This window comes from uncultured Maribacter sp. (assembly GCF_963975365.1).
GTDB lineage: Bacteria > Bacteroidota > Bacteroidia > Flavobacteriales > Flavobacteriaceae > Maribacter.
The window spans coordinates 1-57,671 of sequence record NZ_CAXBGF010000017.1 but is presented as its reverse complement, the minus strand read 5'-3'; the positions used below and the strand labels follow the sequence as shown (position 1 = coordinate 57,671).

Sequence of the window (57,671 nt, the reverse complement as noted above, 5' to 3'; positions counted from 1 at the left end):
AATTTGAATTTGATCTCCTATTATTTCAGAAGAGTCGAACAAAGGACCATATACTTCTTGCCCTTGTAATTTATTATAATGTTTTTTCAACGCAATATTTGCTAGTCGCAAACCTACATCTTGTTTGTTTTGTGGATGTATATCTTCAACCGTACAAATATCACTAGTCATAGCCATTCCTGTATTTTTCAACTCCAAAGTTCTGCGTTGTTGATCACGCAAAACTCCTCCTTCAAAAGGCCTACCATATTTATAAGGAGCAATTTGAACATAGTAAAATGGAAAATCATCATTCCACTCAACGCGCCAAGAAGTAATCATTTCAGTAAAAATCTGTTGGTAAGATTCTGCGTTAGCCGTGTTCGATTCTCCTTGATACCATAATACTCCTCCAATTTTAAAATTGGTCAAAGGGGCAATCATAGCATTATATAAGGTAGATTTCTCTATCGTCACCCATTGATTGGGTTGAATTAATTCATGAGCGGTAACTAATTCCGGGTGTGATTCAAAAACAGATTCTGGCGTCCATACTTCAGCACATGATGCACCCCATGAAGAATCGATCAACCCAATAGGTATGTTCAATTCTGCCTGAACTTTTCTGGCAAAAAAATAAGCAACAGCGCTAAAATTAGGCATAGTTTCAGTAGAGCAAGTTTCCCAAGTTCCTATAACATTATCTAATGGATAATCTGCTGTTCGTTTCTCAACAGTGAACAACCGAATAGTAGGATGGTTGGCATTTTTAATTTCAACCTCCTTATTATCTATATTGCTGTTAGCACTCCATTCCATATTACTTTGTCCTGAGCAAAGCCAAACTTCGCCTATCAAAACATCGGTCAATACAATTTCATTTTCTTTTCCCGTAAATCTTATTGTATAAGGTCCTCCTGCTTTTGGCGTGGCTATTTGGATTTTCCATTTAGCATCATTACCAGTTTTCACTTCTAACGTCTCATCATTCCAACTTGTATAAATTGAAAATTCCTCACTAGGTCTTGCCCATCCATAAAGTAAAACATCCGACTCTCTTTGCAAGACCATTTCATTAGAAAAAATATGAGGTAATGTAATTTCTGCATTAACAATCGTAACCGTAAAAAGGCACAAGAAAAATAAGTTCACACGTAATTTCATGGAATCAATAATAAAATTGATTTAAATATACCGAAATATGATTCATTTTAACAATTTCGCAAACTTTTACCATTAATTTTAAATGATTACTTATCTTAACTCTTCTAAATTTGAAAAACATAATCAACGAACAACCAACAACATGTCAAATTTCTCTGAACCTATTAAAAGACGGAATTTCATTAAAGCTGCATCCGCATCATTATTACTAACATCACTAAGCTCATATGGTTTTGAATTTTTCGAAAATGAAAAACCTAAAAAAGTGGGTCTTATAGGTACTGGTTGGTATGGTACAAGTGATTTAATGCGATTGATTCAAGTGGCTAATGTGGAAGTTGTCTCTCTTTGCGATGTAGATTCAAATTTCTTGAATGAAACAGCACTTCTTGTTTCGCAACGTCAAAAAAATGGTAAGAAACCGAAGTTGTTTTCTGATTACCGAGACATGTTGAAAAATGATAATTTAGATATTGTTCTAATTGGCACTCCTGACCACTGGCATGCGTTAACATGTATTGCAGCTCTAAAATCTGGTGCGCACGTTTATGTACAAAAACCCATAAGTGTTGATGTTATTGAAGGAGAGGCTATGGTCGCTGCGGCCCGTAAATATAATAGAACGGTTCAAGTAGGCACCCAACGCAAAAGCACACCACACTTAATAGATGTAAAAAAGCAAATTATAGACACGGGATTATTAGGTACTATTGGCCATGTTGATATGGCTTGTTATTATCACATGCGTGCAAATGGAAACCCTCCATTACAAGAAGTTCCCGATTTTTTGGATTATGAAATGTGGACAGGACCCGCACCCATGAGACCTTATGATGGATTACCACACCGACGATGGTGGCGAACTTTTAGAGAGTATGGAAACGGAATAACAGGTGATATGTGTGTTCATATGTTAGATACCGTTCGTTGGATGCTAGATTTAGGCTGGCCAAAACGGATTAGTTCTGAAGGTGGTATTTTTGTTCAGAAAGATGGAAAATCGAATATATCAGACACCCAGTCAGCAGTATTTGAATATGATGATCTTAACTGTAATTGGCAACATAGAACATGGGGTAACCCAGCGGACACAGATTACCCTTGGTCGTTTAAAATTTATGGGGCTAACGGTGTTTTAAAAGGAGATGTGATGAAGGCAGAATTTATACCTCTTGATGGCGGTGAAACAATTCGCTTTAATGTACTTTATGAGCGTGAGAAATATCCTGAAGATTTAACTGAAAAAGATATTGAATTACATGCTGCACCAGCAACACGTGGGCATATGATCGATTTTTTAAACGCTATTGAAAAAGGTACTAAACCAATTGCTGATATTGAAGAAGGTCATATTTCAACAGCTAGTTGTATTTTGGCTAACTTATCTATGGATTTGAAAAGACCACTAATATATGACCCGAAAAGCAGAACAGTAAAAAACGATCCAGAAGCAACTGCTTTATTACAAAGATCCTACCGTGGTGATTGGGAGCATCCGCACCCTGATACAGTTTAAACTACTGTAGCTTTTTAGTAGAATCTCTAACTAATAAGCTGGTCTTAACCGTTTTGGTTTCAAAAGGCAGACCAGGTGTTTTTATTCTATTAATCAATAATTTAGCGGTAAGCTCACCTATGTGTTTTCCATGTTGACTAACCATGGTTAACGAAGGTGTTACATATTTAGATAATTGACCATTAGTGAAACCTATTATAGAAATATCATTAGGGACATTATACCCCCTAGCCTTTACAACTTCAAGTACTTTTACAGCTGTTATTTCGTCTAAACCTATTATACCTTCTATTGTTTTATAATTGAGCAAAAAAGACATTAACATATCTAAATCGTCTTTTGTCGAAAGGTTAATTATTAATTTAGGATCATAGGGTATCTTGTATTCTTCAAGTGCCTTTTTATATCCTAAAAGTCTTAATTTACCAACACTAGAACTACCTGTAGGGTTCACTACCGCTATATTACTACAACCAATATTAATTAAGTACTTCGTTGTTTTATATCCTGCTTCAAAATCATCAACTATCACTTTATCGCATTGTAAAGCATCTGTTACCCTATCAAAAAGTACTACAGGTATATCATTGTTAATGATATCTTTTAATGCTTCATGTTTATTCTTATTCTGAGTCTCTTCCGCCAACGAAATAATAAGCCCGTCTACGGTTCCCGAATCAAAAAATTCTAAGGTTTTACTTTCTTTTGAGCTAGATTCATCACTAATACAACTGATGATATTATACCCATTCTCATTCGCTACTTTCTCTATACCATACAATACTTGAACAAAGAAATAATTTAAAATATTTGGCACAACCACACCAATGGTATTGGAGCTTCTATTCAATAAATTAAGGGCTAGTCTATTGGGCTTATAATGCTTTTCTTTCGCGTATTCTTGAATCTTTATTTTTAATTGAGAACTTATTTCATGACTGTCATTAACAGCTTTTGAAACCGTAGAAATAGAAACATTAAAATGCCCAGCAATATCTTTTAAGGTTACTTTTTTCATATGTCAATTCTTAAAAGGAACTAGGCAGATACCTTGTTCTACTCTGTATTCACACTAAAGCAAACTGTCCCTAATGGAAAACCAAGGGACAGATTACTTCATCATTTTAAATGATCAAACCACTAACATATTTTATTGGTACAGTTAGGGTTTAAACAATTATATATATTGATTAATGATATTCTCGAACAACTCTTGTTTACCACTCTGTAATTCTAACTCACCATTCTCTTTAGCGATAGTGTATAGGTCTTTAAAGTCTAACTTACCGTTTTCAAAATCTTTCCCTTTACCTGTATCGAAAGAGCTATATCTATTTTTACGTAACTTATTATACGATGAAGATGAAATAATTTTATCTGCAGTAATCAATGCTCGTGCAAACGTATCTGCCCCGCCAATATGTGCATGAAATACATCTTCTAAGTCAGTACTGTTTCTTCTGATTTTTGCATCAAAATTAACACCACCACCTTGCAACCCACCAGCTGCTAAAAACACCAACATTGCTTCTGTTGTTTCTTGAATATTGTTCGGAAACTGATCCGTATCCCATCCATTTTGGTAATCGCCCCTATTGGCATCCATACTACCTAACATACCTGCTTTAGCTGCAACAGCTATTTCATGCTGAAAAGTATGCTGTGCCAAGGTAGCGTGATTTACTTCAATATTCATTTTAAAATCATTCTCTAAACCGTATTCTTTTAAGAAACCAATTGCAGTTGCACAATCGAAATCGTACTGGTGCTTCATTGGCTCCATAGGTTTTGGCTCAATAAAGAAATTTCCTTTAAAACCTTGGCTACGAGCATAATCTCTTGCCATGGTCAAAAATTGACCCATATGATCTAATTCACGACCTAGGTCAGTATTTAAAAGAGACATATAACCTTCTCTTCCGCCCCAGAATACATAATTTTCACCACCTAAGGCGATAGTCGCATCTAAAGCCAATTTAATTTGACCTCCTGCTCTTGCCAATACATTAAAATCTGGATTGGTAGCTGCGCCATTCATGTACCTTGGATTAGAAAAACAGTTGGCCGTACCCCAAAGTAATTTCTTACCTGTTTCCTTTTGCTTCTCCTTTATATAATCGATAATTGTAGATAGTCTCTTTTCAGATTCTATAAACGTTGATCCTTCTTGTATTAAATCAAAATCATGAAAACAGAAATAGTCAAATCCTATCTTATCAAAAAATTCAAAAGCCGCATCTGCCTTATCTTTAGCAGCTTGTATAGCATCTGAAGATTTATCCCATTCAAAATTTTGTGTACCAGGACCGAACGGATCAGATCCTTGACCACAGAAGGTATGCCAATATGCTGTTGAAAATTTAAAATGATCTCTCATGGTCTTACCTGCCACAACCTGATCAGGATTATAATATTTAAAGGCCAAAGGATTATCAGATTCCTTTCCCTCAAATTTAATTTTATCTATCCCTTTAAAATACTCCTTGTTTGCCATTTTGTTGATTTTATTATTTGTTCAAAATTAATTCCAATTCATTTTTCCAAGTGGTATAAGCTTGTTGGTATGCAGTTTTATCTGCTTTCGGACTAAATGTCATTACATAATCATTATCTAAGATTGTTTTACCGAATGCTTCAAAATCACCTTTATGTAAATTCGCTGCTCTGGCCGCCCCTATTGCACCTGTAGTATTATAGATTTCAATATCGTATCCTATTAGGGTGGCAACAGTCGTTGAGAAAATTTCTGAACGAAAAAGATTATCGTTACCCGCTCTCATTACATTTACTTTTATCCCATCAGATTCCATGATTTCCATGCCATATACAAAGGAGAATGCAATGCCTTCTAGTGCTGCCCTACATAAATGTCCTTTACCATGATTATTTAAGTTAAGGTTAACAATACGTGTACCAACTTCCCTATTTTTAAGCATTCGCTCTGCACCGTTACCAAAGGGAATAAGCGCAATGCCATCTGAACCTATGGGCACTTCATTTGCCAAGGTGTTCATTTCACCATACGAGGCAACATCTAGATTATTCAACAACCATCTATATTGAATACCTGCCCCATTTATACATAACAATTTACCGATTCTTGTAGGTTTACCAGGCGTATAATTTACGTGTGCAAAGTTATTAACGCGAGAGCTTTCTTTAACAGAGAGATTATCAGTTATCGCATATACCACACCTGAGGTACCACCTGTTGCAGCTACTTCACCTGGTTTAAATACATTTAAGGTTAAGGCATTATTGGGTTGATCTCCTGCTCTGTAAAGTATAGGTGTTCCAATATTAAGTCCACTCTCGGCTGCTCCTTTTTCATTTACACTAGATTGTACTGAGAATGTATCGACTATATCTGGAATCATTTCTTTTTCCAAGCCGTAGTATTCCAATAAAATATCTGCGATTTCATCTATCTTAAAATCCCATAAAATACCTTCCGAAAGTCCGGATACCGTAGTATTCACAACTCCTGATAATTTATATGCGATATAATCGCCAGGCAGCATCATTTTATATATCTGCCCGTAGATTTCGGGTTCGTTCTCCTTTACCCATTTTAATTTAGAGGCAGTGAAATTTGCTGGTGAATTCAACAAATGAGTATTGCAGCGTTCTGCACCAATTTCGTCGTAAGCATTTTGACCTATGGAAACTGCCCTGCTATCGCACCAAATAATAGATTTTCTTAATGAATTACCTTCTTTATCGATTAACACTAAACCGTGCATCTGATATGAAATACCAATACCTGAAATATCAGTAGCATTAATAGTATACTCTAAACATAACTTTTCGATGCCACTACATACGTAGCGCCACCAATCTTCAGGACTTTGCTCTGCCCAACCATTTTTCACAGCTTCCATAGACATTTCCGTCTCTGGCTCTGTCACCACCCCTATACTCTTTCCTGTTAAAGTATTTACCAGGGCAATTTTTATAGATGAGCTTCCAATATCTAATCCTAAATGGTACATAAATAGTATGAATTGATTTATAGCTGTAATAAGTTAAACCAAAAATAACTACAATGCGCCCTATTCTTTATTTAAGCAACGAAAATTTATAGTAACCTTGTAATATTGAAAATAATTTTTTAATTATAAATTACTGCAACTTATTGAAAATTAGCGTACTATACAACAAATATATTATCTATAATTTTCGAAAAGGTTTTCGCAATACATTATAATCTAAAATTTAAAAATGAATAATTTAATATTCTTCGAGTTGATTTTGTAACTGTTCGAGCTTAGAAAGTGCTTCAGATTTCGAATTTACATCTAGTTTTAAATAGATATTTTGAATATGAAAATTAACTGCACTTGGGGTTACAAATAGCTTTTGTGCAATCATCTTATATGTTGCGCCTTGGGACAAAAAATCTACAATCTGATTCTCTCTTTCAGAGAAAAATGCAAAGGTTTTCTTGTGAAAATTATGAATGATTTTCTTTACAATATCATAACTCATTGCAGCACCTTCCTTTTCCATACTTCGTAATGCATGCTCTAACTTATCTAATGTTAGTGGCTTCGTCAAATAGCCATTCGCGCCTTTTTTAAAAGCATTTTTAATGATATCGAAATCATTTATTTCACTGAACATTATAATTTTAATGCCCCACTCCTTTTTCCTGAAAAGTTTAATCGCATCAACACCATTAGTACCATTTAGATCAATTTCTGATAATACAATATGGGGTCTTGTAAAACTAAAATCTTTTAATGCCTCTTTAGCAGAAGTGTAACTGCCAACTAATTCATAATCTGCTATTTCATCAAAGTGATTCTTATACACAGTATGTAATGATTTATCACTTTCCAATACGATAATTCGAGTAATAGAATTTTTCATAATTTCCAAAATTTAGCGATACTCGTTCCAAAACGGAAGAATATCAAATGTTAGTTTTTAGTATTTTCAAAAGCCTTTTGGCCCTTGAATAACTAAACAAATAGGACAGTGTTTTTTAGCCTATAGATAAACTATCGGTTCAATAAAACATACCAAATGGGGGTATTTAGAAGAATAATCAATGTATTTAGAAGAATAATCAATGTATTTAGATCATTCTTTGTCCTTGTTCAGTTATAATTTTTAAATCAAAAAAGCTTTGTCGCTAATGATTTAAATTTAGAATACCGAAACGATCACTAAACTTTGGAATTATGAAATTTCGTTTTGTAAAAAAAACAGCAATCTCATAAGAAGTGAGATGTAAATTGATACAAAAATTCAGTAGGTAAAATTTTGTCATAATAAAGGGGGGATTTGGGGTTAAACATTGACTTACAATAATTTTGGTTCTAGAAATATAAATATTAATGCCAAATATTCGTTAAAAACATAAGATTTTTCGTTCAAATGCACCATTTAACAACAAAAAAAGGTTGTTCATCGATTGTTAACCGACAACTACCCTCTTAAAAAAATTAAAAAAAAGGAGGGAACCCAGTCATCCCCCCGGATAACGCCCCTCCTTTATTGACAATTCAAATCAACCATAAAATCGTAGAAAATAATGGTTCAATGTTACCTCTATTCCCTACGTATATCATCATCCTCAAAAGTATTTGATGCAGTAGCCGTAGTTTCGTTTACTTGCATAATCCACTTTTCTTGAATGTATTTTCCATTTAAATCTGTACTTGCAGCCATTTGCGCATCATTTTTATAATCATAATCCGCTAAATATACATAGTACAGACCGTTTTCTTTATTGTAGAACTGTTTTGGATCTAAACCTTTTTCTCTAAGCTCTGCCATGAAAGCATTCATGTACTTCGTTTGACTGTATACATTTGCAATTACATAGTAACCAGAATTCATATCTATTACATCAGAATCTACTAGCATTTTAACCGGCAACTCTTTAAAATTATCTCTTCTGGAAGATGGTGAAGAAGATGTTAAGGCATCTGCTGGCTCTGTCTCAAAGTCTACTTTATTAGATACATACGATGTGTTCTCCTCTACACTAAAGTCTTGTAATGAACTTTTTATCGTAGTATCAATATCATTACGCAACATTCTAACAATAAGCTCAAAACGCTCTTCAAAAGCTGCAATTCTTTCATTTTCTATGGAGTCTTGACGCAGAATTAATTCGTCTAATATAATTTTGTTCTCGTAAGCCAAATCATTTTCAGCTATATCGGCATGCTTTCTTTTTTGATTTGATTTTCTCGCATTATCGCGCTCCTCTATTAAATGAGCTATCTGCTCCTCATAATTTCTTACAATATTGTCTATTTGATTATCTGATGAATTGTCTGCTACTGTAATATTTAAATCATCATCTTTAAATTTATATGCCAAAGTAATTTCGTGGTTCCATCCTAAGTTCGCCTCGTCAGTTGAAAAATCTTTTTCCATTAAATAACCTAACGACATTTTTTCACTTAAGTTAAAACCTATACCAGCTGCTACTCCGTACTCTTCATCTACTGTTGTTTGCAGCCATCCGTAGTTTGGCATGTCTAATAATAAAGAACCAAAATAGTATAAGCTACCATCTAAATTTTGACCTACTTGCGCCATTGGCATTAAACGGGCATTTTCAAAAAGACCCCTAGAATTTTCGAACGAATGCGTATACTGAACCGATGCTTTAACACTTTTTGTAGATAAATCGGTTAAAAAATCATTTGTAGTTTGGTTATACTTTAAAAGGTCTTCAGCGTAAAAACCAAAATCAAATTTACCTAAAGAAAGATTAATACCTGGTTGTACCGCAATTTTACTTTCTTTTCTAGAATCTGCAATTTCTGGGTCTACTTCACTCGTTACTATTCTATTTTTATCTAAACCTTGATTGAAATAGGTAATGTTCGTACCAAAGGTTAAAACAGATTTTTCACCTAAACGTACCGAAGAAGCATAATTGGCATTAAATCCAAATTCTTGCACAACACCAGACCATTGACTGTATACTCCTATACCGACAGCGGTATGGTCATTTAATTTATTACTAAAGCCTAAAAAGTAGTTTTGACTATTATCATCGAACGTGGCATATTGATTTCTGTGTAATATGTTCAAATAAGATTTGTTTTCGCGCACCAATGAAAAAGTAGGATTGATGAAAAAACGATTGAAGAATAATTGATTATGATAGGTACTGCTAGAACCTAAATTTGTGTTGGTTTCTTGACCATTAGCTGTTTGGACAAGGGCCAATAAAAGTAATGCAATAATTAAACTATTGATTTTTAACGGACTTTCCATAACGATTGAATTTTATGATTAGTGAATGATTGTCTTTTACTAATTGGGGGAAATGAATAATGGGTGGTTATTCATCTTCAAAAACAGAACTAGAATACTGCGTCTGTCTTTCAGTATTAAAAGCTTCTAAAAAGCGGTCATCCCTTTCTTTTTCATTAATAGGCTTATCATTTAAATTAAATGCCACATTTTGGGCACTCTTACCCTTGGCCAATCTATTTGACACTACATAGCCAGATCCATTACCTTGTAATAGGTTTACTGAATATTCATCAAAAGAACTGTTAATTGTATTTCCCATATTTACAGCTAGGCCAACCTTTCTCTGCCCTACTTCTACCATAAATACGTCTAGGCCACCAAAACCTTCTCTGCCTTCTGAAGCAAAAACAAGCGTACCATTAGCTACTGGGTTTGGGTGTAAATCATTCTTGGCGGAGTTTACTTTTTCTCCAAGATTCTTAGCGGTACCCAATGCTCCGTTTTTTTGAATTGTCGCGACATATATATCGTATTCACCGAAAGTACCAGGCATGTTTGAAGCAAAGAATAAACGGCTACCATCTGCTGAAACTGCTGGATGTTTTGCCGAATAATCGCCAGGACAAATAGGCAACTCAGTAATTTTTTTCCATTCACCGGCTATCTTATCGGCCTTGTAAATTTTATGTACTTCTTTTCTTTTCGAAAAAACACCTGTTACAGGTTTACGGTAGGTAGTCTTACTGAAATATGCAGTATTACCGCCATTTGTAAGCGCTACAGGTTGAGAATAGCTACCCATTGTTTTGGACGGACTTTTAAGATTCGAAGCTAATTCTTCACTAGCTTCTTCATTGTCCCAAGGTAAAAATTTACTTCTATTGTTCGACGTAATACGAGTAGGTATAACCGTTTGCGTCATTTTATAGTCGTCCTTGACCAATTCGGTCCAGTTTTCATCGGCAATTTCGTTTTGAACTTGCTTACCTAGTTTGGTTACGGCATGGTCAAATCTCTTTTGATAACTCTTAGATAAAGACCCATCTTCTGAAATTTCCATTAATTTACCATACCAGTACAATGCATTTTCATACTTTTTAGTTAAAAAGTTAGCATTGCCTAAGTCTTCGAAAATCTCTTTATCGGCATACCCAAGAGATTTTAACTTCTTGTAATTTTCTGCTCGTTTTGAAACTTCGGTAATTTTCCGCTCATGAAAATTAGTAGAGGAATGATTGAAGGCCAAATCTTGGCCATAACCCATGGTCGCCATACAGGCAAACAAAAGGATGCATTTTAATGAATTGTTCATGTTATTAGATTTTGGGAGTTAATACCACAAAGTTCTAATAACCGATTCGTTCTGTTATTAATAAAAATTCATAGGTTTTACAACAATGTGTAAACTAATGCCTTCAAAATTAAACGTAAGTAATTAAAATACAATGTTTTAAAAAAATATTTAACTTATTTAGATACCTGCTTATTTTTTCTTTTATCAGAAATATAAGTATATCCTAAATAGACAAGTTGCAAACCTACCGCGGCCATTTTAATTTCCTACTTCGAACGAGCATCTTCGCTACCCCAAATAGTGGTAATAATCCCATACTATTTTAGTTTTATAATTTATTTGAAAATACTAGTTAACCACTGATAACCTTGACTCAATCCAATGAAAATATAAACGAAAAGGCAGACGATAGCATAGTATACCTACCAACATCAAAATATCATCAATCAAGCAAAAGTCTTATTCATTATAGTTATGCATAGCAATTGAAATAAACTTAACTTAGGAATATCAATATTGTTTAACAGTAGGTACAAGTGTCTACATAAAATTTACTATTATGAATAAGGATATAGAGAAAATAGAACATAGGTTAAAAGATTTAGTTACTAAAAATGAGAATGCCATAAAAGGTTTTGAAAAAGCATCAAAAAATTCTGAACAAGTTGGTATTAAGACATACTTTGAAAAGAAAGTTATTGAAAGAATGCAATTTTTAAGAGAAATTAGGGCTGCAGTGCCAGATTTAGATTTGGGCAGTGTCGCTATTGATGGAAGCGTTGCTGGTGCAGTACATAGAACATGGATGGATGTAAAGGCATTTTTTGCTGTAGATAATGACGAAGCAATGCTAGAAGAGGCTGTAAGAGGAGATAAATCTGCCATCGAAGATTACGACAAAGCTTTAATAGAAACGATGATGCCACCAAGATTAAAAGAAATTATTAGAGCACAACGTGAAAAACTGCATACCGATTTACAAACAACTGAAATTTTAGAAGATTATAAATAGTATAGTCATATGGATTAAAAAGGCCCTTTCATTACAAGGGCCTTTTTAATGACTTAATTACTCTATAAATTTCTAAAACTTTATGAAAAAATCCACTTAATAAGTATAAAAAATTTCCTAATTTCATGGGAATCAATTAAATAACAAGAACCAATGGCGAATTTCAGTTTAAAAGTTAATGGAAAAACAGAACAGATAGACGTAGATCCAACTACACCCATGCTTTGGGTACTTAGAGACCATTTAAAATTAGTAGGAACAAAGTTTGGTTGTGGTATTGCACAATGCGGTGCTTGTACCATACATCTAGGTGATAATGCAGTTCGGTCTTGTCAATTACCAGTATCTGCAGTAGGCGAACAAACAATAACCACAATTGAAGGTTTATCTGAAAACGGCGACCATCCTGTGCAAAAAGCTTGGATAGAAGAAGATGTATACCAATGTGGTTATTGCCAAGCAGGACAGATAATGAATGCAAGTGCATTTTTAAAGAAAAATCCTAATCCATCAGATGTGGAGATCGAGAATGCTATGAATGGTAATATTTGTCGTTGTGGTACATATACGCGAATTAAAAAAGCTATTAAAACCGCTGCTAATACTTCAAATGCGTAAAAAAAGTGGCCTACAATTTTGTAGATTTTAAACTTTATTAAAAAACAAACAGATGACACTCATAAAAACAACATATAATAGACGTTCCTTTATTAAAAGCTCAGCCCTTGCAGGTGGTGGCATGGTAATAGGCTTTAGTTGGCTAGCTTCTTGTAATCCAACTCCGGAACAAGTAAATAATATTCCTAAAGAATGGTTTGAAATAAATGGATTCCTGAAAATAGGTGAAAATGGCATGGTAACTATCATGTCACCAAATCCAGAAATTGGCCAGAATGTTAAAACATCTATGCCTATGATCGTGGCAGAGGAATTGGACACAGATTGGGATAACGTTATAGTAGAGCAAGCTCCATTAAATACAGATATATTTCAAAGACAACTTGCAGGTGGTAGCCAATCTATTCGTGCCGGTTGGCAAGGATTACGTATGGCCGGGGCAACAGCTCGACATATGTTAATTGCCGCGGCTGCGGAAGCATGGCAAGTTCCTGCATCGGAAATAACAACGGGTGCTGGCATAATAACCCATAAGGCTTCGAATAAATCTGCAGGTTATGGTGAAATGGCATCTTCGGCTGCTACCATGACAGTACCTGAAGAAGTATCCTTAAAAGATATTAAAGACTTTGTTATCATAGGAACGGATAGAAGAAACGTAGACGGACCAAATTTGGTTACCGGAAAGCCTTTATTCGGAATTGACATTCAAGAGGAAGGTATGTTGATTGCCATGATAATTCATCCGCCTGCATTTGGTTTGGAATATAAGTCAATGGATGTTGAATCTGTAAAATCAATGCCAGGTATAAAAGATGTGTTTCCAATCGATGTGTATCCGGAAGGTGTTGAAAGACAATGGTCAGATGGTGGTGCTATAGCTAAATTAGTGGCTATTGTAGGTGAGACTACTTGGCAATGTTTACAGGCAAAAAAAGCATTGAATGTTGAATGGGAAAAAACTTCTAGTTTAGAAAGTTCAGCAGGTCATGAAGAGGATGTAACAAAATTACTAAATACTTCCTCTAAAGAACCAGCTCGTAAAGATGGTGATGTAGCTGGTGCATTTAAAAAAGCTGCTCAAATTATAGAGCGCACATATAGCGGTCCATTTCTAGCCCATAATACTATGGAACCCATGAACTTTTATGCCGACGTGACAGGCGAAAGAGCAATTTTGAACGGTCCAGTTCAAACTCCTGAGTTTCTAGAAAAAACACTTGCATCCCGATTGGATTTGCCCGTAGAAAAAATCGATATTAAAATGACCCGAATGGGCGGTGGTTTTGGTAGAAGACTATATGGAACATTTGGTGTAGAAGCAGCTGTTATCTCACAAAAAATGCAAAGCCCAATAAAGTTGGTGTATACTCGTGAAGATGATATGACACAAGGAACCTATAGACCTACCTATAAAGTTAAATACAAGGCTGGTTTAGACAAAGAAGGTAATTTAATTGCTTGGCATGTTAAAGGTGCAGGATCAAACGATGATCTAATTTTTGAAAATAGATTCCCTGCCGGTGCCGTAGATAATTATTTAGCGGAAAAATTCACTTTAGAAACCAATATTACTACCGGCGCATGGCGTGCACCACGATCTAACTTTATAGCGGGTGCCGAACAAGCCTTTTTAGATGAAGTTGCAGAAGCAGCAGGTAAAGATCCTATAGAATTTAGACTTGAATTATTTGACAGGGCAATAAAAGACCCCGTAGGCGATCCAAAAAATAATGACTACGACCCAGAACGTTATGCAGGTGTTCTTAAATTGGTAAGAGAAAAATCTGGTTGGGATGGTAATCAAAAAAATGGTACAGCTAGAGGTGTTTCATCGTACTATTGCCATAATTCTTATGTTGCACAGGTACTCGATCTTTCAACAGATGTAACACCACCTAAAGTGAACAAGGTATGGTGTGCGGTCGATTGTGGTATTGTGATTAACCCTATGGCAGCAAAAAATCAAATTGAAGGCGGTATCATTGATGGTATTGGTCATGCAACTTATAGTGAGATGACCTTTGAAGATGGTAAACCTCAACACACTAATTTTGACACGTATCGCTTAATACGGCATAAAGAAGCACCTAAAGAAATAGAAAGCTTTTTTGTAAATAATGGCATTGACCCTACAGGATTGGGAGAACCTTCGCTCCCTCCAGTTATAGGTGCTTTAGCAAATGCACTATACAGGGCAACAGGACAAAGACATTACAATCAACCTTTTATTACAGAAAAATCTGTAATAGGATAATGCCCTTATGCTATTGTAAAACGAAAGCGCCGGAAAATATCTTCCGGCGTTTTTATTTATATAAAAATGTTATAAACTATAATTAGTACATCTCTTGTTAAATTCTAAAGTAACTCTTGAATTATCAAGTTGTTTTTCAAATATTTCTTAAGTAATATCCTTTTTATAGAAAGGTTCTATTTTATATAGTTTCTGTTTGCCAATTTCCGATGAAGTCAATTCAGGAAAAGCTTTCTCCAATAATTTTATTTTTATAAAACGTTTTGAAACATAAAAAAAAGCAGGTCAAATGACCTACTTATATTATATTTCAATGTACAATTCTTAGTCTAAAACGAACTTAAAACCTGCTGTAATAATACTTGAACTAAAAGTTGTATCTCTATCGTATTTATAAAACTTTAAGTCAATACTTTTAAGTCCGAGTTTCCAAATGTGCATTTTTGTAAATATATCTGTATAGGATACTCCCATCCCAAATTGATTTGCTGAATATTTAGACAAATCATAATCTGAAGTGTAATACAAATCGGTCGATAAGGCTTCTTCATAGCCATTAAAATAATCCGCTGCAGATTGTTGGTAATGTCTATAAGAAGGATATACCGTAAATTTATCTGAAAGTTTTATGGGTACCTCTATACTTCCCGTATGCGAATTTATACCCCAATCGTCGTAATAATAGCGATAGAATGTTCGTACTACAACTGTTTCATTAATATACCAATGCAATCGTCCACCTGCTGCTACTTTAAAACGAGTTTCTGGCAATCGTTCTATGGCATCTGCCAATTGAAAATTCTCAATAAAAGAATCTGCTACATCAGCAAAATACACACGTTGAAAAGGAGTAGACAATAGTCCTTGCTGTTGAACAAAATCTAAGACCAAAGAACCTTGTAAGTTTTTACTCAGAATTTGAGAAAAACCAAATCCTAGAGAATACGAATTTCTTGTTTCATCAGAAAATTTATCGAAAATTGGACTGTAGTTAGCATTTCCGTTTATTGTTTTATTTAAAAAAAAGCCATTAGCTAAACCATTGGCACCATTGGCAAAAGGTCTAAGCTCCGACGGATATATCGAATTCCACTTATCTAGATACACGTTGGCATTTACACTTACCTCCGTATTTTTCTCGTTGAACAGTTTGGTTAAACCACCACCAAAACCCAATGAGAAATAATCATATTCAGATGAAACAGATAGTTTACCTGAAACAATGGTATTTCTATCATCAGAACTATGACCGAAGGAGCCAGATAAATTTGCCCAAGTATCTGAACTAGATGCGCCAGAACTTGCTACAAAAGGGTCGGCTGGCTGTCCACCATCAAAGGGGTCAACATTACTAGACGACGCAGATGTATACGCAGATACACCCGCATCAATCGTTAAAACATCATCATCGTTCAACGGAATAGAAACTACAAAGGTTCCTGTTACATCTGTTAATTCTTCTGTTCCAACACCACCGCTAACGGCTGCATTATCTCCATTTTGTCCATAATAACTCGTGAGAAAGTCTATCTCGACTGTCTCTAATACACGCTTTTTATAGGCACTAACAGAATCTTGACTTTGTTGCGCATAACTAGCAGAAAAAAAGAATATTATGACAATAAAGCATGCTTTTTTTAATATTTTCATATTGATTATCACCTTATTAATTACAGCCGCAGCCGCCACCCGTTTTACCTCCATTTGCACCAGCCGCAGCTTCTCTATACGAATGCATTGTAGTTACATTACGATCAACTTTCTTATCCTGCAAAACCATATCTGGATCGTTAATGTTTATTTTCTCGTATTCCTTCAAGACGGTACAGCTACTAAATGAAGCAGCTATCAAAGCAAAAATTAAAATCTTCTTTATCATGATCTCTCTATTTCTATATTCTTGGATGTGATGATATTTCCTTCATCATCAATAATTATACATTCAACTTGTGGTAATTGCTCAATTCGGTTTAAGCCTACCTCTATACCCATTACAAATACAGATGTTGCCAAAGCATCTGCCAATTCTGCTTTTGGAGCAAATATGGTAACACTGATAATTCCTGTAGCAGGATACCCAGTACGCGGGTCTATGATATGCGTATAGCGCACATTCTTGAATGTAACATACTTCTCGTAATTACCTGAAGTAACCACAGCTCCATTATTTATGGGCAGTAGCGCGAATACTTTATTTTTATCCATTGGATTGGTAATGGCAACTTTCCATTCGGTACCGTCTGGTTGTTTACCCCAGGTATTCATATCTCCAGATGCATTTATGATACCGGCTACCACTCCTTTAGAAATCAATAAATCTTTTGCTTTGTCTGCAGCATATCCTTTACCTATTGCACCAAATCCAATTTTCATTCCTTTCAGTTTCAAAAAAACAGTATTGTTTTCTTTATCCAAAATTATTTTATGGTACCCAACTTTTGACACAGAAGCATTAATAGAATCTACTGAAGGCATTTCGGTCATAGAACCGTCGAACTTCCAAATCTTGTCCATAGAGGCATAACTTATATCAAAAGCACCATCGGTCAATTTAGAAATACCTATTCCTCGCTGTATTAAATCGAATAATTCACGATCAACTTTCACAGGTTTAATGCCGGCATTTCTATTAATCTCTGATGTTTGTGAGTTTGGATCCCACGAAGATATAAGTTGTTCTATTCTTGATATCTCATTGATAACCAAATCTATGTGTTTGTTTGCATCAACAAGATCTTTAGCAACGACCGTAATATCGAAACGACTACCCATTAATTTTAGGGTACGTTTATAAGTCTCCTGGGAAAATAGTATACCAACAGAAAACAATGTTAAAATAAATAATACGTTCTTCACACTATTTTATGAATGAATTCATTTCATTTATATAATCTTTTGGAGCTAGCTTTTTATAACTCGTTTCGCCATAAACCTCACCATTACTATTCATGACCACCACAAAAGGAAATATTCCATTCTTGTTATATTTTTCCGCTAAATCTTTGTTCTTATCTGTTTGTTCAGGAGATAATGCATTATTTTTTCTTCTAGGAAAATCTGCCTGCAACATTACATAATGATTTTTAGCATAGGCTTTAAATTCATCCGTAGACCAAACTTCCCTATCGAGTTTAATACAAGGTGCACACCAATCTGAACCTTGAAAAATTAAAACAATAGGTAGGTCTTTTGATCTCGCCATTTCTTTTGCGGTATTAAAATCGGTTTGCCATTCTTGTGCAAAAGATGAAACCATTCCTGTTGCTATAAACAACACTAACAATATATACTTTTTCATAGCTTTTTATTAAATAGACTTAAACTAAGTCAATTACTATTCCATTTCTTATCTTTTAAAATCTCATTATTTTCTTAAAATAAAAAAATATTATTCCACTTACTCGCCTATCAAGCTAAACGCACCTTTGGTTAATAATTGTGTTCCTTGCTTAAAAATTGTCGTTTTGTCCAAAGCGGTCATATTCTGATAACTACCTTGGATCTTCACGGGTACCTGTTTAAAATAATAATTATTGTCCTTTACTTCATCTAAAAGAAGCACATATGATTGGTCATCAATTACCCCAATAGCAGCTGTAGGCAGTGCCATTTGAGTTGAGGAATCGATAATAATATTTGCCTCAACAAACATTCCTGTCAGAAAATTATTGGCCTCTTCATTTTCTAAATGAGCATGCACCTTAATTGTTCTATTTTCGTCAATTGAGGTACCTACCAAATGTACTTCTGCCTTGTAAATTTCTGTAGAAGCTTCGGGAATTCTAAATTCTACCTCTTGCCCTTTTTTAACTTTCATAATATCCTTTTCAAAAACAGATAATTCTAAATGAATATGGTCATTATTAATTATCTCCATAATTGAAAAAGAAGGTGAAACAAATGTTCCTCGTGTTACATTAACCTCTGTAATGCTGCCATCAATAGGCGCATAAATAGATGCCACAGAGCTTATAATACCATTTTCAACTTGCTCTGTCACTATATTCAACATGCTCAATTGCTTTCTTAGCCCATTGTATTTTGCCACCGCCGATTTATAATCGCTCTCTGCTTTTAGAAAACTTTTCTTAGAAGATATATTTTCAGCAACCATTGTTTGCTGACGATCAAACTCTGCCTTCAAATAACCTAATTGTCCATTTATCTCCATATATTCTTGCTGCATAGCCACGAACTCCGGATTTTCTATAGTAACCAACAATTGACCTTTTCGAACTGTATCGCCTATTAACAAAGGTGTTGTTTTAATATAACCACCCATTGTGGCACTAACTACTGCCCTATTCTCTGGTGGTACATCGATCATACCTGATGTGGTTACCATAATAGGGAATTCACTTTCTTTAATTTGCCCTAAACTCATACTATTTTGGTCAAATTGTTCTTGCGTAACTTGAATACGATCATCTGTGTTAACATCAGACGCTCCACTCTCTATGGTTTGCTTTTCTTTATCCCCACAACTTAAAACGATGGCGAAAATAAAAAGGATTATTATTATATATATGTTTTTTTGCATGATGTAGTATTTAGAAGGTTAAGAAATTAATGTCCGTTACTGTTTCATTGTACTCTTTCAACTTGTCTAGATAGCCTAATTTAATGTCATAGGCACTCTCTAAACTTTGTATATATTGGTAGAAATCAATTTCACCATTTTTAAAACTAATTTGAGCGGTTTTCAATATTTCATCGGATAGCTCCGCACCTTCATTCTCATAATAATTCAGTGAACTTTGAATCTGTGCTAACTGTTGCAACAAGATTTCTTGTTTTGACTTTATTTGAACCTTATAAGCTATAGACTCGGTTACGGCTCTTTCTTTAGCAATTTTAGAGGCTTTAATTCTAGCCGCTTGTCCACTAAAAAGTAAAGGAATTTTTAATCCTAATTGATATCCTAAAAGATTATCGTTCAATTCTGAATTTGTACCTTGAAAATACGTTAAGCTAATATCGGGCAGTAATTGTTGTTTTTCTAAATTACTCTCTGCCGCCATCAATTGCATGTTATTTTCATAATATTCAATCTCAGGAGTGGCGTCGACAATTATATCCTTTAATTCAATTTTAAGATCCAGTTCTTCAGATAGAACCAAACTATCCAATACCTGTATTGTTCGCATTAAATTAGCATATGCCATTGATACGTGCTGAATGGCTTGTTGATAATCTAGATTTATTTTTCGCTGTTTTGAAGCAGCTGTAATTTTTTCCAAATAATTAGTTTCTCCCAATTCGAATTTTCTAGCTGCGACAGATGAAAAGTTAGCGTACAAACTATCTAACCTTTTATAAACCCTAACTTTTTCACGTGCAATTTGATAGTCATAATACCCCACCGTAACTTCTTTTGTAATTGCCTTACTTTGAATATCATACTCACTCTGCACCAAATTATTCTTAACCCTATTCACTCTCTTTTCAGAAAAATAGGCTGTTGGGAAACGAAAATCTTGCTGCACTCCAAATACTTTTAACGGTACATTGTTTATAGCAAGATTATTTTCATCGTATTCATAATACACATGGGTTTTGTTAAAATTAAAGGCACTATTGATCATCGATTTAGATTCGTCAACTTTTAATTTACCTGCTTTTAAACCCATATTATTTTCAATCGCTAAGGGTATTAATTCGTCAAGATTTTTACTTTTTGATTCTTGTGCCGACACACCAATAGATATTAGTAGCGCTATAAACGCAAGACCATTTTTCAAAGTTGTTTTAGGAATTGGTTTTCTTGAATTATCATGACTTTCAAACATAGAATATAGTACAGGTAAAACCACCAAGGTTAATATAGTTGCGGTAAACAAACCTCCTATTACCACTGTTGCCAACGGTCGTTGAACTTCTGCCCCAGCATTTGTAGATATAGCCATGGGTAAAAACCCTAGTGCGGCTGCAGATGCCGTTAATAATACAGCACGTAAACGATCCTTAGTACCCTGCTTTATCAAATCTTCCATACTGTTAAACTCATGATTTTTCAATTCCTTAAAATGTTCTATTAATACAATTCCATTTAATACGGCAATACCAAAGAGTGCTATGAAACCTACCCCTGCAGAAATACTGAACGGCAAACCTCTAAGCCATAACAATAAAACGCCACCAACTGCCGCTAAAGGAATAGCAGAATAAATCATAAGCGCCTCTTTTACAGATTTGAAAGCAAAATATAACAGTATGAAAATGAGAATCAATGCAATAGGCACCGCTATTAAAAGTCGGTCACTAGCGCTCTGTAAATTTTCAAATTGCCCACCATAGGTAATGGTATATCCTACGGGTAACTTCACATTTTCATCTATCAGTTTTTGAATGTCGTCTACAACTGATTGTAAATCTCGGTTACGCACATTTACACCCACTACAGTTCGTCTCTTCGTATCATCTCTAGATATTTTTGCTGCGCCTTTTTTATAACTGATATCTGCCAATTCACTCAATGGTACTTTACCACCAGTTGGCAGGTCTACATATAAATTTTTGAGGTCATCGATATCTTGTCGCTTTGCCTTATCTAAGCGAACTACAAGATCAAAACGTTTTTCTCCTTCAAAAATACTGCCAGCGGTTTTGCCTGCAAAACCCATGGAAACCATATCGTTCAATTCTTGAATGTTCAATCCGAATCTGGCAATTTTAGCACGGTCATAATTAACGCTCATTTCAGGTAAACCGGCAATTTTCTCCACAATTATATCTGCAGCGCCTTCCACATTCTTTATCAATGCCCCGATCTCGTTGCCTTTTTTAGCGAGCACATCTAAATCAGGACCAAAAATCTTAATGGCGATATCTGCCCGTACACCGGTAATTAATTCATTGAACCGCATTTCTATAGGCTGGGTAAACTCTACTTCCATACCTGGTATTACAGCTAATGCCTCTTTGAATTTATCTGCCAACTCATCTTTGGAAGCAGCACTTGTCCATTCATCTTTTGGGGCAAGTTTGATAATTACATCACTCTCTTCCATAGACATAGGATCCGTCGGTACCTCGGCAGCGCCAATTCTAGTAACTACTTGTTGTACCTCTGGAAAATTCTTGAGAAGTATTTTTTCAATTTCGGTAGTTATCTCTACGGTCTTACTTAACGATGTTCCTGTTTTTAAAACAGGCTGTATTACAAAATCACCCTCATCTAAAGTGGGCACAAACTCTCCACCCATCGTTGTATAAAGGAAAATAGAACATAAAAGTAAAATTGACGCAATAGCCAAAACCAGTTTTTTACTTTGTAATGCCCAATGAATAATCGGTTCATATTTACTGTTCAACCATTTCATTAAACGAACCGAAATATTCTTATTTGATTCTTTTGAAGGCTTTAAGAAAATTGAAGCAGCAACAGGTACATACGTAAAACAAAATATCATTGCCCCGATTAAAGCAAAACTAAAAGTCAATGCCATGGGCTTGAACATTTTGCCTTCTACTCCGCTCAAAGACAGAATAGGTATAAATACGATTAAAATGATCAGCTGTCCAAAAATGGCAGAATTCATCATTTTTGAAGCTCCATTAAAAGTAATCTCATCCTTAAGATTTTGCTTTTCTAATTTGCCTAGGTTATTTATTTCATGCTGTTTTCTGGTTATTTCGAAGGCAATGAATTCTACAATAATTACAGCGCCGTCAATGATAATCCCGAAATCTATAGCCCCCAAACTCATTAAATTGGCGTCTACTCCGAAAATATACATCAACGATAAAGCAAAAAGTAAACACAAGGGAATTACTGAAGCCACTACCAAACCTGATCTAAAATTACCTAACAGTAATACGACCACGAAAATTACGATCAAACATCCTAGGACTAAATTTTCGGTTACCGTGAAAGTCGTTTTAGCAATAAGTTCACTTCGTTCTAAAAACGGATTAATGTAAACACCTTGAGGTAATGACTTCGAAATTTCAGCAACTCGTTCTTTAACCGCTTCGATTACTTTTTTAGAGTTCGCATCTTTAAGCATCATTACTTGCCCTAAAACTTTTTCTCCCTCCCCATTTCCGGTAATTGCTCCAAATCTTATTGCACTACCGAAATCAACAATTGCTATATCTTTAATATAAATAGGGATACCATCTTTATTCTTGATGACGATATTTCGAATGTCTTCTAGCGATGAAACCAATCCTTCTCCACGAATAAAGTATGCTTGATTTACCTTTTCTATATAACCGCCGCCAGAAACACTATTATTACTTTCCAATGCCTTAAATACATCGCTCGAAGTAATATTCATGGCATTTAGCTTCTGAGTATTTATGGCAACCTCATATTGCTTTAAAAATCCGCCCCATGTATTGACCTCTACAACACCAGGTATGCCAGACAATTGTCGCTTAACAATCCAATCTTGGATCGTTCTTAATTCGTTTGTGGTATAATCATCTTTATACTCTGGTTCGACCTCAAGTATATATTGATAAATCTCCCCCAAACCCGTAGTTATAGGTCCCATTTGTGGAGTGCCAAAACCTGATGGTATTTTTTCCGAAGCCGATGCTATTTTTTCGGCAATGAGCTGTCTTGGCAAATACGTTCCTAAATCATCTTCAAACACTATAGTGACTACCGATAAGCCAAACTTTGATACTGAACGAATTTCCTTAACCCCGGGTAAGTTTGCCATTTCCAACTCCACAGGATAGGTGATAAATTGCTCCATATCTTGAGTAGAAAGATTACGTGACGTCGTAATTACCTGCACTTGGTTATTCGTCACATCTGGTACCGCCCCAATGGGAATCTGTGATAGAGAATATAAACCGTATCCAATAATAAATACGGTAAATAATAGAATAATAAGCTTATTCCTTAAACTAAAATTAATGATATGTGATAGCATATTTTCATATAAATCAATGTTAAACGCCCTACTTCGATTTTATGAAATAGAACTTAAAAATTTAAAAAATCGACTGTATTATGAAATGCGGGGTGGCTGTAAAATACTCTTTGTATGCAGAGAGGAGGTAGGTGCCTGATAGTGAAAATTTAAAACATTAAAATCTATTACCTCGAATTGATTTAATTCAGTTTTAAAAGGATTTATAACCATATCAGCAACCGAAGTTATTGAGCTGCTATGATTAAAAGGCAATTTTTCATGATCTTTCTTTTCTTCTTGATGGTCTCTTTGATGCTCTAACTTTAAGTCTCCATAATGTTTGGAAAGAAAAACGATAATATTATCGCCATATTGAGCCTTGTGAAATTCTGCATGTTCAATTAATTCATCTAACTGAATAATATCATCATAGTGCACACCAAAACTTTGCAACAAAATGAGCGAAGATATTAGTATGGAAAACAGTTTATACACAATGGTAAAATTAAATAAAATTATTAATACGACCTATTTAAAACTTAAATCATAAATAAAACTACATCTAGTTTTTTTTACATTTCATAAACATTTTCAATCCTTTAAATTATATATATCTCTAAGTACGGAAATCACTTTACCCTCATCATAAGTCTCTAAATCATATCTTATTATAAGCTTAGTACCTAATGGTGCATAATAATAAACTATCCAAGCATCAGCTTCCCCTACTCCGATACAACCATTTGAATATGCCTTTCCTAATGTTTTAGGATTTGTCGTCGGGTGTATCATTTGACCATTTCTAACATTATTAATTTCAGTTTCTATCCAAGGTATTTGGGGCATCATTGTCGTTTTACCATCATCTCTTCGAGTTACATAAAAACGTTTGCCATCTACAGGATTATAAAAATCTGGATGCTTAATATGTTTCACAATACTACCTATTCCCGTTTTGGTTCTTAAGTCAGTGACTCGATCTCCAAATTTTAAATATCGCTCCCTATATTGACCTACCCTAATTGGAAAAGTATATAACAATATCGAATCTTGAAAAATCCTTAATTTATATTCCGGAATATTAATGTCTAATTCAGTGTTAAAAAAATTGTTCAGCAACTTACTGGCACTTAGAGAATCTGGAATATTTAATTGGCTTCCTTTTGGAAGTACTATCATTTGCCTTTGATCATAAACAAATGAATCGCGCGCCATCATTCTATAATAATCAGTATTTGCCAGTGTTTCTATAATCCAAGGATTATTATTAACCAAAAGATGCTCAGTTAATTCATATGGTACTACCGAATCGTATTTACTTACTACAGAATCCATGAATTCAAAATACGTTCCAATCCTAACATTCTTGGTCACTATAAATTGTTTATGGCTTGGCACCTCTTTAATATGAGGTGTAGTACCAATTTTGGTCTGTTCTTTTTCTATGCTTAAAGGATTACTAAAATTGCATGAAATATAAAGAAAGACTGTGACCATAATAGATGAATAAAGGTAGGGTGTCTTTTTAATCATTCAGTATTCCATTTTTACACTTATACATTATATTTTCATTTCAATTTTTTGGTTAAACTTGTTCTTCCTATCTATACTAATAAACCAAATTTTAAAATGGATAATTTTCACTTAACTATAACTATTATAATGGTATAAATATAATTAGCCACCTTATAGAAAAGAATGACCGTAGTCATGCTCTTTTATATCTGGTTTCACCAAACCACCATTTCGTTTCCATTTTTTTTTCAATAAGCCCAAATCTTTTTACAGCATGTTCTTTAAGATGTTCCTGCATTTCGTCCACAGAATCGGTCAAAAACAATAAATTCATATCTTCTTTAGAAATACTTTCTCTTTCGCTCATCATTTTTATATGATCGTACAGCTCTTTATGGTATTCCTTACCGAAAAGAACGACCGGAAAGTGATGAATCATCTTTGTTTGTATTAAGGTTAAGGCCTCAAAAAGCTCGTCCAATGTTCCTATACCTCCAGGCATCACCACAAAAGCATATGAATATTTCAACAGCAAAAACTTACGCACGAAGAAATAAGGGATATTTATCCATTTATGGAGATATGGATTGGGCTTCTGTTCAAATGGCAATATAATATTGCATCCAACCGAATAACCATTATTAAGATATGCACCTTTATTTGCGGCTTCCATAATGCCAGGACCACCACCGGTCATAACTGCAAAACCCATTTTTGAAAGTGCCTTACCAACTTCTTCGGCCATTTTGTAATTCTCATTTTCTTCGTCAAATCTCGCTGATCCAAATACCGTTACACAAGGACCAATGAAATGAAGTTTTCGAAAGGCTCGTATAAAATGGTATTGTACTTTAATAGTAAACCAAAGTTCCTCAAATCGGCTTCTTGGTCCATCTAAAAAATCACGTTCCTCGCTTAGATAAAAGGAATTTAAATTCCTTTTTGATTCGTCTTGCATCTTATATTCAATTGTTCAACGATAAATGTAGACTAAACCTAATCCTGTTAAAATGACAATTCTCATAATACTTTCATGATATTGGTCATTTTTAAAGTAGTAGTTTCAAATTACTTTTGAGCATGGCCGATAGCATAAATACTGTATTTGCAAAATCGAAAATGGTCGTGCGAATAAAACAATTCTTTATACAGATTGGAGAACTGTCTAATTTCTCGGGACGCTTTTTCAAAGAGATCTTTACGGCTCCTTTCGAGTTCAAGGAGCTTTTACGCCAATGCTATCAAATGGGTAACCGGTCATTAATACTTGTCTGTATGACAGGTTTTATTATCGGTTTGGTACTTACATTGCAATCTAGACCTACAATGATTCAATTCGGGGCAGTATCAATGATGCCCAATATGGTTGGTATCTCTATTGTCAGGGAAATAGGACCGGTTATTACGGCCTTAATTTGTGCTGGTCGTATTGCCTCTGGCATTGGCGCCGAACTAGGTTCGATGAAGGTTACCGAACAAATTGACGCAATGGAGGTTTCAGGCACCAACCCTTTTAAATATTTAGTTGTAACCCGAATTTTAGCAACAACCTTAATGATTCCTATTTTGGTAGTCTTTGGAGACTTAATTGCACTTCTCGGTTCTGCTTTGGTTGAAAATATAAAAGGACAAGTATCTTTTCAACTCTATTTCAATACGGTTTTTGATGCACTAAGTTTTGGAGATTTGGTACCTGCCACTGTAAAAACTTTCTTTTTTGGATTTGTAATCGGATTAGTTGGATGTTTTAAAGGCTTTAATAGCAAGAAAGGTACGGCAGGTGTAGGTATTGCTGCCAATACTGCTGTGGTAATGGCATCACTATTGTTATTTGTTGTAGATTTTATAGCCGTCTTTATTTCTGATATTTTCTATGAACTATAATATGGAAAAAGATATAACCAACATACAGACCAAAAATTTTCAAAAATCGAATAATGGTACAGAGCGAAAAGCCGTCATTCGTATTAAAGATGCCACTAAAAGTTTTGGTGACAACCATGTGTTGAACGGTTTTAACATGATACTTTATGAAGGTGAAAATCTAGTGGTCATGGGCAAATCGGGTTCTGGAAAATCTGTTATGATAAAATGCTTGGTAGGTTTGATGTCCCCTGATAGTGGTTATATAGAGGTGATGGGAAAAGAAATATCCACTTTGGACCGTCAAACTTTGGATGATCTACGTTCAGATATTGGTTTTCTTTTTCAAGGTAGCGCCTTATATGATTCTATGACCGTTCGCGAGAATTTAGAATTCCCCATGCGAAGACACAAAGAGAAATTGGGTATTTTTCAAGACACCACACCACTTGTGATGGAAGCATTGGAAAATGTAGGTTTGGGCCATACCATGGATTTAATGCCTGAAGAGCTTTCAGGAGGTATGAAAAGACGCATTGCGTTGGCGCGAACATTAATTTTGAAACCAAAAATAATCTTATACGATGAGCCAACTAGTGGGCTAGACCCAATTACGGCTAAAGAGATTATTGAATTGATGCGGAGCATTCAAAGGAAATATGGAACAAGTTCTTTAATCATTACTCATGATGTGGACTGTGCACGAGTAATTTCTGAGCGAATGATTCTTTTGGTCGATGGCATAAATTATGCTGAAGGAACATATTCTGAGTTATCAGCATCAACAGACCCAAAAGTAGAAGCATTCTTTAAAAAATAATATTATGTCTAAAACAAAATTGGAAAATTTAAGGTTGGGTATTTTCGTAGTATTAGGAATTACCTTGCTACTCTTTGCTGCATACCTTATAGGTAACCGACAAAATATGTTCACTAAAACTTTTGAAGTTAGTGCCGTTTTTAAAAATGCAACCGGACTTCAAAATGGAAATAATGTTCGTTTTTCCGGAATTAATGTGGGCACGGTTAATAGCATTGAAATGATAAATGATACCACGATCAGGGTGCGAATGATTATAGAGGATGAAATGCGAAACCACATTAAAAAAGATGCTATTGCTAGTATTGGAACCAATGGATTGGTCGGTAGCATGATTATCAATATTATTCCTGGGAAAGGAACAAGTTCTCTCATCAGTGCTGGAGACGAATTACAATCTTCAAACAAAATAGGTACACAAGATATGATGAGCACATTAAATGTGACCAATGAAAATGCTGCTTTATTAACGGCTGACCTACTAAAGATAACCCAAGCCCTCAACCAAGGTAAGGGAACCTTGGGTAAATTACTCAACGACACAATAATGTCGAATGACTTGCAGAAAACTATTCTAAATCTTAAAAACGCGAGTAACAGTGCAAGTGTTACCATAATCGAATTGAACAAAATGGCAAAGAAATTGAATTTTGAAGAGAGCACTGCCGGTGTTTTATTAAGCGATACTATTACTGGTGGCAAAATGAAAAATGTTATTGAACATCTTGAGACAACCGCTATTGAAATAGAAAAAATGTCACAAAACCTTAATTCAATTATTGGTGGAATAAATGAAGGAAATGGGGCTATAAACTATTTTACCAAAGACTCTTTATTTGTTAACCAACTAGAACGTAGTATGCAAAACATAGAACAAGGAACAGCTCGTTTCAATGAGAACATGGAAGCCTTAAAACACAATTTTCTTACAAGGGGTTATTTTAGAAAATTAGAGAAAAAGGAAAATAAAAATAAAAATTAAACGTAATACATCGAAACCTAAATAAACCCAATTTTATATTTTAAAATGGCCTAAGCCTTATAACGCATCACCTTTTTATATGTTTAAATTACATTTACTTCAAAATTTTCGCGAACTTCAAATCTTTATCATTGAATAAAGCTACATCAAGTCTTAACACTAATTAATTCCATTAATTTATTAAACACCCATAACTCTAAATACGTGAGTAAAGCTATATATATTGTAACAACTGAACCTAATAGTGGAAAATCCATTGTTTCCTTGGGCCTTATGCAACTTTTATTGGGTAAAACTGCCAAAGTAGGCTATTTCAGACCTATAATAGATGACGTTTCAAAAGGAAAAACAGACAACCATATCGATACGGTTTTAAGTTACTTCAATGTAGACATGAAACCTGAAGAAGCTTATGCTTATACACGTAGCCAAGTGGTGCAATTAAAAAACGAGGACAAAGACGATGAAATTGTTGGCCATATCATTCATAAATACAAGACTATTGAAAATCGCTACGATTTTGTTCTTGTAGAAGGCACCGATTTCTCTGGAGAAGGTGCTATTATAGAATGGGATATCAATGTACTAATTGCTAAAAATTTAGGTATACCTGCCATTATTTTGGCTAGTGGGAAAAATAAGTCCTTAGATGAACTTTTAGGCAACCTTTACATGGCCTACGACTCGTTTATGGAGAAAGGTGTTGAAGTTTTGCTAATTATAGCAAATAAAGTACAAGCTGAAAATATAGATATAGTCACAAATGGACTTAAGGAAAAACTACCTAGCAATGTGTTGGTCGCTACAATTCCCATCAATACTATTTTAGGTAGCCCAACAGTAAAGGAAATTGCCCAAGAATTAGATGCTAAAATTCTTTTTGGTGTAGATTTTATCAATAATCAGGTTGGTAGTTTTAGTGTTGGTGCCATGCAGTTACGTAATTATTTAACTCATTTAAAAAAAGAAAGCTTGGTGATTACACCAGGAGATCGGGCAGATATAATTTTGGGCGCCTTACAAGCCAATATTTCTACCAATTACCCCAATCTTTCTGGTATTGTTCTCACCGGCGGACTTATTCCTGAAGCGTCTATCATTAAATTAATAGAAGGTCTATCAGGTATTATTCCAATTCTTTCAGTAGAAGGTGGCACTTATTCGGTGACTAATAAAATTGGAACTATTAGACCACGTATTTACGCCGAGAACAAAGAGAAAATAATTACTTCCATTCAAGAATTTGAAAAACATGTTCCAACAAAAGAATTGTCTGAACGGTTAATTACGTTTAAAGCAAAAGGTATTACACCTAGAATGTTTCAATATAATTTGCTTCAAAAAGCCAAATCTGCTAAAAAACATATCGTATTACCTGAAGGGTTGGATGAGCGAATTCTTTTAGCCACTAAAAAGTTAATCGATGCTGATGCCGTATCCTTAACCTTACTAGGAAATAGAGATCAGATTAAAGCCAAAATAACAGAATTGGATATCGATTTAGACCTCAATGATATTGAGATTATTGACCCTACAACATCCGACCAATTTCTTGAATATGCAACTACATTATTTGAATTACGAAAGCATAAAAATGTGAATTTGACCATGGCCAAAGATTTAATGGAAGATGTTTCTTATTATGGCACTATGATGGTATACAAAGGCCATGCAGATGGAATGGTGTCAGGGGCTGTACACACGACACAACATACGATACGACCCGCACTTCAATTTATTAAAACTAGACCTGATGTCTCTATAGTATCTTCAATTTTCTTTATGTGTTTACCTAATAGAGTAACCGTTTTTGGAGATTGTGCCATAAATCCGAACCCAACTGCAGAACAATTGTCTGAAATAGCTATTTCATCAGCAGCCACAAGTACTGCTTTTGGTATAGAGCCAAAAATTGCCATGCTCTCTTATTCCTCTGGTGCCTCTGGTGTGGGGGAAGATGTTGATAGGGTACGAAAGGCCACCGAAATCATAAAGGAAAAAAGACCAAACCTTAAAGTAGAGGGTCCTATTCAATACGATGCAGCGGTTGATACCAAAGTCGGACTCAGTAAATTACCAGATTCTGAGGTAGCAGGACAGGCAAGCGTTTTTATATTTCCTGATTTAAATACAGGAAATAATACATACAAGGCTGTACAAAGGGAAACTGGAGCTTTAGCAATCGGCCCAATGCTACAAGGCCTTAATAAACCCGTAAATGATTTAAGTCGTGGCTGTACCGTAGATGATATTTTTAATACAGTCATAATCACCGCAATTCAGGCACAGGGTCTTTAAAAAACTATTTTTATGAATATTTTAATTATCAATTCTGGCAGTTCTTCCATAAAATATCAACTTTTGGAAATGCCTTCAGCTCAAGTTATTTGTGCTGGCATGATAGAGCGTATTGGTAGTACCGAAGCTATTTCAACATTTAAATCCCAAGATTATAAAATTGAAAGAATCTGCGAAATCAAAAATCATAAAGAAGGTCTCGAAAGAATAACTGCACTATTACTTGATTCTGATAAAGGAGTTCTTAATAGTACTAAAGAAATTGATGCCATTGGGCATCGCGTGGTACATGGTGGCAACGCATTAACTGAAACTACTTTAATAAACAATGAAGTTAAGAATAAAATTAAACTATTCTCTTCTTTAGCACCTTTACATAATCCTGCCAATCTTGTAGGAATTGAAATGGCTGAAAAATTATTTAATTCTGCAAAGCAAATAGCGGTGTTTGATACTGCCTTTCACGCAACGGTACCTGTAAAAGCAAAAAAATATGCTATACCTAATAAATTTTATGATGATGAAGGAATTCAGGCTTATGGGTTTCATGGCACTAGTCACAAATACGTTTCTAAGAAAGCATCAGAATACTTAAGAAATAAAAATGCCAAACTCATTTCTATTCATCTAGGAAACGGATGCAGTATTACTGCAGTTAAAAATGGAAAAAGTATAGATCATAGTATGGGTTTTGCCCCATCAAACGGACTCGTAATGGGTTCTAGAAGCGGGGATATTGACCATGCTATTATCTTTTATATGATAAATACTTTAGGCTATAGTTTAGACGAGGTAAATGAACTCTTGAATAAAAAGAGTGGTATGCTTGGTCTTACCGGTTTTAATGATTTACGTGATATTGAAAGCGAAGCCAATAAAGGTAATGCCAGCTGTATTTTAGCTTTGGAAATGAACGCTTACCGAATTAAAAAATATATTGGGGCATATATTGCAGCTTTGAACGGTTTAGATGCAATCATATTCACAGCGGGTATTGGTGAGAATTCAAGTTTAATGCGCAAACTAGTTTGCAAGGATATGGACTTTTTTAATATTCATTTAGATGATGCTAAAAATGATTTAAAATCATCGACTATTCGAGAAGTAAACGCAATAGAAACTAAGGTCAAAATATTAGTAATACCTACGAATGAAGAATTAGAAATTGCAAATCAAGTGTTCGCCTTATTAACCTAGATGGCATGAAATATTATATTAAATAGGAATCATCAAGAAAAAACTTAATAATCGAACCTTAGTAAATTCCCAATAGAATTCATTCTTAAAGCACCTTCTACTTTAACCTTATATAGTTACATCACCATATATTTTTTTCGTATTATTTCGACGATTTCACTTGAAACTTGGCATTTCTAAAAGGAGCATTCACGTTTCTATAATTCGATTTTGCTGTTCTAAATTCTAGTGTCGGTATTCTTCCTATAGGAATATTTTAAACCTATGATTTATATCATTTCTAAAGGCTGCTACCCTTTTTACATTTACCATCCCATGAAGTTAAAACTACAGGAAATTAAGATAGCATTGTTCGCACGAGAACATCCCTCTTATTTCCCATTTCATAGTCATGGCCTGGAGTAGACAAATATAATTACGGATAGATGAAAAGGATGCAATTACATATTTAAATGCAAATTTGAGACCAAAAAAATTACCTTAAAAAAAGGGATTAAATAGATGAAACCATCAATCAACAATAATCAGGTATACGGTTTTTTGCCTACGGATATTAATGGAGTAGATACACTCGCCGAGCTAGCATTAGACTTACGATGGTCATGGAACCATGCTGTTGACGAAATCTGGTACCAGCTTGACCCTGATCTTTGGATGGAAACCCATAACCCATGGGTAGTTTTGCAGAATGTATCCCGATACCATCTTGAAAAACTAATGACCGATCAAGCGTTCAGAAAAAAGATGGATGATATGATGCAGTCGAAAGAAAAATCAATGTCGAATCCTGCTTGGTTTCAAAAAAAGCATCCAAATACTCCACTTACCTGCATCGCGTATTTCAGTATGGAATTTATGTTGAGCGAAGCTTTACCCATTTATGTTGGTGGACTGGGGAATGTTGCAGGCGATCAGTTAAAATCGGCCAGTGATTTAGGAGTGCCAGTGGTAGCCATTGGATTACTCTACCAACAAGGTTATTTTAGACAAATTATTGACCAGTACGGGACACAACAGGCACTTTTTCCCTATAATGACCCTGGACAACTACCCATTAGTCCGCTTCGCCTACCCAATGGCGAATGGTTAAGATTAGCAATAAACATTGGAGACCATTTAGTATGGCTACGCACCTGGCAGGTGCAAGTGGGGCGAGTAAAACTGTACTTAATGGACAGTAATGACCCGGTCAATAGTCCGATTCACAGAGGAATTACCAGTGAGGTATATGGAGGTGGAGCCGACCTACGTATACAACAGGAAATTATATTGGGAATTGGTGGGTGTAAATTACTTCAAGAATTGAATATAAAACCAGAAGTTTACCATATGAACGAAGGCCATGCCGCATTTTTGGTATTAGAACGTGCCAGTAATTTCATGAAAGAAACAGGAACCTCCTTTGAGGAAGCATTGACCATTACCCGTGCAGGTAATATATTTACAACCCACACTGCTGTTGCTGCCGGTTTTGACCATTTTCTTCCATCTTTAATGTGGCAGTTTTTTGGAGGGTATGCCAAGAATGATTTAGGTATTGACTTTAATAACTTGTTGGCTCTAGGAAAGGAGGATCCTAATAATTCATTAGAGAGTTTTAATATGGCTTTTTTAGCTATTCGTGGAAGCGGTGCAGTAAACGGGGTAAGTCGCTTGCACGCAGAAGTTAGCCGCCGACTTTTCGGGAATTTGTTTCCACGATGGCCAGAAAAAGAGGTGCCAATAGGATCAGTAACAAATGGTGTTCATATGCCAAACTGGGATTCAGAGTTTGCTGATAAAATCTGGACAGAGTCTTGCGGAAAAGAACGTTGGCGAGGAAATCTCGAAACATTAGAAGGTAATATTACTGGAGTAACCGATACAGAACTCTGGCAACTTCGAAATGATTCCCGAATAAAATTAGTCAATTATATTCGGGAACGTTTTGCGAAACAAGTGAGAGCAATCGCCGTAGCAACAGATATTGAAAATACGCTATCCGACATCTTTGATCCAAATACGCTGACACTCGGTTTTGCAAGACGTTTTGTTTCCTATAAAAGACCTAACCTGTTATTGCACGACCCTGAACGATTCATTAGAATACTAACTAATCCCGATCGTCCGGTACAACTAGTTCTTGCGGGAAAATCACCACCATTTGATGAAACAGGCAAAGCATTGATAAGACAATGGGTACAGTTCATACAACATCATAACCTATACCATCACATTAACTTTTTAAGTGACTATGATATGCTAATGGCAGAGCAGTTGGTGCAAGGTGTAGATGTCTGGGTCAACACCCCAAGACGCCCTTGGGAAGCCTGTGGAACAAGTGGTATGAAAGTGCTGGTAAACGGCGGTATCAATTTATCTGAATTGGATGGATGGTGGGCAGAAGCCTACACCCCTGAAGTAGGTTGGGCATTGAGTGATACACAGAAACATGATAATGACACCAATAGGGATGAAATAGAAGCAAATGCCTTATATCAAATTCTCGAACAAGAGGTTGTTCCTGCATTTTACGATCGTAATAGCGATGGTATCCCAAAACTGTGGATAGAGAAGATGCGTAACAGTATGGCGACATTGACCCCAAAATTTTCAGCAAATCGTGCCGTAAGAGAATATACCGAGAATTATTACCTACCTGCTGCAACTAACTATCTAAAAAGGGTAGGAACAATAGGAAACTTGGGAAAGAACATTGTTGGCACTAAACATAATTTGAGAAACAAATGGGACGGTATATGCTTTGGAGAGATTTCGATAAATTATGTAGAGGGAGGTTTTCAATATAATATTTCGATAATGCTGAACGACATTGACCCTGATGCAATTTACATTCAGCTTTTTGCCAATGGCATTAGCGAAGGGTTTCCGGAAATAACAAAAATGGAAAGAGAACCTGTACCAAAGGAAGATTCATACAGATATCATGCGCATTTAACCACTACCCGCCCTGCAAACGATTATACTGTAAGGATTATTCCGAACTATGAGGGTGTTTCGGTACCCTTAGAAGATAACCTGATACTATGGCAACATTGAGTTTATTAAAATCAATAATAATCTAAAACTCCCAGAGGATATCATGAAACAAATAGACTAATTAAATATTCAAATATTAATGAAAATTTTATCGAAAAGCGAAAGTATTACACTTCTTAAAGATAATTATATAGGACACTTATCTTACATTGCTCAAGGCCATCCTTTTACCCTACCTATTACGTATTTCTATGACCTAGGAAGTAATGCTATAATTAGTTATTCTGCAGAGGGTCATAAAATTGATGCTATGCGGAAAAATGGAGCTGTTTCATTAGAAGTAGAGGAAATTGTATCAAATAACAACTGGCAATCTATATTGGCACATGGCACTTTTGAAGAACTTAAAGGAACAGATGCCAAATACTATTTACACCAATTTACAGAAGGTGTAAAAAGTATTATCAAGGAAAAGGAACATACACTTCCTGAATTTATCAGTGAATTTTCGAGCAAGTCATCTTCAAAAAAAATTCCTGTAGTATATCGCTTCAAAATACTAGAAATTACCGGTAGGCGAAAAGAAGCTTAAATATGGTTACAAAACCTGAATTAATAATGATTTTCCATTTATGATAATTTACCAATGCAGAGTAAATTACCGATCAACCCTATTAGAATGACCATAGTTAGAACATTTTTTTGGAGCAACTCGATAGTAGATATCACAATAGCATTAAAATCTAAACTTGTCAAAGAACTTTCCGCCAATGAGGCGTAAACCCAATTGCGAAAAGCGACTTCAAATACAATTACAGAAAGCCAGCATGTTTCAGATGTGCGTCTTTTGTTCGTCCAGGTCAAAAGACCGTATAGGTCACTACTTCTATTCGCCGATGTTCCATCCTACTTTTTAGGTGAACAAGTAGAGACCTTAATCATATTCAGTATCATTATTTTGAGCGGATTCTTAAGTCTTTGGCAGAAAAGGTGCGCTCAAAATATTGTTCAGGAACTATTGGCAATTCGAGAAGTGAACATTATAGATTTTAAGGTGAAAATTTTGGCTATACTACCTAATTAGGAATTAGATATAACGAAACAAGTTTTACCAAAAAAAAGAATTTACACATAACATAAATTATAGTTTATGATGAAAGTCATTTCCAAAACCTTTTTAAGCACTTAAATTTAGGTTTAAATATATATTTTATAATAACTTAAAAAATCAATATTATGCAAAACGATAGCGGAAATGTATTATTAGCACTTTTAACAGGAGCTGCAATAGGAGCTGGAATTGGAATACTTTATGCACCGGACAAAGGCATTGAAACTCGTCATAAAATTAAAAGGAAAGTTGAAGATACTAGCCACGATTTAGCCGAACGTGTTTCACATGCTAAAGATGAGCTTACCAAAACTGCAAACGAAAAAAAAGATGCATTTGACAGAAAATTAGATGAGGCGATTTCTACAATGAGCTATAAGGCAGATGATATCATAGATAAATTAGAGCGAAAACTAGAGGACCTTAAAGCGAAAAACGCACAACTACAAAAATAGTCAGTATGGCTTTTGAAGAATTAAAAAATGACCTCATTGGGCTGCAAACCGAAATGAGGTCATATATAGAACATAGCGATGAATACTATAGGCTTAAAATCTTTAAAATATTATCGAAACATACTACAGGCATTTTAAAGTTTATAGTGATAGGCACAAGCACTGTTTTTGCATTGCTATTTATATCATTTGCAGTTTGCATTGGAATATCTGAAGTATTCGACAGCTATTTTATCGGTTTTATAGTTGTAGCCAGTTTTTATGTTTTAGTTGCTGTATTACTCTATATTTTTAGAGAAAAATTGAACGCACCGGTACTTAAAAAATTATCTAAATATTATTTCGTCTGATTATGGTAAAAGATTATTCATCTTTTGAAGAAATTGACACCCGCTTAAAGATTCTAGAACTTCAACGCGAAATCGATCAAGAAAGTCTAAAACTTAATCTTCAAAACGCAAAGGTAGATTTGGTTCCGCGATTATTTCGTAATAGTCTAGGAACAAGTTTCACTCAAAATGAAACCATAAAAAATTTATTAATCACTTTCATTTCTAACAAAGCATTGAATTTTATTCGTAGTAAAAGAAAGGCGAGAAATAGAGACTAGCACTAATTCAATCTAAGGTCCTTTACTCATAAAAAAGTATCACTACCACAATACTATTACACACGCTTTTTATTCAAATAAATTTTGGATTAAAAAATATCATCCATTTTGAAATTAAAACATAACGTAATTTAAATGAAAACAGGATTAGTACTTTCTGGTGGCGGAATGCGTGGTGTGGCACATATAGGTGCCATAAAGGCCCTTGAAGAATATAAGATTTACCCAGCGTATATCGCAGGAACTAGCGCAGGTGCTGTGGTGGGTGCATTATATTCTGGAGGGTGCACGTGGGAGAAGATGCTAGATTTCTTCAAAACGGTAGATTTATTTTCTGTAAATAAATATGCTAGAAATAAGCCAGGCATCATAGATACCTCAAAGTTTTATGACCTTCTGAAAGAATATCTTCCAGACGATAATTTTACAGCTCTTAAGACACCTCTTTATATAACCGCTACCAATCTACTAGATGGTACCCTAAAAATATTTCATGAAGGACAACTGATTAAACCGGTGTTAGCTTCAGCAGCAGTTCCTGGTTTTTTTGCACCTATTCAAATAAAAGATGGGTATTATATAGATGGTGGTACATTAAACACTTTCCCCGTAGACTTAATTAAAATGTATTGCGACCAAATTGTTGGCGTTTACGTAAATCCTTTCGAGAAAGTTAAAATAGAGGACCTTAAACATGCACATAATATTCTAGAGCGAGCGTACCATATTAAAATTGCCAATGAATCGCTATCCAAATTTATTGATTGTAATTTGCTAATAAGTCCTAAAGGATTGGAGAATTTTGGTATGTTTTCAGTGAAAAACATAGATGCGATTTTTCAATTAGGCTATGAATCTACCATTAAAGCTTTAGAAACGAGCCATTCCTTAGACAAATCTATGTCTCCTGCAGAATTTGAACTGATGAACGGTTTTTCGGTAGATTCAATTTAAGATATAAATCCCTTTCTTTTCATAAACATTGCTGATTACACATCGATTAAAAAATTATCGACTAGCAGTTTTTAAAAGAATAAATTCGCTAATGTTGGTTGTATCAATAGCACCAACAAGTTGCCCGTTTTCAACTACTGGATAAAAATCATTCTTTTCTTTTCCTATAATCTGTAATACTTTCAATATTTCCATCGACACATCAACGGTCTTAAATTTTTTCTGCATGATGTCACCAACTAAAACTGATGGTATCTTCATATTTTTTATGATATCTTTTTGCGTAAGAATACCTACAATTTTCTGATTTTCCATAACAACAAAGTCCTTCTCCGTTCCAGCAAGCAGAATATCTATGACCTCATGTAGGTTATTGTCCGGCTTTAATCTTGTAATATTTGTAAGTGTAGCCTCTTTCACTAAATGACCTTTAAGTAAATCTCCTTGTTTCACCATTCGATTCTCACCATAGGCCCCAAGAAATATGAAAAGCGCTAATAAAATTAAAAAAGGATTAAAAAAGAGCCCGAGTACAAAAAATATAAAGGCCAAACCTTGACCCATACTTGCTGCAATATTTGTAGCAGTAACACGACCAAGTTTAAAAGACAAAAGGGCACGAAGTACACGGCCACCATCCATTGGAAAAGCAGGTATCAAATTGAAAACCACTAACATCACATTAGCAATAAATAGATAAAACAAAAAGTTTTGAAGTGTTGGTTCATAAAGCATTTCCTCTAAAACAATGGAATCGAAATTAAAATAACTTCGTACAGGAACAACCAGAAGCAGAAGAACAGCAATAACTACGTTCACTGCCGGACCTGCCAATGCAATTAATAATTCATGTGCCGGCTTTTCAGGCATTTTCTCTAAAGTAGCAACGCCCCCAATCGGCAGTAACAAAATATTCTTCGTCTTAACACCAAACTTTTTTGCTGTTAGCGCATGCCCTAATTCATGAAGTACTACACAAAAGAACAAGACAAATATTAGTGCCTCATTAAGAAGAATTCGATTAAGTTCACTACCCTTCTGTATTTCTAAAAATGCAACCCAAATTAGCAGTAATGTAAATGTCCAATGAACTTCAATTTTTATTCCTGAAATACCTCCTATTCTTAATGTACCCCTCATATCAATTAATTTTAAACTAAGGTATTTATGAACATGGTTTACACCAATGATAATGGTCATAGCAATATTAAAGACTACAAATTATGTTAAAGAAAATATTCCTAAGGGACCAAGCCCCGAGGCATTAATTTAGAATAGGTTTAAATGAATATCATCATTTTTGCGCAAAATCTGATAATCCTTTTCCTAGCTTTTATTTTTTCACATAAGCCCCTATGACTTTTTCATTATCGTGTCTACCAACTGTATTGATATAAAATCCAATGCCCCAAAAGACTCCACTCTATAATGCTCTTTTAACAACAGGAGTCTGGGTAAAAAACACCCTTTCCGTAATACTTTTTATTATTCCGGCAATTTTTGTAAAGCCAAAAGTCGGCACTCTCTGTAAAAGAAGATGCTTGTAATTTTTGCAATTGTTAATTTCTACCCATCCAGCAAACGCTATAAGGGTGAAGGTGCTGAATTCGAAGTGGCATTACCGATACGAAATATTTCAGATTTTGAAGAACCAATAATGGAATTTTCCTCATTAGAAACGAATATCAGTATTGAAAACCCTGTTCTAAATACAGACAAATTTTCAACTTTTTTTGACTCCTGAACTACAGTTGAACCAAAACAAAGGACAAAAAAATCTTGTATTGATTGCCGATGATAATATGGATGATCGCAATTACATTGCATCTTGGCTGAAAAAAATTATGCTATAGAAATAACCAAAAACGGACAAGATTGTAAGGAGTTGGCCTATAAAATAATCCCATAATTATGCTAACAATAAAAGCCGATATGAAAAGAAGTCTTTGAGCAGGTGGACAATGCCTACATCAAAAAACCTTTTCACAAGAAAGAACTAATGTTGCGTACCAAAAATCTACTAGAATTGCGAAAAGAACTGCAACAATATTTTCGCTCGTCATTAGAGGTTGGATTTTCGGGAGATACTCAACTTAAACTACCAGCTAATACAGATGCCCAAAAAGACAACCGAAGCCAAAGCATTCCTTTAGCCAATAGTCTTGATAATACTTTTATCATAAAAGTCAGGAAAGCAATTGAGATCGATCTGGATGATGCCACCTTTGATGTTGAAATAGCTGCCGTATTATAGCTTTAATCGATTCACAGGTACACCGTATTTGCAAACGCCAATCAATACTAATTTTTAAATATGTCTTTTATCAAAAAATTTATCCTAGGAGAATCAATGTTCAACATCAAGTTTTTTTAACAATTTACCTAAACCCTCTGTATGCTTTGATAGAAGCTCCTATTAATTTAATTTTTAGAGTAGTATGTGCTGATAATTCCTTAACCAATGTTTTTTTTGGAATTATCTAAAGTTCTTTGTTTCAAATTAATTAGGTTAGCTTCTCGTATAAATGTCTCAACTTCTCTCCCATTTTGTATAAGTCACTGGTATTAGCTTTTTATTTTATAATAATTCCAATATATAAGAGCTATCCTGCATTTTTTTTAATCGCAACATGCCATATTAAACTAAGTAGTAAGTGGTTCTGATGACCACTAGAAGTTCCTACGGATTATTTTCTTAGGGCCTATTTATTGTCGAATTGCAAAAACTTCAAGCAGTAAAACTTGAGGCTCCAAAATCAAAGGAATAAATGAGAGAGGTGTTCTTCCTAGTTCCTCTGCTAGATTTTATAAGAAAATGCTAATCGTAGTTGAACGGGGTACTAAAATAAAATCAAAAATACCGAAGCTTACCAGTATCATTGCAATTCTAAAGTGTTTATTCAGTTTTTCTTTATGTTTCGAAATTAGAAATTGTCTTGTATTTTTCTTAAAATCTGAAAGCGACCATTGTCTAGATTTTAACCCTACCATTTTTTTTAAATTTTTAAGTCGGTCAACAGCATAATAAGCCATGAATTCAACCTCATAGTCTCCTAACACAGCAACCCAGTCAACTACTTCGGGTATCTTCTAGAAAAAAAAATGCAGTAAGGAAAACTACTAGGTGTTTTGTCCTTCTTTATATAGATTAAGGTTCATTTATATTTTTTTTAAAATACCGTAATACAATATGTTATATTTTTTTATTTGCCTTGTTCTTCTTGCTATACTTCTAATCACATATTCTCCTTTTTTTCGTAAATTTAAGCAGACCCCTTCAACATTTAAATATAAGACACTTATAATGGAGGATGCCAAAGTTAAATTGATAATTAATGCGTTATATGATACAATTGGACTCTCGGATTCTGAATTGGAGGAATCCTTGGACAGCCTATTGGTTATAGACGAGAAAAGATGTATTGCTAAGGTAAACAAATCCTTCTGTAAGTTATTCGGTTTTAGTAAATCCACGCTATTGGGGAGCCGTCCTCCATTTCCATTTTGGCCAAAAGAGCTTGTAGAAGAATTGGATATTGGTTTTAAACAGGCCTTAAAAGGTACTATTTCCGGTAAATTTGATTCTATTCACATAGATAAGTCTGGTAAACGTTTTCCCGTATCCATTGTAATAAGTGATATCAAGGATTCTAGGAACGAAATACTCGGTTATTTTGCTCTATTCAAAAAAGTTGAATTGGACAATGGACCAGTTTCGGAACTTCAACATACATCGGGGTCTGAAGAGAAGGAAAATGGAAATGGCCATATAGATTTAAGAAGTTTGGTAAATGATTTGGGTAATACCCTTGATAATATATCAGACGGTATACTTCAATTGGATCGGGACTGGTGCTTTACTTATTTAAATGAAAAGGCAGGGGAGTTGCTCAATATAGTACCTTATGATTTGTACGGGAAAAATATTTGGGCCGAGTTTCCTGAGTTAAAAAATCATTCTTTTTCAAAAAACTGCTATACCGCTGTCAATATAAATAAAAGCCAAGTATTTCAAGGATACTTTGAACTTTTGGATAGATATATGTATTGTAGGTTCTACCCATCAAAGAAAGGTGTCACGATTTTTTTGTCAGATATAACGGAACAAAAATTAGCAGAAAAGGAATCCATAAAGAATCAGGAAATTTTTAAAGTCCTAATGGAAACTTTGACACAGCCGTTGTTTATTTTGAGTGTTAAGGATAATACTTATAAATTTTTAAATGTTAGTAAAAGTTTCCTAACAACATTAAATATCAGTGAAAAAGAGGTATTGAATAAGAATGTGAAAGAACTTATGCCGGAACCCTCATTAACCCTTGTTTTAAGCAAGTACAAAGAAGCTATAGAAACAAAGCAAACGGTACAATGGGAAGAGACATCACCCTATGAGTCTGGTGTTAAAACGGCCATAGTAACCGTGAGCCCCGTATTTGATAGCTTAGGCGACTGCACTCATTTGGTTGGAATCGTCTTTGATATTACGGAAAGAAAGCAGGCCGAGAAATTGATACTCCAAAAGGAAAACTTTCTGGAAAATGTGTTAAATAATATTAGCGACCCCATTTTTGTAAAAGATAAGGATAGTCGATTACTATTGGTCAATAATGCGTTTTGTACTGCATTCCATCTCGACCGTAAGGATATTATTGGTAAGACTTTGGCAAAGGATGTTGACCCAGAGGAAAGGGAAGATTTCTTAAAAATTGATTGGGAGGTATTAAAGAATGGTATTGAAAACATAAATGAGGAACCCCTCACGGAACGTGGAAGAGAAACCAAAATAATTTCAACAAAAAAGGCACGATACATTGATGAGCAAGAGAACGTATACTTAATAGGTATCATAAGGGACTTGACGGAGAGAAAAAAAACTGAAACAGAGTTGAAAATGGCACAGGAATATTCCGATATCCTGTTAGAGTCCCTGAATGAGGGATTGGTGGTTTTTAACATGGAGACGGAAATCATCCGTGTTAATCCCTCTTTTTGTAAAATCTCAGGTTTTTCGGAAGAAGATCTCATAGGGCAGCAATGTCCATATCCGTTCTCACCACCCGAAATTGAAGATGAGGCCGTCGCAAGACATCAAAGTATTACAAATGGAGAGGAGCTAAAGAATTTTGATACGGTATACATAAAAAAGGATGGGACCCGGTTTAATGTTCGTGTTATGATCTCTAGTATTAAGGATAAGAACTCCAATGGTAAGATTGTGGCTTATTTTGGAACGGTAATAGACACAACAGAAAGAAAAAAAGCCGAATTGAACTTAAAATTGGCTAAGGAATTTACGGATAAGTTAATCATGTCCATGCAAGAGGGGCTGATAATAGTTGATTTGAACGGCAATATTATTTTGGTCAATGATGCTACCTGTAAGATTTTGGGTTATTCCATGGATGAATTGATTGGAATGCATTTGCCATACCCCTTTGCCAAGCCAGAGGACCTAGAGGAAATTGTTAGGACAAATAAAAAGGTTGCTAAAGGTGAAGCACCTTCTTTTCAATTTGAATTTATTAGAAAAAATGGAGAAGCTTTTTTGTGCACATTCTTAACAGGGAATATTACAAATGACCAGGGGGAGGTTATAGCCCTCTTTGGTAGCATGAAAGATATTTCCGAGGAAGTAAGAAGCAAAAGGTTATTGGAGGAGAATGCTGAGAAATCCACAAGAAAAAAAGATGTCATCTTGGAACTAGCGAATTTGGTTGGTAAGGATTTTAGAAAATCATTGGATACGATAACCCAGAGTGCAGCGGAAACTCTAAATGTGGAAAGAGTTAGTGTTTGGAGTTTTAATGAATCCAACTCCCAAATTAAATGCGAAAACCTTTATACTAAAAACTCTAAGAAGCATGATGACGGTGCAATTATTAAACATGCCGATAATCCAAATTATTTTGAAGCATTACATGCAAAGCAAACTATCTTAATACAAGATGCCATAAAACACAAAGCGACCAAGAAATTTGCCTCAAATTATCTTATACCCAATCAGATAAAGTCATTAATGGACGTATTTATCAATAGTACGGAGGGATACTATGGAATATTGTGCTTTGAACATGTAGGTACCACAACTAGGAATTGGACTGTAGATGAACAGGAATTTGCCTCTTCCATTGCCAACATTGTATCTCTAATGGTGGAAAGTACGGAAAGGAAGATAGCAAAGAACAAGCTTTTGTCCGCGAATGAGGAATTGGCTAAGGCCAATACGGAACTAAATATTCTTCGCAATAAGTTGGAGCAGGAAAACATTTATCTTAGAAATGAACTGGACCTGGTCTTCAATTTCGAGGAAATGGTATACAGCAGTGCCATATTTAGCAATGTGTTAACCGAGGTAGAGAAGGTAGCGCCAACGGATGCTACGGTACTTTTATTGGGTGAGTCCGGCACGGGTAAGGAACTTTTGGCACGTGCTGTTCATAAGATAAGTTTAAGGAACAACAAACCTTTGATCAAGGTTAATTGTTCCGCAATTCCCAGGGAATTAATTGAAAGTGAATTGTTTGGGCACAAAAAAGGTTCCTTTACAGGAGCTATAAATGATAAGGTCGGAAAGTTTGAACTAGCGGATGGAGGAACTCTTTTTTTGGATGAAATAGGTGAACTGCCTTTGGACATGCAGCCCAAATTATTAAGATTTTTACAGGAAGGTGAGATTGAGGTTATAGGAGGAACTAGTATTAAAAGATTAGATGTTAGGGTTATTGCTGCAACCAATAGAATTCTCAAGGAAGAAGTGGAGAAGAGAAACTTCAGGGAGGACCTCTACTTTAGATTAAATGTATTTCCTATTGAGGTGCCCCCGTTAAGGCAACGTAAAGAGGATATTCCCCTATTGGTAGAACATTTTATAAACAAATTCAATAAAACCTATAAGAAGGGGCTAAAGTTTGTGGCGGAAGGTTCTATGAAAAAAATGAAGGAATACAAATGGCCCGGAAATATTAGAGAATTAGAGAATTTAGTGGAGCGGGCGGCCATACTATCAACCGGGGAAATTTTGATTTTACCTGGTTTTGAGTCAGATGCTCAAAAAAACAAAACGATATCCAGAGAAATTGATGAAACTCTGGATTCTGTTCAGAAGAAACATATTCTTAGTATTTTGGATAAATGTAATTGGAAAATTACCGGTCCAAAAGGTGCGGCTACAATTCTGGGACTAAAACCTAGTACCCTTAGAGATCGCATGGCCAAGTTAGGTATCTCAAAACAATAACGGAATACCGTTAATCCAATCCTTTCCTTTTTAAAAGTAACGCCATTCCGTTACTTATTACTATGTCCTAAATTTTAGAATAACTTATAAATCATTGATAATCTGATTTTTAAATTGTTTTCATAATTGAATATTGCATTTTGGCATACCAATTGTCTATTGATTTTTAAAATGCAAGGTCTTGAATAACGGTGGTAATATTAATGGGATAGAAATGTGGAAAGAAACTGGTATAATTCATTGTTTAATTGAAAGAAATTTTAATTTCAAGTCCTTGGGATTGGAAATGTTCGAGCTTTTATCCAAAAGAACAAAAACCCTTTACAAGGGAAGGAACCTACCACTAATCTCTCATTTGGCCAAAGTAAATCATCTGCAAGCCTTTCATTTTTTTTCTCCCTGCTCGCCATTTAACTTAAAGGTAAGGATGAGTGTTTTTTTTGTGAATTCTTATATGTTAAAAACAAAAATGATGCTTTTCTGTGTTTTGGACGGCAATGCCTTTTGGAATACAACCTATGATAATAAGGTAAGAACGCTTGAACAGTTTAAAACACGATTAAAAATGTCATTCTTAATGAAAAAACGTTTGGAATATGGAAAGAATTTCTGTTAGCGAAAATGCCATTTTTTGGCTTCAGAACGAAGCCATAATTTTTTGTAAGTTGACCAATTTGGATTCTAGCTTAAAGTTGGATTACAAGACCGCTCAATCTTACATTGATGCCATAGTGTTATTGACCAAAGGAAGCCCCATGCCGCTAGTTGTAGATTTAAGGGATATGAAGGGAACTTTTACCATCTCCGCTGCACAATTATTATCTAAAACGTTTGCCAGCACGTCACTCATAACTTGTGAGGCCTATGTTGTAAATTCTTTATCAATAAAGCTCTTGGTACATTCTTATAAAAGGTTATTCGGAAATGACATTCCATATACCATAACCCACAATATGCTTCTGGCAAGGGAATTCTGTGTCAATAAATCAATAATCCAATGAATATAATAGAAAGAACCATAAATGGCAATGGAGGAAAATTAGAGCTTAAGATTAGAGATTTATTGGAAGAAAACTCCATTTATTCAGTCTTAAATTCTAAGGGATTTGTGGAATATGCCAGTAAGGGATTTTGTACTCTTTTTGATGTACCTGTAACGGATATTTTAGGAAAGCTAAGCCCTTTGTTTATCAACAACCGTAACAAAGGTCTCGTAAAGAATTTATCCACAAAGTCATTGGAAAATGGTTATAAATGGAAAGGAACTCTTAAGGTCGATGGAAAAAAGTCAAGAAAAATGTGGATCAAAACCACAATCATGCCTTTGGAGAGAAACTATGACTCAACATTCATTTTTTTGACCATACATGAGGATGTCACCAAACTTAAGTTAGAACTGTCCGATTTTAAAAATTCATCCTCAATGCACGAGTATATCTATGATTCGGTAAAGGTAGGAATCGTAATAGTATTGGACAGCAAAGGTATAGTGATAAAATGGAACAAAGGGGCACAGAGGTCTTTTGGCTATACATCCTCTGAAATACTTGGCGAGCCCGTTTCACGGTTAATGGGCGGAAAATTTTCAAATGCTGAGTTTTCAAATTTTTTACAACATATTGAAATAGAAAGAAATCTTCAAAATGAAGAAATACTAGAGCTTTATTGCACAGATAAGCAGGGAAAGGAATTTCCTACTGAATTTGTGATCAGTAAGTGGAGAATGAAGGGGGCGGATTATTACGGTATTAAAATGTTGGACATATCTAAACGGATGGCCATACAAAATAGATTGCACAAAAAAACAAAGGAATTGGAGTTAATGCTTTACCGTTCCGCTCATGAACTCAACGCACCTTTTTCATCGGCCCAAGGTTTAATCGATTTAATGAAAATAGAAGAGAATTCCCCAAAGGTGAAAGAATTGATAGAAATGTTGCAAAGGACCATAGATCAGGCCAAGGTACTATCCAGTGGGTTACACAAATCATCCCTTATACTGGATAATATGAGCTATCGAAAAACAATAGATTTTAAGAAAATAATAACCGATGTACTGAAAATTCTTAAGGATCAGAAAGTATATAAGGACTTTGTGTTCAATATAGCTATTGACGATTCCGTCACATTTGTATCCAACCCCAATTTGATTTTTACGCTGTTTAATAAATTATTGGATAATGCGGTAAAATATACCTATCAGGCCTCTAGTTCAAAATTACCTATCATAGATCTAACCATTGAAAAACGGGAAGGTGAGGTTAAGATTACAGTTTGCGATAATGGTAAAGGAATCAGGAAAAGGGACATTAACCGAATATTTGAAATTTACTACCGTGCAAAGGTTGAAAATACTGGACGTTCCAATGGACTTGGATTATATATAGTAAGTAAGATTGTGGATAGTTTAAATGGGAAAATCGCGGTAGAAAGTAAATTTAATCAGGGGTCTTGCTTTATAGTAACCCTGCCTCATATTAAATAGTAAGAAAATGAAAATAAACTTTATGTTGATAGATGACAACGAAATTGATTTGTTCATCAATCGGAAATATATAGAAAAGGAAGTAGGAAATGCAGAGGTAAGGACATTTCAAAAGGCAAAGAATGCCCTTAAATACTTACAGTGCTACGAAAATGACAAGGAGGATCACGATCATTTTTATCCAGATATAATTTTACTGGATATTAATATGCCAGAAATGAACGGTTTTGAATTTTTAAACGCTCTAGGAAATCTTAGAGATACTAGAATTTTGCGTATAAAGACATACTTGCTATCATCCTCCTCCCACTTAAATGATATTCTTGATGCGGAAAACCATGACAATTGTGAAGGATTTATCAATAAACCTTTAACCGGCAGAAAATTAGAGCAGATTCTTGATGAAATTTTTCCCAAACCAAAACAATAGTATTTATTAATACGGGGGTTAAATAGAATAGACTTTAGTCCAGTTAATTATTTTTTACTCATAAATGATAACAATACGCTTAAAACCCGAAGGTAATTTTGACTTTTGGGATGCTGGGAAATGTGAAGAATTAAATAAGCTGTCAGATGACACTATGCCTAATATGTATGATTTGATTGATCACGAATTCGTTAAACTAGGTATCTTTGTACTTGAACAGCATACTATTATTCATTTAAATATTACGCATTCTGACTACTACTTAATCAGCTTAAATGAAGGTGATTTTATAACCAGATTCTTTAATGGGGACATGCAACTCTGCATATCGGAAAAGGGTGAAAAAATATCCTTTAAATGTCATTCAGGGTTTTCCAGTATTAAAAATGTTACCCATGAATTATTGATTATGGCTGTAATTGAAAAAAAACCAATAATAGAATTTATAAATCTTGTAGGATTGTCTTTGAAAAGGTTGGAATTTTCAACTAACTAAAGTTCTAACATAATTCCTCATGTTAGGAAAGCGTCGGCACTTTAGGATTGCCCTTTCCTTTTGTTAAATGATATAAAACTTAGATAATATTAAAATTTTAACTCCTCAATACCATAAATTGAATTTAACCTAAACCACAAGGACGAGACTACTTTTTTGATTGGAAAACTTATGTTTTTATAAGTTGTTATACATAACTTTTATTATAATTATCATCTGGTATACCAGTATTATATAATCGCAAGCTGGTAGCAACAGAATTTTAGTTAGTCGTGTCTCTACAATTTGACCATCTGCCAAATCAATCTACATAGAAAGAATTATTTTAACAATAAAAGGAGAACGGCCAAATAGACAATATATAGAAATAAAAACTTTACATGTTTACTATATTTTCTCATTTTGAGCTATTTCCTTACTAACAAATACCAACTTTTTTAATTGACAAGACAATTATTAATTAATTGTCATTTCAATCTTGTCCCTAAAGATGAAAAACGATACCAATAAAATTACTTTCTCATTGTTTTCTTTTTATTTGATAGTACAGATAGAGATGTTTTATTATAACATATAAACCACACTACAATTAAAAATGTTTCTTCCTCCCGAATTCCAAGGCCCCACCCTTGCCGTAATAGACCAATGGGTTGGTAATCGCTTTTATTTGTTCTATCATCAGCAGTTAGGCTTCCCAGCGCAATGTCCTGTTCGTTAGCGATGACCGTTGCTTTTCAATTAATGAACATTTGTACCCCCTTGACTTCCATGAAATCTTACCTGACCTTTGATATATAACCTTAGTCTATATACCGCGTAGAAAATGTTCTTGGATAAGATTAGTACACAGCATGACAAAACAACCATATTCGGAATAATTGTCTTGACTTTCAGAATGCCGAATATCTACCATTGCATATGACAAGGTTTGGCAACCGGAGTTTTTGTCCAATATCGTTAACCTTACCTACAAGACATCAACCATTGTAATCACCTTTTATAATCTCCTTCACGTAATCTGTAGGCATCTTTTTAGGAAAAAGTCCTTTGGTCTCAAGTGGAGAAACCATACTATCCACGTAACCTATCTCCTCCCCTATTTTGGTTATTTTTGCCCAATGTTGCCAGTGCCGTCAACGCAACTACCCCATCTAAAGCAACCATTCCTTCGGTTAAAATTCCGTGGGTTTCATTACGATTCTTGTGTTGTTCTTCTAAATTATGCTTTTACAAAAAAAAGAAAACGGTCAAATGCAGGAATTGATACAATAATTAAATATATGTTGTAAAAATTACTCCTCTTGACCGCTCTCTTTTTAAAAAAATACCAGCAATTTATTGCTGTGCCATTTCTAGATTAATGGTCATTTCTACCTCATCTCCTAATGTGGGCGTTTCACCACCAACGCCAAAAGCCAAACGATCTAGGGTTCCGGTCAATTTTAAACCTGCCTTTAGTTTTTGACTACGTTGATCAGTAATGATTCCATTAAGTTTTCCGTCCAAAGTAACGGACTTTGTTACTCCATGTAGCGTAAGATCACCTGTAAGCTTAAAAGTCTTTTCCCCTGTTTTCTCAAAAGAGGTTGTCTTAAAAATTAGAGAAGGATGAGCCTCGGCATCAAAAAAATCGCCACTACGCAAATGTTCGTTCCTACGGTCATTATCAGTATCTATACTGGCCGTTTTAATATCTACCGTAAAATCTGGATTACTAAATTCGTCATCTGCCGTAGCTTGGATATCAAATTCACTAAAATGACCTTCTACTTCAGAAATCATTAAATGGGTTATGGCAAAACCTACATTGGAATGGGCGGTGTCCGCTTTCCAAGTGGACTGTGCAGTTAATGTGGCACAGGCGATAAACGAGAACATAAAGATTGTTTTTTTCATATTGTTTCTATTTAATTGTTAATGATTAATTGTTTGTGATTAATTAAGACTGTAAAATTATCCAAAGGTTTACTACACTTGGTTTATTAAAAATGTTTTTGTCCCGAAAATTCCATGGCCTCCCCCTTTCCGAAACCAAAACTGACACCAAAAGTCACAAAACGACCTTGCTGACTAAAATCCCTTAAATAAAAATTGGGTTGGCTTGTTATGCTTTCCCTAATTCTTGAAGCGAATACATCGCGAATACTAAGGTTCAAAATGGCCTTGCCCTTTAATATTTTTTTTCTTGCGCCGAAATCCATGAATAGGTTTTCGGAGATTTTTTGCTGAAAAGTTCGAAAGCCAGACTGGTAATTGCCAATAACTTCCATATCTATATCTGCCGGCAGTTTTATCTTGCCCGTTAATCTGGTAGACCACTGATCACCTGTAAAATCGAACGAAGCACCCTCGAAGGAACCTTCGCGCACAAAACTGCTATAATTAAAATCGTTGGTAAACGACAGCCAATTGATCGGTATATATTTTGCGTTGAACTCAATACCCTTGGTATTGTTAATTCCAATATTCTCCGGACGGGATACGCTTACATTGTTTTCGAAAGCAACTACATTTTCTACTACATCCTCGGTATGGCGGTAGAAGACCCCCAAGTTCATAGAAACCTTGCCCAATTTATAGATGCTGGTAATTTCATAACTATCTGTAAATTCAGGTTGTAGATCGGGATTTCCAGTTCGGATGTTAAAATTGTTACGAATGTTGTAAAATGGATTCAAATCCCATAAACGTGGGCGAAATATCCGTTTGGAATACCCGGCCTGAACAGATAGGTCATCATTCAATTTATAAGAAGCATGTCCACTGGGGAAGAAGTTATTGTACTTCTGGTCATTCTGCTCGTTGGAATTTTTCAATATCGTACCCACATTGGTATCCTCAAAACGAACACCTAGTTTTAATCCCCATTTATCAGCTTCATAAGCAGCTGTACCATAAATACCCAAGACTTTTTGCACCCACTCGAACACATTGGTCAGGTCCGGATTTTCCATAAATACAGAGCCATCAAAATCACTGATTGCAAAGTCGTTCTCCACATCATTGATTTGATATTGTGCGCCAGTCTCAATAGTATATTTCTCTTCCCAAGGATGCGTATAATCTGCCTTGAACGTATAATCGGCCTGGCTAAAGTCTGTTCTTGTACGTTGAGTCATATCATCGCCATTGCCTAAGGTAACAGTATTTAAAAAGTCCGAAGATTGATCCTTGGCAAAAAGGTTTCCCGTAGCACTTACCAACAGGGATTGGTCTTTATTGCCCTCAAAATCCTTCTTGTATTGCAGTTCATAGGAATATTTGGGATTGGTGGCCGTAGTAAGTTCTCGACGGCGAAAGGCATCTGTAAGGGTATTTCCAGAATCAAAAGTACTGAACAAGGCATCGGAATTTTCCTTTTCCCACTCGTACGCAAAGTTTCCCGAAAGGGTCAATATATTATAGTCGTTTATATGATAATCCGTACCAAGGATAAGATTAAAAAAGGTCTCGTTCTTATCACTTTGGCCCAAACTATTAATTGTAGTACCATCAATTAGATTCCTGTTTTCACTTTCCTCATCGCTTGGAAATGTCCTACGACCAAATCCCAATTGACTGAACAAATTGAATTTTTCTGTACGACGGTTTAGACTAAGGCCAAGACTATGATTATTGGGAACCCCCGTATTCATGGTCACAGAACCATTAAGACCTTTCTTTTCATCCTTTTTTAGTACAATATTGATGATGCCCGAAGTACCTTCTGCATCATATTTTGCCGATGGATTTGTAATCACCTCTATCCTCTCGATCATATCTGCGGTCAACGTGCCGAGTGCATTACCCTGTTCACTAGCGATTACCGAAGGTTTTCCGTTGATGAGCATCTGTACCCCTTGACTCCCACGAAGGCTCACCTGGCCTTCTATATTCACATTGACGGAAGGTACGTTGTTGAGAACTTCCAAGGCACTTGCGCCGGTACTACTTAGATCGGCCCCAACGTTAAAGACCCGTTTATCCAGTTTAAACTGCGTTTGGGAAATTTCACCTTCCACTACCACCTCATCTAACTGTTGCGAATCTTCAGAGAGAATTATAGTTCCTAAATCAATGATACCATTGATTACCTTTTTTTTAGTTATCGTTTGTGTAGTGAAGCCTATAAAACTTACCTCAATATAAAAATCTACATTATTGGTCTCCAGGGAAAAAGAACCATCTTCTAATGAAGTTGTACCCGTAATGGGTTTTTGGTTCACCGGATCGCCAACTAGAACGGTAGCAAACTCAATTGGCTGCCCGCCACTTTCCGCTATTTTGCCTATTATGGTAATTGTGGAGTTCTGCGCAAATGTGTTTGCAACATTCATAAAAAGCACAAAAAGGAAAAAAGAATTTAATGATCTAATACGCATAATTTAAGTGACTAATTATTCATTCTCCAAAAATGCCCATTTTACTTAAAACTAGGAAACATTTTTCTGTGAACGACAGAATTAATATAGCTAACGACATTACCGCTTATAATTGTCGTTGGCATGGCCTATTTTGTCGATTGGGGAATTTTGTCCTGTTCCCTTTGGTAAATCCTTAATTTTGTGAGATGGCAAAAACATTTACTTGGAACAAAGGCTTATCGGCCGAAGTGCTCTTTCAAATAGTATTGCATTTGGTCCTGTTGTTATTCTACACGTTTGACAAGCACAATCATAACATACAACCCTATCAGGTGGCTTATTTTTTAAATTATGCCTTATGTGCCTTTATCATTAATTATGTGCTATTACCACTCTTTTTTTACAAGAAAAAATATCTAGTTTTTCTTATTTCGCTGGTGATGGTCATTTCATTGGTAATTTCTATCGAGGAACTTGTGTTAGAAAAAATTTACTTCGCCAATAGTCGAGGACAAGATTTTCCAGGATTGTTTTTTACGCTTCTAGAAGTTATGCCCCTTATCATGATTCTTTGCGGTTTTAAATTTGCATGGGACGCCGTAAAGAAACAGCATGAGGTAGACGAACTTAATGCCATGGTAAAAGAAAGCGAATTGCAATACTTAAAATCTCAGATCAATCCTCATTTTCTGTTCAATAACCTGAACAACTTGTATTCCTATGCCATTGATAATTCGCCCAAGACGCCTTCTATTATTTTAGAACTTTCTTCGGTGCTACGCTATATGCTTTATGACTGTAAAGAAAATTATGTGCCTTTGGGCAAGGAAATTGAACACCTTAAAAACTTTATCCAATTAAGTGAATTACAGATAGAAAATAGGGGAAAAGTAGAGTTTGCTACGGAGAACATACAATCAGGTTACCAAATAGCGCCATTGATTTTGAACGTTTTTGTAGAAAATGCCTTTAAGCATAGTACCGCTAGCCAGTCGGAAAATATCTCCATTAAAGTCTATATTAATTTAACCGACAAGGGAAAATTGGAATTTGAGTGTATCAATTCCTTTCAACCACAAACCAATACGGAGGACCTCTCTCACGGCATAGGGTTAAAGAACGTAAAAAAGCGTCTACAATTAATCTATCCCAACGCGCATATCCTTTCCATACAAGAAACCGATTTGGTATATTCTGTAAAACTTAATATAGAACTTAAAAAAGTAACCGTATGATCCGCTGCATTATCATAGAAGACCAACCACCTGCACAGCGTGTACTTCAAAAGTTTATCGGCGATATGGAGAATATGGAATTGAAGGCTACCTTCACCGATGCTCTAAAAGCCATGGATTTTCTATATTCAGAAACTATTGACCTTATTTTTCTTGATATTCATCTACCTAAAATTTCCGGTATCGAGTTTTTAAAAGCCTTGCCTAACAAACCCAATGTAATCTTGACCACAGCCTTTTCGGAATATGCCCTGGAAAGCTATGAATATCATGTCTTGGATTATCTGTTGAAACCATTTTCGTTCGAGCGGTTTGTAAAGGCGATATCGAAAGTACCTGTTGCAATCCGTGATAAAAAGATAGGCAGTACAACTAAAGAAAATAATTTTTCACCTGAAATTCTTTTTATTAAATCCGGTCGTGACCATCTAAAGATTTTGGTAGAGGACATCCTATATATTCAATCAGGTGCGGACTATACAGAAATCTTTACTTCTAAGAAAAAGCACCTCACTTCGTTTTCCTTAAAACATTGGTTGCAGACCTTGCCTATAGCCCAATTTACGCAGGTACATAAATCCTATATCGTGAACACCAGAAAGATATTGAAGGTTTCGGGAAACAGTATTTTCTTTGATACGGAGACTTTGGTACCCATTGGGCGGGCATTTAAGGAAGAATTCGTTGATGAATATCTGAATTAGCTGGTATTACATTAAAAATATATTTTAAAATTAATGGATAAGCCAGAACAATTCTAGATACAAACCCAGGTGTTCAATATCTTATTCTTGATGGACTTAAAATTTCGTATACACAACAAAATTTTAATTAACGAAAGTGACTAGATATGGCACCTCCATTTTGAAAACGATGTACTATTTAAAAACAGTTCAATAAAAAGAACTTTTTTATAAAACACTTTCCTTAGCGAGATAATTTTCTAGCAGTAACTAATATCTGTTTTTTATTGTTCTTTTAATTCCCCTTTTGGACAGCTGTTAAATTTTGTCAATCTCACCGAAAGCAGAAACAAATGGATTTAATGGTTTAGCTTTAGGTATTCAATGTTTAAGTCCAAAATATATTTCCCTTATAAACCCTCCAAACTATCCTCTACTGTAAATATACTAGGCATATTTACCATAAAGATCTACCAGCTATTAAATTTTAGTGTTTATTATAGGCACCATTTTCTTTGAAAATATTTGTAACCATTAAAAATAATATTTTTCTTTTTCCCTCAATTGCCTTTATATCAGGCATTTTTATTTTTTTTTGGAATTTGCGAATTTTAAACCTTATTAATTCCTAAATTCATTTACGCAAAAATCTACACTTATGAGAGCCATAACAGCCCTTCTTATTTTAGCACTTATTATATCCTGTGCATCCCGTTCCGATTCCAAGGATTCAAAACCTGTTCTTTCGATAGCGGATCCGTTAGAATACGGCCTAGATCAGGAAGAAATAGATCAGATCGAGGAGCATGTTCAATGGGCGATCGATTCGGCATTCATCTCTGGAGCAGTGGCCCTGATAGCGAGGGAGGACAAAATCATTTACCAAAGGGCCTTTGGATTTAGTGATCGGGAGAAGTCCAAAGCAATGTCCCTGGACAACATCTTTCGTTTTGCTTCCATGTCCAAACCGATAACATCGACCGCTGTGATGCAATTGATCGAGCAGGGCAAACTGTCAACTGATGACCCGCTATCGAAATTCATCCCGGCTTTTGCGGACGTTGAGGTATTGGAGACATTCAATGAAAAAGATTCGACATTTTCTACCGTTCCCATCGAACGGGAGATTACGGTGCACCACCTTTTGACACACACTTCAGGAATCCCTTATTCCGTTTTTCACCCAGTAGCGGGAGCCATCTATCCACAGTATGATTTTGTGGAAGCCTGGACGAAGGATAAACGAACTCTCGAGACCAATATACCAAAGCAGGCCAAAGCACCGCTCATGCACCAACCAGGGGAAGCGTGGACGTATGGAACCAACATCGATGTACTAGGATATATTGTAGAGAAGGTCTCAGGAATGCCTCTGAACCAGTATTTTGAAGAAAACATCTTTCGGCCACTTGATATGCATGACACCGGATTTTATTTATCAGATGAAAATGCTGAAAGGCTGGTGGATGTATGGCTTACACCGAAAGCGGACGAAAACCTACCGGATTTGTTTGTTACAGATTATCCCATCTCGGGGGCAAAAACCTACTTTGCGGGCGGGGCAGGTTTGGTTGGAACCGCGAGCGATTACTTAAAGTTTGCCAGCGCCATTCTCAACAAAGGAACGCTGGGAGAGGCACAAATTCTAAAGACAGCAACTGTCGACAGAATGTTTGCGAATCAAATCGATACGTTGAGGTTGGATGAAGGAATAGGATTTGGATACGGCGGTGAAGTTCGATTGACAGAAAATGAGGATGGGATAAATATAGGTCAATGGGGGTGGGACGGATATTGGCAAACTTATTTCAGAATAGATACCCAGAATGATATGGTAATGATATTATTGACCAATGCATTCAATAACCCCAAATGGGACGAAATTTTGGGAGGATTTGAAATGAAGGTTGTCCAGGCAATTGAGGATTAAACCGTATGGACTTGCAACAAAAAAGTAGACAATTAGATAAGAGTCATGCCGCTGTTTTTGATCATACATTTCCAATTCAAATTCTTTTATAGTTTTATACCCTAAAGTGGA

Annotated in this window: 46 protein-coding genes (1 of these 46 running past the window's edge); 27 read left to right on the top strand and 19 right to left on the bottom strand. The window is 35.2% G+C overall.

All coding sequences use genetic code 11. The features are described from left to right. Nucleotides 1-1,143, bottom strand: the 5' portion of a protein-coding gene (locus AACZ49_RS16310; protein ID WP_339657084.1) for a sialate O-acetylesterase. The gene continues 237 nt to the left of window position 1, outside the view; the window shows 1,143 of its 1,380 coding nt (coding positions 1-1,143); the start codon lies at nucleotides 1,141-1,143; the stop codon falls past the left edge of the window. A 142-nt stretch (nucleotides 1,144-1,285) separates the two neighbouring features. Between AACZ49_RS16310 and AACZ49_RS16305 the strand changes: the two genes are divergently transcribed. After that, a complete protein-coding gene (locus tag AACZ49_RS16305; RefSeq protein WP_339657082.1) occupies nucleotides 1,286-2,659 on the top strand; it encodes a Gfo/Idh/MocA family oxidoreductase in 1,374 nt (457 codons plus the stop codon). Nucleotide 2,660: 1 nt separating this feature from the next. On the opposite strand, the gene AACZ49_RS16300 is transcribed toward AACZ49_RS16305, so the two are convergent. The 6 genes from AACZ49_RS16300 to AACZ49_RS16275 form a co-directional block, all read right to left on the bottom strand. Further along, the gene (locus AACZ49_RS16300; protein WP_339657081.1) at nucleotides 2,661-3,677 is read right to left on the bottom strand and encodes a LacI family DNA-binding transcriptional regulator; all 1,017 of its coding nucleotides are present in this window, start codon (nucleotides 3,675-3,677) and stop codon (nucleotides 2,661-2,663) included. A gap of 159 nt (nucleotides 3,678-3,836) precedes the next feature. Beyond that, the gene (gene xylA, locus AACZ49_RS16295) at nucleotides 3,837-5,162 is read right to left on the bottom strand and encodes a xylose isomerase (protein WP_339657098.1); all 1,326 of its coding nucleotides are present in this window, start codon (nucleotides 5,160-5,162) and stop codon (nucleotides 3,837-3,839) included. Nucleotides 5,163-5,166: 4 nt separating this feature from the next. Further along, nucleotides 5,167-6,651 carry an FGGY family carbohydrate kinase gene (locus AACZ49_RS16290; RefSeq protein ID WP_339657079.1) on the bottom strand — a complete coding sequence of 495 codons (1,485 nt, stop codon included), beginning with the start codon at nucleotides 6,649-6,651 and terminating at the stop codon, nucleotides 5,167-5,169. Nucleotides 6,652-6,889: 238 nt separating this feature from the next. Then, on the bottom strand, nucleotides 6,890-7,531 hold the full coding sequence (locus AACZ49_RS16285) for a response regulator transcription factor (protein ID WP_339657078.1): 642 nt from the start codon (nucleotides 7,529-7,531) through the stop codon (nucleotides 6,890-6,892). A gap of 684 nt (nucleotides 7,532-8,215) precedes the next feature. Continuing rightward, complete coding sequence (locus AACZ49_RS16280) at nucleotides 8,216-9,904, bottom strand: PorP/SprF family type IX secretion system membrane protein (RefSeq protein ID WP_339657076.1); 1,689 nt, start codon at nucleotides 9,902-9,904, stop codon at nucleotides 8,216-8,218. 67 nt (nucleotides 9,905-9,971) lie between these two features. After that, nucleotides 9,972-11,198 (bottom strand): cell envelope biogenesis protein OmpA, encoded by a 1,227-nt coding sequence (locus AACZ49_RS16275; RefSeq protein ID WP_339657074.1) that lies wholly within the window; start codon nucleotides 11,196-11,198, stop codon nucleotides 9,972-9,974. Between the two features lie 541 nt (nucleotides 11,199-11,739). Between AACZ49_RS16275 and AACZ49_RS16270 the strand changes: the two genes are divergently transcribed. From AACZ49_RS16270 to AACZ49_RS16260, 3 genes are all read left to right on the top strand, one after another. Then, entirely contained in the window at nucleotides 11,740-12,192 is a 453-nt protein-coding gene (locus tag AACZ49_RS16270) for a PA2169 family four-helix-bundle protein (RefSeq protein ID WP_339657073.1), read from the top strand. Between the two features lie 153 nt (nucleotides 12,193-12,345). After that, on the top strand, nucleotides 12,346-12,810 hold the full coding sequence (locus AACZ49_RS16265) for a (2Fe-2S)-binding protein (protein ID WP_339657072.1): 465 nt from the start codon (nucleotides 12,346-12,348) through the stop codon (nucleotides 12,808-12,810). Nucleotides 12,811-12,862: 52 nt separating this feature from the next. Beyond that, the gene (locus AACZ49_RS16260; protein ID WP_339657070.1) at nucleotides 12,863-15,067 is read left to right on the top strand and encodes a molybdopterin cofactor-binding domain-containing protein; all 2,205 of its coding nucleotides are present in this window, start codon (nucleotides 12,863-12,865) and stop codon (nucleotides 15,065-15,067) included. 324 nt (nucleotides 15,068-15,391) lie between these two features. On the opposite strand, the gene AACZ49_RS16255 is transcribed toward AACZ49_RS16260, so the two are convergent. From AACZ49_RS16255 to AACZ49_RS16215, 9 genes are all read right to left on the bottom strand, one after another. After that, complete coding sequence (locus AACZ49_RS16255) at nucleotides 15,392-16,717, bottom strand: DUF3570 domain-containing protein (RefSeq protein WP_339657068.1); 1,326 nt, start codon at nucleotides 16,715-16,717, stop codon at nucleotides 15,392-15,394. 16 nt (nucleotides 16,718-16,733) lie between these two features. Beyond that, nucleotides 16,734-16,946 carry a DUF4266 domain-containing protein gene (locus AACZ49_RS16250; protein ID WP_339657066.1) on the bottom strand — a complete coding sequence of 71 codons (213 nt, stop codon included), beginning with the start codon at nucleotides 16,944-16,946 and terminating at the stop codon, nucleotides 16,734-16,736. Beyond that, nucleotides 16,943-17,923: an FAD:protein FMN transferase gene (locus AACZ49_RS16245; protein WP_339657064.1), complete on the bottom strand. Its 981-nt coding sequence runs from the start codon at nucleotides 17,921-17,923 to the stop codon at nucleotides 16,943-16,945. Before AACZ49_RS16245 ends, AACZ49_RS16250 begins: the two co-directional genes overlap by 4 nt. A gap of 1 nt (nucleotide 17,924) precedes the next feature. Further along, nucleotides 17,925-18,365 (bottom strand): thioredoxin family protein, encoded by a 441-nt coding sequence (locus AACZ49_RS16240; protein ID WP_339657062.1) that lies wholly within the window; start codon nucleotides 18,363-18,365, stop codon nucleotides 17,925-17,927. Between the two features lie 99 nt (nucleotides 18,366-18,464). Further along, nucleotides 18,465-19,607, bottom strand: coding sequence for an efflux RND transporter periplasmic adaptor subunit (locus AACZ49_RS16235; RefSeq protein ID WP_339657060.1), 1,143 nt, complete (start codon nucleotides 19,605-19,607; stop codon nucleotides 18,465-18,467). 10 nt (nucleotides 19,608-19,617) lie between these two features. Continuing rightward, complete coding sequence (locus AACZ49_RS16230) at nucleotides 19,618-23,955, bottom strand: CusA/CzcA family heavy metal efflux RND transporter (protein ID WP_339657058.1); 4,338 nt, start codon at nucleotides 23,953-23,955, stop codon at nucleotides 19,618-19,620. Between the two features lie 78 nt (nucleotides 23,956-24,033). Beyond that, nucleotides 24,034-24,432, bottom strand: coding sequence for a hypothetical protein (locus AACZ49_RS16225; protein WP_339657056.1), 399 nt, complete (start codon nucleotides 24,430-24,432; stop codon nucleotides 24,034-24,036). 96 nt (nucleotides 24,433-24,528) lie between these two features. Then, nucleotides 24,529-25,470: a L,D-transpeptidase gene (locus tag AACZ49_RS16220; protein ID WP_339657054.1), complete on the bottom strand. Its 942-nt coding sequence runs from the start codon at nucleotides 25,468-25,470 to the stop codon at nucleotides 24,529-24,531. A 175-nt stretch (nucleotides 25,471-25,645) separates the two neighbouring features. Continuing rightward, on the bottom strand, nucleotides 25,646-26,410 hold the full coding sequence (locus AACZ49_RS16215; protein WP_339657052.1) for a TIGR00730 family Rossman fold protein: 765 nt from the start codon (nucleotides 26,408-26,410) through the stop codon (nucleotides 25,646-25,648). Between the two features lie 122 nt (nucleotides 26,411-26,532). Between AACZ49_RS16215 and AACZ49_RS16210 the strand changes: the two genes are divergently transcribed. The 12 genes from AACZ49_RS16210 (at nucleotide 26,533) to AACZ49_RS16155 (ending at nucleotide 38,721) form a co-directional block, all read left to right on the top strand. Next, nucleotides 26,533-27,336 (top strand): ABC transporter permease, encoded by an 804-nt coding sequence (locus tag AACZ49_RS16210; RefSeq protein ID WP_339657050.1) that lies wholly within the window; start codon nucleotides 26,533-26,535, stop codon nucleotides 27,334-27,336. Nucleotide 27,337: 1 nt separating this feature from the next. Next, nucleotides 27,338-28,135, top strand: a complete 798-nt coding sequence (locus AACZ49_RS16205) for an ATP-binding cassette domain-containing protein (RefSeq protein ID WP_339657048.1) — start codon at nucleotides 27,338-27,340, stop codon at nucleotides 28,133-28,135. Between the two features lie 4 nt (nucleotides 28,136-28,139). Beyond that, nucleotides 28,140-29,117, top strand: a complete 978-nt coding sequence (locus AACZ49_RS16200) for an MlaD family protein (RefSeq protein WP_339657046.1) — start codon at nucleotides 28,140-28,142, stop codon at nucleotides 29,115-29,117. Between the two features lie 204 nt (nucleotides 29,118-29,321). Beyond that, nucleotides 29,322-31,415 (top strand): phosphate acetyltransferase, encoded by a 2,094-nt coding sequence (gene pta, locus AACZ49_RS16195; RefSeq protein ID WP_339657044.1) that lies wholly within the window; start codon nucleotides 29,322-29,324, stop codon nucleotides 31,413-31,415. Between the two features lie 12 nt (nucleotides 31,416-31,427). Then, complete coding sequence (locus AACZ49_RS16190) at nucleotides 31,428-32,612, top strand: acetate kinase (protein WP_339657042.1); 1,185 nt, start codon at nucleotides 31,428-31,430, stop codon at nucleotides 32,610-32,612. 501 nt (nucleotides 32,613-33,113) lie between these two features. Then, nucleotides 33,114-35,651, top strand: a complete 2,538-nt coding sequence (gene glgP, locus AACZ49_RS16185; RefSeq protein WP_339657040.1) for an alpha-glucan family phosphorylase — start codon at nucleotides 33,114-33,116, stop codon at nucleotides 35,649-35,651. Nucleotides 35,652-35,730: 79 nt separating this feature from the next. Then, nucleotides 35,731-36,183, top strand: coding sequence for a pyridoxamine 5'-phosphate oxidase family protein (locus tag AACZ49_RS16180; protein WP_339657038.1), 453 nt, complete (start codon nucleotides 35,731-35,733; stop codon nucleotides 36,181-36,183). A 195-nt stretch (nucleotides 36,184-36,378) separates the two neighbouring features. Continuing rightward, nucleotides 36,379-36,675, top strand: a complete 297-nt coding sequence (locus AACZ49_RS16175) for a hypothetical protein (protein ID WP_339657036.1) — start codon at nucleotides 36,379-36,381, stop codon at nucleotides 36,673-36,675. Nucleotides 36,676-36,827: 152 nt separating this feature from the next. Then, the gene (locus AACZ49_RS16170; RefSeq protein ID WP_079512682.1) at nucleotides 36,828-37,157 is read left to right on the top strand and encodes a YtxH domain-containing protein; all 330 of its coding nucleotides are present in this window, start codon (nucleotides 36,828-36,830) and stop codon (nucleotides 37,155-37,157) included. Between the two features lie 5 nt (nucleotides 37,158-37,162). Continuing rightward, nucleotides 37,163-37,507: a hypothetical protein gene (locus AACZ49_RS16165; protein ID WP_339657033.1), complete on the top strand. Its 345-nt coding sequence runs from the start codon at nucleotides 37,163-37,165 to the stop codon at nucleotides 37,505-37,507. A gap of 2 nt (nucleotides 37,508-37,509) precedes the next feature. Further along, nucleotides 37,510-37,767, top strand: a complete 258-nt coding sequence (locus AACZ49_RS16160) for a DUF6327 family protein (RefSeq protein ID WP_339657031.1) — start codon at nucleotides 37,510-37,512, stop codon at nucleotides 37,765-37,767. 135 nt (nucleotides 37,768-37,902) lie between these two features. After that, nucleotides 37,903-38,721, top strand: coding sequence for a patatin-like phospholipase family protein (locus tag AACZ49_RS16155; RefSeq protein ID WP_339657029.1), 819 nt, complete (start codon nucleotides 37,903-37,905; stop codon nucleotides 38,719-38,721). Nucleotides 38,722-38,775: 54 nt separating this feature from the next. Here the strand turns inward: AACZ49_RS16155 and AACZ49_RS16150 are convergent, their stop codons facing one another. Then, entirely contained in the window at nucleotides 38,776-39,861 is a 1,086-nt protein-coding gene (locus tag AACZ49_RS16150) for a site-2 protease family protein (RefSeq protein ID WP_339657028.1), read from the bottom strand. A gap of 397 nt (nucleotides 39,862-40,258) precedes the next feature. Here AACZ49_RS16150 and AACZ49_RS16145 point away from each other — a divergent pair, with 397 nt between their 5' ends. The 8 genes from AACZ49_RS16145 (at nucleotide 40,259) to AACZ49_RS16110 (ending at nucleotide 49,369) form a co-directional block, all read left to right on the top strand. Next, the gene (locus AACZ49_RS16145) at nucleotides 40,259-40,465 is read left to right on the top strand and encodes a hypothetical protein (protein ID WP_339657026.1); all 207 of its coding nucleotides are present in this window, start codon (nucleotides 40,259-40,261) and stop codon (nucleotides 40,463-40,465) included. A 255-nt stretch (nucleotides 40,466-40,720) separates the two neighbouring features. Next, nucleotides 40,721-40,975 carry a hypothetical protein gene (locus AACZ49_RS16140; RefSeq protein WP_339657024.1) on the top strand — a complete coding sequence of 85 codons (255 nt, stop codon included), beginning with the start codon at nucleotides 40,721-40,723 and terminating at the stop codon, nucleotides 40,973-40,975. A 1,050-nt stretch (nucleotides 40,976-42,025) separates the two neighbouring features. Continuing rightward, the gene (locus AACZ49_RS16135) at nucleotides 42,026-45,958 is read left to right on the top strand and encodes a PAS domain S-box protein (protein ID WP_339657022.1); all 3,933 of its coding nucleotides are present in this window, start codon (nucleotides 42,026-42,028) and stop codon (nucleotides 45,956-45,958) included. A gap of 427 nt (nucleotides 45,959-46,385) precedes the next feature. Next, on the top strand, nucleotides 46,386-46,574 hold the full coding sequence (locus tag AACZ49_RS16130) for a hypothetical protein (protein ID WP_339657020.1): 189 nt from the start codon (nucleotides 46,386-46,388) through the stop codon (nucleotides 46,572-46,574). Continuing rightward, nucleotides 46,555-46,959: a hypothetical protein gene (locus AACZ49_RS16125; protein ID WP_339657018.1), complete on the top strand. Its 405-nt coding sequence runs from the start codon at nucleotides 46,555-46,557 to the stop codon at nucleotides 46,957-46,959. The genes AACZ49_RS16130 and AACZ49_RS16125 overlap by 20 nt, the downstream gene beginning before the upstream one ends. Then, nucleotides 46,956-48,443: a PAS domain-containing sensor histidine kinase gene (locus AACZ49_RS16120; RefSeq protein WP_339657016.1), complete on the top strand. Its 1,488-nt coding sequence runs from the start codon at nucleotides 46,956-46,958 to the stop codon at nucleotides 48,441-48,443. Before AACZ49_RS16125 ends, AACZ49_RS16120 begins: the two co-directional genes overlap by 4 nt. A gap of 7 nt (nucleotides 48,444-48,450) precedes the next feature. Further along, nucleotides 48,451-48,873, top strand: coding sequence for a response regulator (locus AACZ49_RS16115; protein WP_339657015.1), 423 nt, complete (start codon nucleotides 48,451-48,453; stop codon nucleotides 48,871-48,873). Between the two features lie 64 nt (nucleotides 48,874-48,937). Further along, nucleotides 48,938-49,369, top strand: coding sequence for a hypothetical protein (locus AACZ49_RS16110; RefSeq protein WP_339657014.1), 432 nt, complete (start codon nucleotides 48,938-48,940; stop codon nucleotides 49,367-49,369). A 1,335-nt stretch (nucleotides 49,370-50,704) separates the two neighbouring features. On the opposite strand, the gene AACZ49_RS16105 is transcribed toward AACZ49_RS16110, so the two are convergent. Beyond that, nucleotides 50,705-51,265, bottom strand: a complete 561-nt coding sequence (locus tag AACZ49_RS16105; protein ID WP_339657012.1) for a YceI family protein — start codon at nucleotides 51,263-51,265, stop codon at nucleotides 50,705-50,707. A gap of 86 nt (nucleotides 51,266-51,351) precedes the next feature. Further along, nucleotides 51,352-53,730 carry a TonB-dependent receptor gene (locus tag AACZ49_RS16100; RefSeq protein ID WP_339657010.1) on the bottom strand — a complete coding sequence of 793 codons (2,379 nt, stop codon included), beginning with the start codon at nucleotides 53,728-53,730 and terminating at the stop codon, nucleotides 51,352-51,354. Nucleotides 53,731-53,918: 188 nt separating this feature from the next. Here AACZ49_RS16100 and AACZ49_RS16095 point away from each other — a divergent pair, with 188 nt between their 5' ends. The 3 genes from AACZ49_RS16095 to AACZ49_RS16085 all read left to right on the top strand — a co-directional run bounded on the left by AACZ49_RS16095 (nucleotide 53,919) and on the right by AACZ49_RS16085 (nucleotide 57,560). Next, entirely contained in the window at nucleotides 53,919-54,947 is a 1,029-nt protein-coding gene (locus AACZ49_RS16095) for a histidine kinase (protein ID WP_339657008.1), read from the top strand. Next, the gene (locus AACZ49_RS16090; RefSeq protein WP_339657006.1) at nucleotides 54,944-55,651 is read left to right on the top strand and encodes a LytTR family DNA-binding domain-containing protein; all 708 of its coding nucleotides are present in this window, start codon (nucleotides 54,944-54,946) and stop codon (nucleotides 55,649-55,651) included. The genes AACZ49_RS16095 and AACZ49_RS16090 overlap by 4 nt, the downstream gene beginning before the upstream one ends. 637 nt (nucleotides 55,652-56,288) lie before the next feature. After that, a complete protein-coding gene (locus AACZ49_RS16085) occupies nucleotides 56,289-57,560 on the top strand; it encodes a serine hydrolase domain-containing protein (RefSeq protein ID WP_339657004.1) in 1,272 nt (423 codons plus the stop codon). Nucleotides 57,561-57,671: the final 111 nt, after the last annotated feature.

Excerpts from the sequence above, each read along its gene's own strand:
- AACZ49_RS16125 (WP_339657018.1), top strand. The coding sequence starts at position 46,555 with ATGGAAAGAATTTCTGTTAGCGAAAATGCCATTTTTTGGCTTCAGAAC.
- AACZ49_RS16115 (WP_339657015.1), top strand. The coding sequence starts at position 48,451 with ATGAAAATAAACTTTATGTTGATAGATGACAACGAAATTGATTTGTTC.
- AACZ49_RS16275 (WP_339657074.1), bottom strand. The coding sequence starts at position 11,198 with ATGAACAATTCATTAAAATGCATCCTTTTGTTTGCCTGTATGGCGACC.
- AACZ49_RS16180 (WP_339657038.1), top strand. The coding sequence starts at position 35,731 with ATGAAAATTTTATCGAAAAGCGAAAGTATTACACTTCTTAAAGATAAT.
- AACZ49_RS16200 (WP_339657046.1), top strand. The coding sequence starts at position 28,140 with ATGTCTAAAACAAAATTGGAAAATTTAAGGTTGGGTATTTTCGTAGTA.
- AACZ49_RS16230 (WP_339657058.1), bottom strand. The coding sequence starts at position 23,955 with ATGCTATCACATATCATTAATTTTAGTTTAAGGAATAAGCTTATTATT.
- AACZ49_RS16085 (WP_339657004.1), top strand. The coding sequence starts at position 56,289 with ATGAGAGCCATAACAGCCCTTCTTATTTTAGCACTTATTATATCCTGT.
- AACZ49_RS16135 (WP_339657022.1), top strand. The coding sequence starts at position 42,026 with ATGGAGGATGCCAAAGTTAAATTGATAATTAATGCGTTATATGATACA.
- AACZ49_RS16255 (WP_339657068.1), bottom strand. The coding sequence starts at position 16,717 with ATGAAAATATTAAAAAAAGCATGCTTTATTGTCATAATATTCTTTTTT.
- AACZ49_RS16300 (WP_339657081.1), bottom strand. The coding sequence starts at position 3,677 with ATGAAAAAAGTAACCTTAAAAGATATTGCTGGGCATTTTAATGTTTCT.
- AACZ49_RS16155 (WP_339657029.1), top strand. The coding sequence starts at position 37,903 with ATGAAAACAGGATTAGTACTTTCTGGTGGCGGAATGCGTGGTGTGGCA.
- AACZ49_RS16290 (WP_339657079.1), bottom strand. The coding sequence starts at position 6,651 with ATGTACCATTTAGGATTAGATATTGGAAGCTCATCTATAAAAATTGCC.
- AACZ49_RS16110 (WP_339657014.1), top strand. The coding sequence starts at position 48,938 with ATGATAACAATACGCTTAAAACCCGAAGGTAATTTTGACTTTTGGGAT.
- AACZ49_RS16250 (WP_339657066.1), bottom strand. The coding sequence starts at position 16,946 with ATGATAAAGAAGATTTTAATTTTTGCTTTGATAGCTGCTTCATTTAGT.
- AACZ49_RS16215 (WP_339657052.1), bottom strand. The coding sequence starts at position 26,410 with ATGCAAGACGAATCAAAAAGGAATTTAAATTCCTTTTATCTAAGCGAG.
- AACZ49_RS16165 (WP_339657033.1), top strand. The coding sequence starts at position 37,163 with ATGGCTTTTGAAGAATTAAAAAATGACCTCATTGGGCTGCAAACCGAA.
- AACZ49_RS16105 (WP_339657012.1), bottom strand. The coding sequence starts at position 51,265 with ATGAAAAAAACAATCTTTATGTTCTCGTTTATCGCCTGTGCCACATTA.
- AACZ49_RS16240 (WP_339657062.1), bottom strand. The coding sequence starts at position 18,365 with ATGAAAAAGTATATATTGTTAGTGTTGTTTATAGCAACAGGAATGGTT.
- AACZ49_RS16150 (WP_339657028.1), bottom strand. The coding sequence starts at position 39,861 with ATGAGGGGTACATTAAGAATAGGAGGTATTTCAGGAATAAAAATTGAA.
- AACZ49_RS16210 (WP_339657050.1), top strand. The coding sequence starts at position 26,533 with ATGGCCGATAGCATAAATACTGTATTTGCAAAATCGAAAATGGTCGTG.
- AACZ49_RS16095 (WP_339657008.1), top strand. The coding sequence starts at position 53,919 with ATGGCAAAAACATTTACTTGGAACAAAGGCTTATCGGCCGAAGTGCTC.
- AACZ49_RS16140 (WP_339657024.1), top strand. The coding sequence starts at position 40,721 with ATGTTGCGTACCAAAAATCTACTAGAATTGCGAAAAGAACTGCAACAA.
- AACZ49_RS16205 (WP_339657048.1), top strand. The coding sequence starts at position 27,338 with ATGGAAAAAGATATAACCAACATACAGACCAAAAATTTTCAAAAATCG.
- AACZ49_RS16270 (WP_339657073.1), top strand. The coding sequence starts at position 11,740 with ATGAATAAGGATATAGAGAAAATAGAACATAGGTTAAAAGATTTAGTT.
- AACZ49_RS16235 (WP_339657060.1), bottom strand. The coding sequence starts at position 19,607 with ATGCAAAAAAACATATATATAATAATAATCCTTTTTATTTTCGCCATC.
- AACZ49_RS16160 (WP_339657031.1), top strand. The coding sequence starts at position 37,510 with ATGGTAAAAGATTATTCATCTTTTGAAGAAATTGACACCCGCTTAAAG.
- AACZ49_RS16190 (WP_339657042.1), top strand. The coding sequence starts at position 31,428 with ATGAATATTTTAATTATCAATTCTGGCAGTTCTTCCATAAAATATCAA.
- AACZ49_RS16145 (WP_339657026.1), top strand. The coding sequence starts at position 40,259 with ATGCTTGTAATTTTTGCAATTGTTAATTTCTACCCATCCAGCAAACGC.
- glgP (WP_339657040.1), top strand. The coding sequence starts at position 33,114 with ATGAAACCATCAATCAACAATAATCAGGTATACGGTTTTTTGCCTACG.
- AACZ49_RS16305 (WP_339657082.1), top strand. The coding sequence starts at position 1,286 with ATGTCAAATTTCTCTGAACCTATTAAAAGACGGAATTTCATTAAAGCT.
- AACZ49_RS16090 (WP_339657006.1), top strand. The coding sequence starts at position 54,944 with ATGATCCGCTGCATTATCATAGAAGACCAACCACCTGCACAGCGTGTA.
- AACZ49_RS16280 (WP_339657076.1), bottom strand. The coding sequence starts at position 9,904 with ATGGAAAGTCCGTTAAAAATCAATAGTTTAATTATTGCATTACTTTTA.
- AACZ49_RS16170 (WP_079512682.1), top strand. The coding sequence starts at position 36,828 with ATGCAAAACGATAGCGGAAATGTATTATTAGCACTTTTAACAGGAGCT.
- AACZ49_RS16285 (WP_339657078.1), bottom strand. The coding sequence starts at position 7,531 with ATGAAAAATTCTATTACTCGAATTATCGTATTGGAAAGTGATAAATCA.
- AACZ49_RS16120 (WP_339657016.1), top strand. The coding sequence starts at position 46,956 with ATGAATATAATAGAAAGAACCATAAATGGCAATGGAGGAAAATTAGAG.
- AACZ49_RS16220 (WP_339657054.1), bottom strand. The coding sequence starts at position 25,470 with ATGATTAAAAAGACACCCTACCTTTATTCATCTATTATGGTCACAGTC.
- AACZ49_RS16130 (WP_339657020.1), top strand. The coding sequence starts at position 46,386 with ATGAGTGTTTTTTTTGTGAATTCTTATATGTTAAAAACAAAAATGATG.
- AACZ49_RS16260 (WP_339657070.1), top strand. The coding sequence starts at position 12,863 with ATGACACTCATAAAAACAACATATAATAGACGTTCCTTTATTAAAAGC.
- AACZ49_RS16265 (WP_339657072.1), top strand. The coding sequence starts at position 12,346 with ATGGCGAATTTCAGTTTAAAAGTTAATGGAAAAACAGAACAGATAGAC.
- AACZ49_RS16100 (WP_339657010.1), bottom strand. The coding sequence starts at position 53,730 with ATGCGTATTAGATCATTAAATTCTTTTTTCCTTTTTGTGCTTTTTATG.